41 protein-coding genes (1 of these 41 only partly in view) are annotated in these 41,945 nt (G+C 70.3%); 27 read left to right on the forward strand and 14 right to left on the reverse strand.

Annotation, left to right across the window (positions count from 1 at the left end; all coding sequences use genetic code 11):
- From BA175_RS12900 to BA175_RS12915, 4 genes are all read right to left on the reverse strand, one after another.
- A protein-coding gene (locus BA175_RS12900) for a PIN domain-containing protein (protein ID WP_069171428.1) crosses the window boundary here: on the reverse strand, positions 1-193 show its start. 350 nt of this gene lie to the left of the window's left edge; only the first 193 of its 543 coding nucleotides appear in the window; the start codon lies at positions 191-193; the stop codon falls past the left edge of the window.
- A 31-nt stretch (positions 194-224) separates the two neighbouring features.
- Complete coding sequence (locus BA175_RS12905) at positions 225-671, reverse strand: helix-turn-helix domain-containing protein (protein WP_069171429.1); 447 nt, start codon at positions 669-671, stop codon at positions 225-227.
- Positions 672-896: 225 nt separating this feature from the next.
- Positions 897-1,787 (reverse strand): phosphatidylinositol-specific phospholipase C, encoded by an 891-nt coding sequence (locus BA175_RS12910; RefSeq protein WP_069171430.1) that lies wholly within the window; start codon positions 1,785-1,787, stop codon positions 897-899.
- Positions 1,788-2,148: 361 nt separating this feature from the next.
- A complete protein-coding gene (locus BA175_RS12915) occupies positions 2,149-3,966 on the reverse strand; it encodes a bifunctional metallophosphatase/5'-nucleotidase (RefSeq protein ID WP_069171431.1) in 1,818 nt (605 codons plus the stop codon).
- 380 nt (positions 3,967-4,346) lie between these two features.
- Here BA175_RS12915 and mshD point away from each other — a divergent pair, with 380 nt between their 5' ends.
- The 11 genes from mshD to pstB all read left to right on the forward strand — a co-directional run bounded on the left by mshD (position 4,347) and on the right by pstB (position 16,355).
- Complete coding sequence (gene mshD, locus BA175_RS12920) at positions 4,347-5,270, forward strand: mycothiol synthase (protein WP_069171432.1); 924 nt, start codon at positions 4,347-4,349, stop codon at positions 5,268-5,270.
- A gap of 93 nt (positions 5,271-5,363) precedes the next feature.
- Positions 5,364-5,774, forward strand: a complete 411-nt coding sequence (locus BA175_RS12925; RefSeq protein WP_069171433.1) for a GntR family transcriptional regulator — start codon at positions 5,364-5,366, stop codon at positions 5,772-5,774.
- On the forward strand, positions 5,771-6,664 hold the full coding sequence (locus BA175_RS12930) for an ABC transporter ATP-binding protein (RefSeq protein WP_069171434.1): 894 nt from the start codon (positions 5,771-5,773) through the stop codon (positions 6,662-6,664). The genes BA175_RS12925 and BA175_RS12930 overlap by 4 nt, the downstream gene beginning before the upstream one ends.
- Positions 6,661-7,635, forward strand: coding sequence for an ABC transporter permease (locus BA175_RS12935; RefSeq protein ID WP_069171435.1), 975 nt, complete (start codon positions 6,661-6,663; stop codon positions 7,633-7,635). Before BA175_RS12930 ends, BA175_RS12935 begins: the two co-directional genes overlap by 4 nt.
- A 282-nt stretch (positions 7,636-7,917) precedes the next feature.
- Positions 7,918-10,170: an RNA degradosome polyphosphate kinase gene (locus BA175_RS12940; RefSeq protein WP_069171436.1), complete on the forward strand. Its 2,253-nt coding sequence runs from the start codon at positions 7,918-7,920 to the stop codon at positions 10,168-10,170.
- Positions 10,157-11,152 carry a CHAD domain-containing protein gene (locus BA175_RS12945; protein ID WP_069172087.1) on the forward strand — a complete coding sequence of 332 codons (996 nt, stop codon included), beginning with the start codon at positions 10,157-10,159 and terminating at the stop codon, positions 11,150-11,152. Before BA175_RS12940 ends, BA175_RS12945 begins: the two co-directional genes overlap by 14 nt.
- A complete protein-coding gene (locus BA175_RS12950; protein ID WP_069171437.1) occupies positions 11,149-11,568 on the forward strand; it encodes an NUDIX hydrolase in 420 nt (139 codons plus the stop codon). The genes BA175_RS12945 and BA175_RS12950 overlap by 4 nt, the downstream gene beginning before the upstream one ends.
- A gap of 628 nt (positions 11,569-12,196) precedes the next feature.
- Positions 12,197-13,333: a phosphate ABC transporter substrate-binding protein PstS gene (pstS, locus tag BA175_RS12955; RefSeq protein WP_069171438.1), complete on the forward strand. Its 1,137-nt coding sequence runs from the start codon at positions 12,197-12,199 to the stop codon at positions 13,331-13,333.
- A 128-nt stretch (positions 13,334-13,461) separates the two neighbouring features.
- Positions 13,462-14,454: a phosphate ABC transporter permease subunit PstC gene (gene pstC / locus BA175_RS12960; RefSeq protein WP_069171439.1), complete on the forward strand. Its 993-nt coding sequence runs from the start codon at positions 13,462-13,464 to the stop codon at positions 14,452-14,454.
- Positions 14,451-15,539, forward strand: coding sequence for a phosphate ABC transporter permease PstA (gene pstA / locus BA175_RS12965; RefSeq protein WP_069171440.1), 1,089 nt, complete (start codon positions 14,451-14,453; stop codon positions 15,537-15,539). Before pstC ends, pstA begins: the two co-directional genes overlap by 4 nt.
- Before the next feature lie 39 nt (positions 15,540-15,578).
- Positions 15,579-16,355: a phosphate ABC transporter ATP-binding protein PstB gene (gene pstB / locus BA175_RS12970; protein ID WP_069171441.1), complete on the forward strand. Its 777-nt coding sequence runs from the start codon at positions 15,579-15,581 to the stop codon at positions 16,353-16,355.
- Between the two features lie 151 nt (positions 16,356-16,506).
- Here the strand turns inward: pstB and BA175_RS12975 are convergent, their stop codons facing one another.
- On the reverse strand, positions 16,507-17,505 hold the full coding sequence (locus tag BA175_RS12975) for an inorganic phosphate transporter (protein WP_069171442.1): 999 nt from the start codon (positions 17,503-17,505) through the stop codon (positions 16,507-16,509).
- Between the two features lie 5 nt (positions 17,506-17,510).
- Positions 17,511-18,131, reverse strand: a complete 621-nt coding sequence (locus BA175_RS12980) for a DUF47 domain-containing protein (protein ID WP_069171443.1) — start codon at positions 18,129-18,131, stop codon at positions 17,511-17,513.
- 222 nt (positions 18,132-18,353) lie between these two features.
- Here BA175_RS12980 and BA175_RS12985 point away from each other — a divergent pair, with 222 nt between their 5' ends.
- The gene (locus tag BA175_RS12985; RefSeq protein WP_069171444.1) at positions 18,354-18,710 is read left to right on the forward strand and encodes a metal-sensitive transcriptional regulator; all 357 of its coding nucleotides are present in this window, start codon (positions 18,354-18,356) and stop codon (positions 18,708-18,710) included.
- Positions 18,711-18,917: 207 nt separating this feature from the next.
- On the opposite strand, the gene BA175_RS12990 is transcribed toward BA175_RS12985, so the two are convergent.
- On the reverse strand, positions 18,918-19,175 hold the full coding sequence (locus BA175_RS12990; RefSeq protein WP_069171445.1) for a hypothetical protein: 258 nt from the start codon (positions 19,173-19,175) through the stop codon (positions 18,918-18,920).
- A gap of 259 nt (positions 19,176-19,434) precedes the next feature.
- The gene (locus BA175_RS12995; protein WP_079159520.1) at positions 19,435-20,370 is read right to left on the reverse strand and encodes a hypothetical protein; all 936 of its coding nucleotides are present in this window, start codon (positions 20,368-20,370) and stop codon (positions 19,435-19,437) included.
- 153 nt (positions 20,371-20,523) lie between these two features.
- Here BA175_RS12995 and BA175_RS13000 point away from each other — a divergent pair, with 153 nt between their 5' ends.
- Positions 20,524-20,715, forward strand: a complete 192-nt coding sequence (locus BA175_RS13000) for a hypothetical protein (RefSeq protein ID WP_069171447.1) — start codon at positions 20,524-20,526, stop codon at positions 20,713-20,715.
- Positions 20,716-21,345: 630 nt separating this feature from the next.
- On the opposite strand, the gene BA175_RS13005 is transcribed toward BA175_RS13000, so the two are convergent.
- The 4 genes from BA175_RS13005 to BA175_RS13020 all read right to left on the reverse strand — a co-directional run bounded on the left by BA175_RS13005 (position 21,346) and on the right by BA175_RS13020 (position 26,249).
- Entirely contained in the window at positions 21,346-22,080 is a 735-nt protein-coding gene (locus BA175_RS13005) for a phosphatase PAP2 family protein (protein WP_069171448.1), read from the reverse strand.
- Between the two features lie 327 nt (positions 22,081-22,407).
- Positions 22,408-23,397: a bifunctional lytic transglycosylase/C40 family peptidase gene (locus BA175_RS13010; protein WP_069171449.1), complete on the reverse strand. Its 990-nt coding sequence runs from the start codon at positions 23,395-23,397 to the stop codon at positions 22,408-22,410.
- 675 nt (positions 23,398-24,072) lie between these two features.
- A complete protein-coding gene (locus tag BA175_RS13015; protein WP_069171450.1) occupies positions 24,073-25,851 on the reverse strand; it encodes an alpha/beta hydrolase in 1,779 nt (592 codons plus the stop codon).
- Complete coding sequence (locus BA175_RS13020) at positions 25,848-26,249, reverse strand: hypothetical protein (RefSeq protein WP_254667859.1); 402 nt, start codon at positions 26,247-26,249, stop codon at positions 25,848-25,850. Before BA175_RS13020 ends, BA175_RS13015 begins: the two co-directional genes overlap by 4 nt.
- Before the next feature lie 190 nt (positions 26,250-26,439).
- Here BA175_RS13020 and BA175_RS13025 point away from each other — a divergent pair, with 190 nt between their 5' ends.
- Together BA175_RS13025 and BA175_RS13030 are read left to right on the forward strand one after the other, a co-directional pair.
- Entirely contained in the window at positions 26,440-27,063 is a 624-nt protein-coding gene (locus BA175_RS13025; protein WP_069172088.1) for a histidine phosphatase family protein, read from the forward strand.
- A gap of 123 nt (positions 27,064-27,186) precedes the next feature.
- Positions 27,187-28,770, forward strand: coding sequence for an adenosine deaminase family protein (locus BA175_RS13030; RefSeq protein WP_079159633.1), 1,584 nt, complete (start codon positions 27,187-27,189; stop codon positions 28,768-28,770).
- Positions 28,771-29,163: 393 nt separating this feature from the next.
- On the opposite strand, the gene BA175_RS13035 is transcribed toward BA175_RS13030, so the two are convergent.
- Positions 29,164-29,634 (reverse strand): ATP-binding protein, encoded by a 471-nt coding sequence (locus BA175_RS13035; RefSeq protein ID WP_069171452.1) that lies wholly within the window; start codon positions 29,632-29,634, stop codon positions 29,164-29,166.
- A gap of 194 nt (positions 29,635-29,828) precedes the next feature.
- On the opposite strand from BA175_RS13035, the gene BA175_RS13040 reads away from it, so the two are divergent.
- The 11 genes from BA175_RS13040 (at position 29,829) to BA175_RS13090 (ending at position 40,465) form a co-directional block, all read left to right on the forward strand.
- Complete coding sequence (locus tag BA175_RS13040) at positions 29,829-30,680, forward strand: helix-turn-helix domain-containing protein (RefSeq protein WP_069171453.1); 852 nt, start codon at positions 29,829-29,831, stop codon at positions 30,678-30,680.
- 11 nt (positions 30,681-30,691) lie between these two features.
- The gene (locus BA175_RS13045) at positions 30,692-30,880 is read left to right on the forward strand and encodes a DUF397 domain-containing protein (RefSeq protein WP_069171454.1); all 189 of its coding nucleotides are present in this window, start codon (positions 30,692-30,694) and stop codon (positions 30,878-30,880) included.
- Positions 30,873-31,127: a DUF397 domain-containing protein gene (locus BA175_RS13050; RefSeq protein WP_069171455.1), complete on the forward strand. Its 255-nt coding sequence runs from the start codon at positions 30,873-30,875 to the stop codon at positions 31,125-31,127. Before BA175_RS13045 ends, BA175_RS13050 begins: the two co-directional genes overlap by 8 nt.
- Positions 31,128-31,274: 147 nt before the next feature.
- Positions 31,275-32,174 carry an aldo/keto reductase gene (locus BA175_RS13055; protein WP_069171456.1) on the forward strand — a complete coding sequence of 300 codons (900 nt, stop codon included), beginning with the start codon at positions 31,275-31,277 and terminating at the stop codon, positions 32,172-32,174.
- The gene (locus BA175_RS13060) at positions 32,171-32,818 is read left to right on the forward strand and encodes a DUF402 domain-containing protein (protein ID WP_069171457.1); all 648 of its coding nucleotides are present in this window, start codon (positions 32,171-32,173) and stop codon (positions 32,816-32,818) included. The genes BA175_RS13055 and BA175_RS13060 overlap by 4 nt, the downstream gene beginning before the upstream one ends.
- 370 nt (positions 32,819-33,188) lie before the next feature.
- Positions 33,189-33,497, forward strand: coding sequence for a hypothetical protein (locus BA175_RS13065; protein WP_014047394.1), 309 nt, complete (start codon positions 33,189-33,191; stop codon positions 33,495-33,497).
- Between the two features lie 184 nt (positions 33,498-33,681).
- Positions 33,682-34,545, forward strand: coding sequence for a hypothetical protein (locus BA175_RS13070; RefSeq protein WP_069171458.1), 864 nt, complete (start codon positions 33,682-33,684; stop codon positions 34,543-34,545).
- Positions 34,535-35,875 carry a hypothetical protein gene (locus tag BA175_RS13075; RefSeq protein ID WP_069171459.1) on the forward strand — a complete coding sequence of 447 codons (1,341 nt, stop codon included), beginning with the start codon at positions 34,535-34,537 and terminating at the stop codon, positions 35,873-35,875. The genes BA175_RS13070 and BA175_RS13075 overlap by 11 nt, the downstream gene beginning before the upstream one ends.
- Entirely contained in the window at positions 35,872-37,422 is a 1,551-nt protein-coding gene (locus tag BA175_RS13080; RefSeq protein WP_069171460.1) for an SCO6880 family protein, read from the forward strand. Before BA175_RS13075 ends, BA175_RS13080 begins: the two co-directional genes overlap by 4 nt.
- Before the next feature lie 18 nt (positions 37,423-37,440).
- Entirely contained in the window at positions 37,441-38,859 is a 1,419-nt protein-coding gene (locus tag BA175_RS13085; protein WP_069171461.1) for an ATP-binding protein, read from the forward strand.
- A gap of 1 nt (position 38,860) precedes the next feature.
- Complete coding sequence (locus BA175_RS13090) at positions 38,861-40,465, forward strand: type VI secretion protein (RefSeq protein WP_069171462.1); 1,605 nt, start codon at positions 38,861-38,863, stop codon at positions 40,463-40,465.
- A gap of 70 nt (positions 40,466-40,535) precedes the next feature.
- On the opposite strand, the gene BA175_RS13095 is transcribed toward BA175_RS13090, so the two are convergent.
- Positions 40,536-41,087 (reverse strand): GNAT family N-acetyltransferase, encoded by a 552-nt coding sequence (locus tag BA175_RS13095; RefSeq protein WP_069172090.1) that lies wholly within the window; start codon positions 41,085-41,087, stop codon positions 40,536-40,538.
- Between the two features lie 357 nt (positions 41,088-41,444).
- On the opposite strand from BA175_RS13095, the gene BA175_RS13100 reads away from it, so the two are divergent.
- Entirely contained in the window at positions 41,445-41,645 is a 201-nt protein-coding gene (locus tag BA175_RS13100) for a hypothetical protein (protein WP_069171463.1), read from the forward strand.
- Positions 41,646-41,945: the final 300 nt, after the last annotated feature.

The raw sequence follows: 41,945 nt of genomic DNA on the forward strand, positions 1-41,945 counted from the left end.
AGGTGTCCGCCATGGCGACGACGAGATGCTTGGCCTTGACGTCCCCGATCCGTTCGCCGACGTTCCTCGTCAGCTCGGCCAGGATGTCAGGTGACCAGAGCGGCTCGTAGAGCTCCGTCTCGGCAAGACGCAGGAGCGTGTCCCGTAAGTAGTTCGGAAAGAGGACACAGGTGTCCAGGACTACGCGCTGCACATCACTCCAGGCGACTCAGCCGATCCGGCGTTCAGTTGTCGTACAGACCCGCATCCTCGGTCAGCCGGACGAGCTCGTCCACCCCGCGTTTCCGCTGTGACCGCCTCTGCTCCTTGTAGGCGAGCACGTCGGCCAGCAGCACCCGGCGGTGTCTGCCCGGACGCGAGAACGGGACGCCTTCCTCATCGAGGATCTTGACGAATGTAGGGCGACTGACACCCAGCAGGTCTGCGGCCTCTTGTGTGGTGAGCGTGGTGTTCACGGGGGCGACCGTCACCGCCTTGCCCTCCGACAGAGCCCGCACCACCGCCAGGAGCGCCTCGTAGACCTCCGAGGGAAGCGTGCGGGTGCTGCCGTCGGGACCGCGCAGGAGAGCCGGTTCGGCTGCTTGCGGCGTGCGGTCGAGGAAGGCGCAGAGCTCGGCGATCTCCGCTCGGTGCTCGGGCAGAAGAGTGCGGTCCTCAGTGGTTCCGTGCATGGTCCGTCTCCTTCGGGTCACCCCAGCATCGCACAATTCGAAAGAAACGCAAGCGAGTGCGGCCCTCCAGGACCATGGGCCCCACCCGCCGCGGACCTCCCGCATCCGGGGAGCGACGGGGGCCCGCCCGGGGGGCCACCCTGCGCCCGGCGGACGGGGACGGCACGGTGGCCACGATCCGGCTGCCGGGGGCACCGACGCCGCCGCCGGGGGTGTGAGCGGGCCTCAGCCCGCAGGGTTGTGCCGGATCAGCGACTCGACGAGGCCGGACCGGGTCGCCGGGTAGTCCAGCGGGACGATGCCGAGGCCGGTCCAGCCCGACGCCGCCCCGTCGAGGAACGCGTGCACCTGCGGGTTGAGCCGGTCGGAGTTCCAGCGCGGCGGCATCAGGGCGGCGGTGCTCACGTAGTTCATGAACAGCTTGCCGGGCTGCTGCACGGCCTTGCGGAACTGCGCCTCGATCTTCGGGTACTTGCCGAACGGCTCGGCCATGTAGTCGTCCTGGATGTCGAAGAGTTCAGGATCGGCGTACCGGACACCGGGCAGTCCGCCGTTGTCGGCCAGTAGCACCACCTTGCCGCGCGCCTCGCCCAGCGAGGGCAGCGACGGGTCGATGCGGAACAGCGGGCGCCAGCCCCTGTTGTCGAGGTAGTCGTCGAAGACCGCCCGGAACGCCGCATCGCCCTCCTCCGAGTACTCCTGCTTGACCCGCATGAGCACGGTCTCGGTGGGGTGGGCAGCCAAGAAGTCCCAGCAGGCGCCCAGCACATCGCCGAACATCAGGTTCTGGTACGAAGCCCCGTGATGGATCGCGAAGGAGCCGCCGGTGATCCGGCACCGTACGTCGAGGAAGCGGATTCCGCTGTTCAGCTGCTCGGCGATCGTGGTGTTCTGGCACTCGGTCCAGGGGCCACCGTAGCGGGCGCCGGAGTCGTGCGAGCCGGGGATCGTGAGGCGTTGCAGAGCGGTGACGCCGGGGACGGCACCCATCCAGTCCCGGGTGGTGAGGGCCTGGCGGGTCACGGCGCCCGCGGGGTCCGCGCCGATCAGGACGGTGGCGGTGGCGGCGAGGGCGCCGGCCAGGAAGTTCCGGCGAGTGGCGGTGTACGGGCTCATGCGGAAGGTGCCTCCGTCTGCCGTGGGGGGTCGACTCACGGATTATGACGGGTGCACGTCACTACTGGAACAGGGCCGTCGGCCGTCCCGGCGGAAGATCGCAAGGTGCGGGACGCGGGGCGTGGATCGCGTTCCGGCGCGCCGGGGTATCCCTGCAAGGTCGTACGGCAGCCACGCATCGGACAGCGTCCCGCTGGTGCCCACCCGGGGGAGGGCGGCGCTGGGGCGGCTGCCCCCGTACCGGAAGGCGGCGTGCTCACGTCGGCCCGGGCCGCATCGGCACCCTGAACAGGCCTGGGAGACGCAGAAGGGCGGCAGGCCTCCCGGCCCACCGCCCCGCTCCTGTCGTGCCCGCCGCCGGTTACCGGATGACCGTGATCCGGTCCGTGGCCGGCGGGGCCAGCGGCGCGGAGGCCGTGGAGTGTGCCGCCAGATAGGCGTTGAACAGGTCCAGGTCGGACGGGCCGACCAGCTTGTTCGTGCCCTGGCCGAGAGCCGCGAAGCCGTCGCCGCCGCCCGCGAGGAACTCGTTCATCGCCACGCGGTACGTCTTCGCCGGGTCGATCGCCTCACCGTTCAGCCGGATCGAGTCCGCGACCACCCGGGCCGCGCCCGACTTCGTCATGTCGAGGGTGTAGGTGAGGCCCCGGGAGATCTGCAGGATCTTCGGGGAGGCCTCGTTGGAGCCGCTGACCTGCTGCTGGAGCGCGGTGACCAGCTGGGCGCCGGTCAGGTCGACGACGTTCATCATGTTGGTGAACGGCTGGACGGTGAACGACTCGCCGTACGTCACCACTCCGTCGCCCTCGCTGCCGGACGCCGCGTACACCAGGTCCGCGCGGATACCGCCGGGGTTCATGAACGCGACGACCGCACCACCCTTGTCGGCGGGGGCCAGCCCCTCCAGCTGCGCGTCGGCGATCAGGTTGCCGAGGGGCTTCTCCGGGGCCGTGGAACCGCGGCCGTCGATGTCGGCGGAGATGAAGCCCTGCGGACGGCTCGCGATGGGCGCGGCGAGCGCGTTCCAGCGGGCGATCAGCGCGGTCATGTCGGAGGCCTTGGCCTGGTCCCGGCTGACGATGTGGTTCGCCGACCGCACCGACGTACGCACGATGTCCTTGGTGCGGCGGTCGTAGGTGAGGGTCGTGTCGGTGTAGAGCTTGCCGAACGACGAGGCGGACGTGACCATGCGCGGCTCCCCGGACGGGTCCGGGACGGTGCACACGTAGGCCTGGTGGGTGTGGCCGGTGACCAGGGCGTCGACCTTCGGGGTGATGCCCTTGGCGATGTCCACGATCGGCCCGGAGATGCCGTTGCCGGCGCCGGGGCTGTCGCAGTCGTAGTTGTACGCCGAGGAGGCCGGGGCCCCGCCCTCGTGGATCAGCGCCACGATGGACTTGACGCCCTGGCGGTCCAGCTCCTTGGCGTACTTGTTGACCGTCTCGATCTCGTCGTGGAACTTCAGGCCCTTGACACCGTTGGCCGTGACGATGTTCGGCGTGCCCTCCAGGGTCACCCCGATGAAGCCGATCTTGACGCCGTCCTTCTTCCAGACGGTGTACGGCTCGAGGATCGGCTTGCCGGTCTTCTCGTCGGTGACGTTGGCGGCGAGGTAGGGGAAGTCCGCGCCCCCGAACGTCCTGCCCTTCTCGTAACAGCCCTCCACCGGGTGGCAGCCGCCGTTCTGCAGGCGGCCCAGCTCCGTGGCCCCCTCGTCGAACTCGTGGTTGCCGACGGCCGTCACGTCGAGGTCGAGCTCGTTCAGCGCCTCGATCGTGGGCTCGTCGTGGAAGAGCCCCGACAGGAGCGGGCTGGCGCCGACCATGTCGCCACCGGCCGCGGTGACGGAGTACGGGTGCCCCTTGCGCGCGGTGCGCAGCGAGGTCGCGAGGTACTCGACGCCGCCGGCCGGGACCGACTTCACGGTGCCGTCGGCCTGCTTCTCGCTGACCGACCCGGCGGAACCGGCCGGCGGCTCCAGGTTGCCGTGCAGGTCGTTGAAGGACAGCAGCTGGACGTCGACGGTACGGGCAGGGAGACCGTGCCCGTGGCCGTCACCGTGGCCCCGTTCGTCGGCCCCGGCCGGCATCGCGGCGACGAGCGCGCCCACGGTGGCCAGGCCGGCGGCGGCGGCAAGCACCCGCCGGGACACGCGGTTCTTCTGCGGAGTGGCTGACATCGGTCCCCTTGTGAGTGTCTGGATCCTGCGTGCGGCAGCCTAGGGTCAACGCGCGTAGCGCGACAGGTGTTCGGGGTTACGAACTGGTTGCTGACCGATCAGAAAGGGGTCGATCACCCGTAGGGCGTACATAACGGTGCAGAAACATCACCGCGTGCGGAAGCGCCCCGAACGGTGCGCCGGACACGGCAGAAACGGCCGGAGGCACCGTCAGCGGCCGACCGGCACCCGCACTTGCGTCCGGCGTTCCGCACAGGTCGGCGGATGACCGCAGACCGCTCCTGCGGGAGCACCGGCGCACCGCCCGAACGGACCGTGCACCGAGCCGTCGCGCAGTCACCACCCCCGCCGCCCCGCCCGCTCCCCGTACGCTCGTCCCCATGACGACAGACGTACCCCTCCCCGCCCCCGGACGTACGATCCAGACCCTCGACGCGCTCACCCCCGAGCAGGCCGACGCCGTCCTGGCCCTGCTCGGCGAGGCCACCCGGAGCGACGGCAGGGAGGCCGTCTCCGAGCAGGGCCGGCTCCAGCTCCGGGGCGGGCACCGCGAGGGCGTGCGGCACTTCCTGCTCACCGCGGACGGCGTCCTCGCCGGGTACGCACAGTTGGAGGACGCCGACCCCGTGGAGGCTCCAGCCGCCGAGCTCGTCGTCCATCCGGCCCACCGCGGGCGCGGGCACGGACGGGCCCTGGGAGCCGCCCTGCTGGCCGCGACGGGCAAGCGGCTGCGGGTCTGGGCCCACGGCGGCAAGTCCTCCGCCCGGCACCTCGCGCAGGTACTCGGCCTCTCGCTCTTCCGCGAACTGCGCCAGCTGCGGCGCCCGTTGGACGCACCCCCCATCGCCGAGCCGGTGCTGCCCCCGGGGGTCACCCTGCGTACCTTCGTACCCGGCCAGGACGACGAGGCCTGGCTCGCGGTCAACAGGGCCGCGTTCGCCCACCACCCCGAGCAGGGCTCCCTGACCCAGCGGGACCTGGACGACCGCAAGGCCGAGCCGTGGTTCGACCCGAAGGGCTTCTTCCTCGCCGAGCGCGACGGCGAACTCATCGGCTTCCACTGGACGAAGGTGCACGCCGACGAGAACCTCGGCGAGGTGTACGTGGTCGGCATCCGGCCCGACGCCCAGGGCGGCGGCCTCGGCAAGGCGCTCACCGCGATCGGGCTGCGCCATCTGGCCGCCCAGGGCCTGCCCACCGCGATGCTCTACGTCGACGCCGACAACCCGGCCGCCCTCGCGGTGTACGAGCGCATGGGTTTCGTCACGCACGAGACGGACCTGATGTACCGCACGGAGTCCTGATTGCCGATCAGCAGGGTGCGGGGCGGCGTCACTTGACGCCGCCCCTTCCTTACGCCACCCTTTCACTACTCAATTAGTGAAAGGGTGGTGCCCATGACAGGGTCCGCAGCGGTCGAGTTCCGCATCGACCGGCGCAGCGGCGTCGCCACCTACCTCCAGATCGTGCACCAGACCAAACAGGCCCTGCGCCTGGGTGTCCTGGAGCCGGGCGACCGCCTGCCGACGGCCCGGGAGGTCGTGGAAGCCACGGCCATCAACCCCAACACCGTGCTCAAGGCCTACCGCGAACTGGAACGCGAAGGCCTCGTCGAGGCACGCCGCGGCCTCGGCACCTTCGTCCGCCGCACCCTCGGCAGCGCCGCCGTCACCACCGACGCACCCTTGCGCGCCGAACTCACCGACTGGACCCGCAGGGCACGCGCCGCCGGACTCGACGAGGACGACGTGCACGCGCTCTTCACCGCCGTACTGGACAGCACCTTCAAGGGGGACCCGCACGCATGAAAGGCGCCGCGATCGAGGCGATCGGCCTCGGTATGACCTACGGGCGAAAGCGCGGGTGGGCACTACGCGACTGCTCGTTCCGGCTGCCCACCGGACGGATATGCGCTCTGGTCGGACCCAACGGCGCGGGAAAGTCCACCCTGCTCGCCCTCGCGGCCGGCCTGCTCCGGCCGACCGAGGGCACGGTACGCGTCCTCGGCTCCGACGACCCCGACGGGACCCGCGCCCGCATCGCCTACGTCTCCCAGGACAAGCCCCTGTACCCGCAGCTCACGGTGGCCGACACCCTGTGGGCCGGCGCACAGCTCAACCCCGCCGTCTGGGACCGCGCCGCCGCCGACCGGGTCGCGGCCCCCCTCCCGCAGGACGCCCGGGTCCGCACCCTCTCGGGCGGCCAGCGCACCCGGCTCGCCCTCGCCCTCGCCCTGGGCAAGCGGCCCGACCTGATGCTGCTGGACGAGCCGATGGCCGACCTCGACCCGCTCGCCCGCCACCAGCTCATGGGCGTCCTGATGGCCGAGGCCGCCGAGCACGCCACCACCATCGTGATGTCCTCGCACATCCTCACCGAACTGGAGGGCGCCTGCGACTACGTCCTCCTCGTCGACGGCGGCCGGGTCCGGCTCGGCGGCGAGAGCGACGACATCGTCGCCGCGCACGCCGTCCTCACCGGCAGGGCCCGCGACCTCGCCCCGCACACCGTCGTCGAGGCCCGCACGACCGGGCGACAGCTCACCGCGCTGGTACGGACGGAGGGCCCGGTCGACGAGCTGGCCTGGGAGGTCACGGAGCCCTCCCTGGAAGACCTGCTCCTGGCCCACCTCCGCTCCCCGGACGCACCCCCGCTGCTCACCCCGAGCGCGCACGTCCCCGAGGGGGCGGCGGCATGAGCACCCTCACCTTCGGCGGCCCTGTCCGTGTGCTGGTGCGCCGGCACCGTCTCACCCTGCGGCTCGCGGGCGGCCTCGCGCTGGCCGCCGTCCTCGGCATGGCCGCCCTCACCCTGCGGTCGTCCCGCGTCAGCGAGGTCTTCGTGGCCAGCGGGTGCCGGGTGGACGGTGCCGACGGGAACCGGGACTGCATGCAGGTAGCACGCAATTACCTGGTCAGCATGGCGACGTACAACAGCCTCTTCGACGACGTCGCCGTGTTCCTGGCCGCCCTGCCCGTGCTCCTCAGCGCCTTCGTCGCCGGCCCCCTGATCGCCAGGGAACTGGAGAGCGGCACCTACAAGGTGTCCTGGACCCAGTCGGTGTCGCCCGCACGCTGGCTGACCGCCCAGCTCGCCGTTCCGGCCGTGCTGCTGACGGCCGGAACGGCCGTGCTGTCGTCCGTCCTGTACTGGGCGCAGTCCTACTCGGACAATCCCTACGCCTCCGAGTGGTACACCTGGAAGGTCTTCGCCACCACGGGCACCGTGCCCTTCGCCTACCTCGTCCTCGGCCTGTGCGTGGGAGCACTCGCCGGACTGCTGATACGCCGCACCGTCCTCGCACTGACCGTCTCCGCGCTCGTCACCGGCGCGGTGATCACGGCCTTCACCTACCTCCGGGGCGGACTGTGGCCCCCACGGACGCTGTCCGGCCGGACCCTGAACCCCGTGTCGGACATCTGGTGGGTGGACGTGGGCGACCTCGACAGCAGCGGCAGGCGGCTGCCGAACGACCTGTGCTCGACGGCCGGAACCGAGGAATCCCGGCTCCGGTGCATGGCGGACCAGGACATCGTCGGCCACTACCTCGACTACCACCCCGCCTCCCACTTCTGGCCCCTCCAGCTCGTCGAGACGGGCATCCTGCTCGCCCTCGCCGCCCTGGCCCTCGCGCTCGCCTTCCGGGTGCTGCGCCGTCGCCACGGCTGACCGAACCACCCGTCCCGGGTTCCGGACTCCGGGGGGAGCCCGGAGCCCGGGACGGGGAACACACACCGTGACCGGACGCGGCCCCGCAGCCACACCGCTTCCTGCACGTCATGTCGCCGTTACCGTCCATTCAGCCACGCTTGCGACCCTCACGGGATGCAGCCAGCTGTGCCCACCCCCCGCAACGGGAGAGGCCGGGGTTCGCCGACCGCCCCCGCCTCTTCCGCGATCTTTAACGGCTCCGACGCGCCTGAGAAGCCGAACGCGCGGAACAATAGGGCCATGAGCCAGCAGCCCAGCTCCGAGGTCCCGGTCCCGCCCGCCCAGCCGTCCGTCGGCTCCCTCGCGGCGCACCGGCCCCAGGCCGTCGCCGGATCCTCGTCCGTGTCCACCGGTCTGTCCACGGCCCCCGGCCTCGACCCCGACCTGGACAACGACGCGGACGCGTACGAACCCGACGCCGAGGGCGACGAGCTGCCGCAGGGCCGCTTCCTGGACCGGGAACGCAGTTGGCTCGCGTTCAACGAACGCGTTCTGGAGCTGGCCGAGGACCCCACCACTCCCCTCCTCGAACGGGCCAACTTCCTCGCGATCTTCGCCTCGAACCTGGACGAGTTCTTCATGGTCCGGGTGGCCGGCCTCAAGCGCCGCATCGCCACCGGGGTCGCCACCCGCTCCGCGTCCGGGCTGCAGCCCCGCGAGGTCCTCGACCTGATCTGGACCCGCTCCCGCGAGCTCATGGCCCGGCACGCCGCCTGCTACCAGCAGGACGTGGCGCCCGCGCTGTCGGACGAGGGCATCCAGCTGATCCGCTGGCCCGAGCTGACCGAGAAGGAGCAGGCCCGCCTCTTCACCTTCTTCCGGCAGCGGGTCTTCCCCGTACTGACACCGCTGGCCGTGGACCCGGCCCACCCCTTCCCGTACATCTCCGGGCTCTCCCTCAACCTCGCCGTCGTCGTCCGCAACCCGGTCAGCGGCCACCGTCACTTCGCCCGCGTCAAGGTGCCGCCGCTGCTGACCCGCTTCCTGGAGGCGTCCCCCCAGCGGTACGTCCCGATCGAGGACATCATCGCGGCCCACCTCGAAGAGCTCTTCCCGGGCATGGAGGTCCTGGCCCACCACATGTTCCGCGTCACCAGGAACGAGGACCTCGAGGTCGAGGAGGACGACGCCGAGAACCTGCTCCAGGCGCTGGAGAAGGAGCTCATGCGGCGCCGCTTCGGCCCGCCGGTCCGCCTGGAGGTCGAGGAGTCCATCGACCCGTACGTCCTCGACCTCCTCGTACGCGAGCTGAACATCTCCGAGACGGAGCTCTATCCGCTGCCCGGCCCGCTCGACCTCACCGGACTGTTCGGCATAGCGTCCCTGGACCGCCCGGAACTGAAATACCCCAAGTTCATCGCGGGCACCCACCGGGACCTCGCCGAGGTCGAGTCGGCCTCCGCCCCCGACATCTTCGCCGCCCTGCGCGAACGCGACGTGCTGCTGCACCACCCGTACGACTCGTTCTCGACCTCCGTCCAGGCGTTCCTGGAACAGGCGGCCGGCGACCCCGACGTCCTCGCGATCAAGCAGACGCTGTACCGGACCTCCGGCGACTCGCCGATAGTGGACGCCCTGATCGACGCCGCCGAATCCGGCAAGCAGGTCCTCGTCCTCGTCGAGATCAAGGCGCGCTTCGACGAGCAGGCCAACATCAAGTGGGCCCGCAAACTGGAGGAGGCCGGCTGCCACGTCGTCTACGGCCTGGTCGGACTCAAGACCCATTGCAAGCTGTCGCTCGTCGTCCGCCAGGAGGGCGACACCCTGCGCCGGTACTCCCACGTCGGCACCGGCAACTACCACCCCAAGACGGCCCGGCTCTACGAGGACCTCGGCCTGCTCACCGCCGACCCCCAGGTCGGCGCGGACCTCTCCGACCTCTTCAACCGGCTCTCCGGATACTCCCGCCGCGAGACCTACCGCCGCCTGCTGGTCGCCCCGAAGTCCCTGCGCGACGGCCTGATCGCCCGCATCAACAAGGAGATCAGCCACCACCGCGCGGGCCGTCCCGCCTACGTCCGCATCAAGGTCAACTCCATGGTCGACGAGGCGATCATCGACGCCTGCTACCGGGCCGGGCAGGCCGGCGTACCGGTCGACATCTGGGTACGCGGCATCTGCGCGATCCGCCCCGGCGTCAGCGGACTCTCCGAGAACATCCGGGTCCGCTCCATACTGGGCCGCTTCCTCGAACACTCCCGGGTCTTCGCCTTCGGCAACGGCGGCGAGCCCGAAGTCTGGTTCGGCAGCGCCGACATGATGCACCGCAACCTCGACCGCCGGATCGAAGCACTGGTCCGCGTCACCGACCCCGCGCATCGCGCCGCGCTCAGCAGGCTCCTGGAAACAGGCATGTCCGACACCACCTCCTCCTGGCACCTGGGCTCCGACGGGAACTGGACCCGGCACGCCACGGACGCGGACGGCCAGCCGCTGCGGCACGTACAAGAGATGCTCATTGACGCCCGGAGGCGCCGGCGTGCGACGCCCTGACCACCACACGACGACGCTGTCCGCCGAGACGGTCCTCGCCCCCTACCTGTCCCGGCAGGCCGCCGGTTTCCTCCGCGGCCTGCGCCTGCACCGCGAGCACAGCGCCCCGACGGACACCGGCACCCAGGGGGCCGAGGAGGCCGCCACCGCCCTGCGCCACGCCGCCCGCCGCATCAGCGGCACGCTCCACACCTTCCGGTCCGCGCTCGACCCGGCCTGGGCCGACCACCTCCGTACGGAACTGGCCTGGCTCTCCGGCACCCTGGCCCGCGAACACGCCTACGCCACCCGGCTCAGACGGCTGCTGGAGGCCCTGCACCAGCTCTCCGGCGCCGCGCTCCCCGCCGCCCGCTCCGCCACCTCCTCCACCTCCGGCGGAGACGGCGACACCGAACGCGCGGTGCTCGGCGTGGGCGCGGCCCGCGCCGGGGCGCTCCTCGAACGCCGGCTGACCCTCGCCCGGACCCGCGCCCACTCGGCGGCCCTCCAGGCGCTCGGCTCCTCCCGCTTCCACGCCGTCGCCGACGCCGTGGCCCTGCTCGCCTCCGAGGTCCCCCTCGTCCCCGCGGCCGCGGGCCCGGCGGCGGACCTGCTGCACGCCCCGGCGGAACTGGCCGAGGAGCGCATGCTCGCGGCGGTCGCCGCCCTGCCGCCGGACGAGGGGGCCGAGCCGTACAACGAAGGCCACGACACCCTCTGGCACCAGGCCCGCCTGCTGCTGCGGCTGCACCGGTACGCGCACGAGGTGGTCCACGGCGCACCCGATCCGGTCCTGGCCGGCGCGGGGCGGGCGCTCGACCTGCACCGGGACGCCGCCGAGGCGGCGGGGGCCGCGGCAGCGGCGGCGCGCACCCCGCGGATCGCCCCGGCGACGGCGTACGCCCTGGGCGTCCTCCACGCCGACCAGCGGCACGAGGTGGAGGCGGCGCGTGCCGTGTTCCGCGAGACCTGGCCGTACACGACGGCCGTTCCGGCGTCATGACCCCCCGTGGACAGGCGCCCGTCCGGGCCGCGGGCTGCGTCCTGTGGCGCCGGTCCCGGGACGGTGGCCTGGAGATCTGCCTGGTCCACCGCCCCCGGTACGACGACTGGTCGTATCCCAAAGGCAAGCTGAAGCGCGGCGAAACCCCCTTGGAGGCCGCCCTGCGCGAGGTCCTGGAGGAGACGGGCCACCACTGCGTCCCGGGCGCCGCGCTGCCCACGGCCCGGTACACGGTGAACGGGCGCCCGAAAGTGGTCAGCTACTGGGCGGCCGAGGCGACGGACGGCGCCTTCGTCCCCGGCGACGAGGTCGACCGCCTGGCCTGGCTCTCCCCGGCCGCGGCCCACAACCGCCTCACCCGCCCCGGCGACCGCATCCAGCTGACCGCGTTCCTGAACACCGTCCCCACCACCTGACCACCCACCGGCGACCACCGGCCCACAGGACCGCACCCGCAGCGCCCCCGGAACCCACCACCGCCCGCCGGACCGGCGACGGCCGGTCCGGGGGCGTGCAGGAGGGTCCCCGCAGGGCGACGAACGCCTTCCGGGGCGTCCTCACGTGGAGCTGGAAACGTTCGTCGCCCGAGGAGACACTCCGGAGGGCCCCCGGACCCCACCCACCCCCGGCCGGGCACCCCGGAGGAGCCGCACACCGCAGAGACCCGGAGCCGCGCACCCCCGGAGAAGCCGCACCCCGCCGGAACCAGGAGCCGCGCACCCAAGCCCGTCCGGCGCTTGAGGACGGAACCCCGCACCCCCGGACCAGCCCGCCCCGCACCCCCGGACCAGCCCCGCCCCGCACCCCCGGACCAGGCNGGCCCCGCCCGCGCCCCCGGCCAGGCCCCCCGCCCCGCACCCGCGCCACGGAACCAGCCCGCCCAGCACGGTTCACCTGCCGTTCACTCTGCCCCGTAGGCGGCTTCACCTGTTCTGCCTAATTTCGGACGTACACGGTGCACGGCGCCAAGCCACCGCACCTTTCCTCATCGCACGCCGCCTCGCACCTACGGCCGCGGCGGCTCCTGGAAGGAACACCCCGAAAGTGAAGCTTCAGCGCAAGAACCGGCTTCGTGCCACCGCGCTCGGTGCCCTCGCCGTCTCCGGCGCCCTGGTCCTCACGGCGTGCGGTTCGGACGACAACAGCGGAAGCCCGGAGGGAGGCGGCAAGAAGACCAGCGCCGCCGCGTCGAACATCAAGTGCGACGACGCCAAGGGCCAGCTCCGCGCCTCCGGGTCGAGCGCGCAGAAGAACGCGATGGACCTCTGGGTCAAGAACTACATGGCCGCCTGTTCCGGCGTGGAGATCAACTACAACTCCTCGTCGTCCGGCGAGGGCATCGTGGCCTTCAACCAGGGCACCGTCGGCTTCGCCGGCTCCGACTCGGCACTCAAGCCGGAGGAGGTCGCCGACTCCAAGAAGATCTGCAAGACGGGCCAGGGCATCAACCTCCCGATGGTCGGCGGCCCGATCGCGGTCGGCTTCCACCTCGAGGGTGTCGACAGCCTGACGCTGGACGCCCCCACGCTCGCCAAGATCTTCGACACCAAGATCAAGAAGTGGAACGACCCGGCGATCGCCGCACTCAACAAGGGCGCGAAGCTCCCGGACAAGGCGATCCAGCCCTTCCACCGCTCCGAGGACTCCGGCACCACGCAGAACCTCGGCAAGTACCTGGGCGCCGCGGCCCCGAGCGACTGGAAGTACGAGGCCGAGAAGAAGTGGCCGGCCCCCGGTGGCCAGGCCGCGTCCGGCTCCTCCGGTGTCGCCTCCCAGGTGAAGGCCGTCGACGGCTCGATCGGTTACTTCGAGCTGTCCTACGCCGCCTCGCAGGACATCACCACGGTGGACATCAACACCGGGGGCGCCACCCCGGTGAAGGCCACCTCGGAGAACGCCTCCAAGGCCATCGCCGCCGCCAAGGTCAAGGGCACCGGCAAGGACCTGGCCCTGGACCTCGACTACACCACCAAGGCCGAGGGCGCCTACCCGATCGTCCTGGTGACGTACGAGGTCGTCTGCGACTCCGGCAACAAGGCCGACACCCTCGGCACCGTCAAGTCCTTCCTCACGTACACCGCTTCCGACGAGGGCCAGAAGGTCCTGACGGAGGCCGGTTACGCCCCGATCCCGGCCGAGATCAACGCCAAGGTCCGCGAGACCATCGGCGCCCTCTCGTAACCAGGGGACCGCACGACGCACACGGCGGGACGGTCCGGAACACCCCTCCGGACCGCCCCGGCCACCGCCCGATCCGGTGCACCGCCGCCAGGGGAGCCCACCGCTCCCCCACACAGACCGGAAAGACCATGGCTTCCACCACTCAGCTCGACATACCGCCGGCCCCGCCGGCCCGACCACGGCGCCCCGGATCCACCGGACGCGCGGGCGACAAGATCTTCCTGAGCCTCTCGCGGGGTTCGGGCATCCTGCTGCTGCTGATCATGGCGTCGATCGCCGTGTTCCTCAGCTACCGTGCCGCGACGGCCATCTCGAAGGACGAAGGCAACTTCTTCACCACCTTCGACTGGAACCCGGCCGGTGACCCGCCGGTCTTCGGCATCGCGGTACTCCTCTTCGGCACCGTCGTCAGCTCGATCATCGCGATGGTCATCGCGGTCCCGGTCGCTGTCGGCATCGCCCTGTTCATCTCGCACTACGCGCCGCGCAAGCTGGCCGCCCCCCTCGCGTACGTCGTCGACCTGCTCGCCGCCGTACCCAGCATCGTCTACGGCATCTGGGGCGCACTGGTCCTCGTGCCGTACCTGGAGGGCCTGAACCTCTGGCTCGACCAGTTCTTCGGCTGGACGTACATCTTCGAGAAGACCGAGGTCGGCGTCGCCCGCTCGCTCTTCACCGTCGGCATCCTGCTCGCGATCATGATCCTTCCGATCGTGACCAGTGTCAGCCGCGAGGTCTTCCTCCAGGTCCCGAAGATGAACGAGGAAGCCGCGCTCGCCCTCGGAGCCACCCGCTGGGAGGTCATCCGCCTCTCGGTCCTGCCCTTCGGCCGCTCCGGCATCATCTCCGCCTCGATGCTGGGCCTGGGCCGCGCGCTCGGCGAGACGATGGCCGTCGCCACGGTCCTGTCGCCGAGCTTCCTGATCTCGCTGCACGTCCTCAACCCGGGCGGCGGCACCTTCGCCCAGAACATCGCCGCGAAGTTCGGCGAGGCCGACGCGTTCGGCCGGGACGCCCTGATCGCCTCGGGTCTCGTCCTGTTCGTCCTCACCCTGCTGGTCAACGGCGCGGCCCGGCTCATCATCGCCCGCCGCAAGGAGTACTCGGGGGCCAACGCATGAGCAACGCCACCACCACCGACGTCCGGGACCAGCGTCCGCAGACCCGGCCGGGCACCCACGGCACCGGTCTCAGCAGCCGCAGCCTCCCCCGGTGGGCCCCGCTCGGCTTCGCCGCCGTGTCCGTCGCCCTCGCCGTCGGCATCAGCACGGCCGCCGGATGGCAGAGCCGCGTCCAGTGGGGCCTGATCGCCGCCCTGCTCTTCCTGGCCATCTCGTACGTGGCGACCACCGTCGTCGAGAACCAGCGCCAGGCCAAGGACCGCCTCGCCACCAGCGTCGTCTGGGTGTGCTTCCTGGCCGCCGTCGTCCCGCTCGCCTCACTGCTGTGGACGACCGTCAGCCGCGGCTCGGAACGCCTGGACGGCTACTTCCTCAGCCACTCCATGGCCGGGGTCCTCGGCTCGGAGGCCACCGGCGGTGTCTACCACGCGCTGATCGGCACCCTGGAGCAGGTCGGCATCGCCACGGTGATCTCCGCCCCGCTCGGCCTGCTGACCGCGGTCTACCTGGTGGAGTACGGGAAGGGCGGCCTCGCCCGCGCCGTCACCTTCTTCGTCGACGTGATGACGGGCATCCCGTCCATCGTGGCCGGCCTCTTCATCCTGTCGATCATGCTGATCGCCGGCCTGGAGCCGTCCGGTCTGATGGGCGCCCTGGCCCTGACCATCCTGATGATCCCCGTCGTGGTCCGCTCCACCGAGGAGATGCTCAAGCTCGTCCCCAACGAGCTCCGCGAGGCCTCCCTCGCCCTGGGCATCCCGAAGTGGCGCACCATCCTGAAGGTGGTCCTGCCGACCGCGATCGGCGGCATCACCACGGGTGTCATGCTCGCCATCGCCCGCATCGCCGGTGAGACCGCACCGATCATCCTGCTGGTCTTCGGCAGCCAGCTGATCAACACGAACCCCTTCGAAGGCGCCCAGTCCTCGCTGCCCTTCTACATCTACGAGCAGTACAAGATCGGCGAGGCCGCCTCCTACGACCGCGCCTGGGCCGCCGCCCTGGTCCTGATCGCCTTCGTCATGATCCTCAACCTCGTGGCCCGCGGCATCGCCCGCTGGAAGGCCCCGAAGACCGGTCGCTGACGCGGCCATCAGCGACCTCCGAAAGAAGCAGTGATTCACATGGCCAAGCGCATCGACGTCGGCGGACTCACCGCCTACTACGGCTCCCACAAGGCCATCGAGGACATCTCGATGACCGTGGAACCCCGCTCCGTGACCGCCTTCATCGGCCCGTCCGGCTGCGGCAAGTCCACCTTCCTGCGCACCCTGAACCGCATGCACGAGGTCACCCCCGGCGGCCGCGTCGAGGGCAAGGTGCTCCTGGACGACGAGAACCTCTACGGCTCCGGGGTCGACCCCGTCACCGTGCGCCGCACGGTCGGCATGGTCTTCCAGCGGCCGAACCCGTTCCCGACCATGTCGATCTTCGACAACGTCGCCGCCGGTCTCCGGCTGAACGGCTCCTACCGCAAGAACCAGCTGTCCGAGATCGTCGAGAAGTCCCTCAAGGGCGCCAACCTCTGGAACGAGGTCAAGGACCGCCTGAACAAGCCCGGCTCCGGCCTGTCCGGCGGCCAGCAGCAGCGCCTGTGCATCGCCCGCGCCATCGCCGTCGAACCCGACGTGCTGCTGATGGACGAGCCGTGCTCGGCCCTCGACCCGATCTCGACCCTCGCCATCGAGGACCTGATCGGCGAGCTGAAGGAGCGCTTCACGATCGTCATCGTGACGCACAACATGCAGCAGGCGGCGCGCGTCTCCGACCGTACGGCCTTCTTCAACCTCTCGGCGGTCGGCAAGCCCGGCCGGCTGATCGAGATCGACGAGACGGAGCGGATCTTCTCCAACCCGTCCGTGCAGGCGACCGAGGACTACATCTCGGGCCGCTTCGGATAACCCCAGACGGCCTTGGGGTGCTGCATGGCGGTGCCACCACAAGGCAACGGGTCCGCCCCTGCTCCCCGAACCGGGGAGCAGGGGCGGACCCATTTCCGTACGTGTGACGGCAGCGGCCCGCGGGCTGACCGGCGGGCCTACGGGAGGCCGGTCAGCCGAAGAGCAGGACCACCATCCCGTAGCTGAGCGCGGCGACCAGGGCCGCGGCCGGCATCGTGATGAACCACCCCAGGATGATGTTCTTGGCCACCCCCCAGCGCACCGCGTTCACCCGCTTCGTGGCGCCCACACCCATGATCGCCGAAGTGATCACATGAGTCGTGGAGATCGGAGCGTGGAAGAGGAAGGCCGAGCCGAACATGATCGACGCACCGGTGGTCTCCGCCGCGAATCCCTGCGGCGGGTCCAGCTCGATGATCTTGCGGCCGAGCGTCCGCATGATGCGCCAGCCGCCCGCGTACGTGCCCAGGGACAGCATCGCCGCACAGGCGATCTTCACCCAGACCGGGATCTCGTCGTTCGGACCCTCGATGTCGGCGATGACCAGGGCCATCACCACGATGCCCATCGTCTTCTGGGCGTCCTGCAGACCGTGACCGAGCGCCATCCCCGCCGCCGAGACCGTCTGCGCGATACGGAAACCGCGCTTGGCCTTGTGCGGGTTGGTGCTGCGGAACAGCCACATGATCGCGACCATCACGAGGTAGCCGACGATCAGGCCCACGATCGGCGAGAGGAACATCGGGATGACGATCTTCTCGAGAACCCCGTTCCAGTGCACCATCGTCCCGCCGGCCAGCGCCGCGCCGACCATGCCGCCGAACAGCGCGTGCGAGGACGAGGACGGCAGACCGTAGTACCAGGTGACGAGGTTCCAGATGATCGCCCCGACCAGCGCCGCGAAGAGGATGCCCATCCCCTTCTGGCCCTCGGGGGTCGCGATGAGACCTTCGCTGACGGTCTTGGCGACCCCCTGGCCCAGGAACGCGCCTGCGAGGTTCATCACAGCGGCCATCGCCAGAGCCGCACGCGGCGTCAGCGCCCGGGTGGAGACCGAGGTGGCGATGGCGTTCGCCGAGTCGTGGAAGCCGTTCGTATACGTGAAGCCGAGCGCGACACCGATGGTCACGATCAGCGCAAAGGTGTCCACGAGGTTCAGGACTCCTTGACCGCGATGGTCTCCACGGTGTTGGCGACGTGCTCGAACGCGTCGGCCGCCTCTTCCAGCACGTCCACGATCTGCTTCAGCTTCAGCACGTCCATGGCGTCGTACTTGCCGTTGAACAGATGGGCCAGCAGCTTGCGGTGGATCTGGTCGGCCTGGTTCTCCAGGCGGTTGACCTCGATCCAGTACTCGGTCAGGTTGTCCATGGTCCGCAGGTTCGGCATGGCCTCTGCGGTCAGTTCGGCGGCCCGGGCCAGCACCTCGATCTGCTGCTCCACACCCTTCGGGAGCTCCTCGATCTGGTACAGCACGACCAGGTCGACGGCCTCCTCCATGAAGTCCATGATGTCGTCGAGCGACGAGGCCAGGTTGTAGATGTCCTCGCGGTCGAACGGCGTGATGAACGAGGAGTTCAGCTGGTGGAAGATCGCGTGGGTGGCATCGTCCCCCGCGTGCTCCGCTGCCCGCATGCGCTCCGCGATCTCGACCCGGGAGGCAGAATCCGCCCCGAGCAGTTCCATCAGGAGTTTCGAGCCCGTGACGATGTTGTCCGCGGATGCGGAGAACATGTCGTAGAAGCTCGTCTCCCTGGGGGTCAGACGAAAACGCACGTGGGGTCCTCGGGGTGCTTTGGTTTCGGTCAGGCTGATGCTAGGCGCATCATCCGGCCACGGCTAACCGGCGTTCTTCAGTGTCGCGCATCGGGCACAGTGATCAGCACGGACCCCCGGTCACGTTTCGGCGCGATTCGTTACCCTATACGGGGCGGGGGTATCCACACGGCGCGGACCGGTATACAGACGGCAGGGCAAGAGGACAACGGGAGGACCCCCATGACCACCACCGAGGCCACCGAGACCGGCGGGGCGGCCGGCACGGAAGCGGTCGTCACCGACCACGACCGCGGCATCCACGGCTACCACCACCAGAAGGACGAGCACCTCAAGCGGCTGCGCCGCATCGAGGGGCAGATCCGCGGCCTGCAGCGGATGGTGGACGAGGACGTCTACTGCATCGACATACTCACCCAGGTCTCGGCCTCGACGAAGGCCCTGCAGTCCTTCGCGCTCCAGCTGCTGGAGGAGCACCTGCGCCACTGCGTCGCCGATGCCGCCGTCAAGGGCGGCGACGAGATCGACGCCAAGGTCGAGGAGGCGACGAAGGCGATCGCCCGCATGCTCCGCACCTGAGCGTCGGGGCGGTCCGCCCGCCCCGCCTGCACCGAGGCCCGGCCCGGCGCCCAGCCCGCGGAGGGTCGCAGACGGGCCCGGAGCGGAAACCGTCCCGGCCCGTCCCGCCGACGACGCCGGCCGACCGGGATCGGTGCGTCCGTCCGCAGAGGTGCCCGCCCTGCCCCGGGGATCCGTACAGGACGTCCGGCCGGGCGGGCGCCGCGGTCACCCCCCGTGGACGGGGTGCGACTGCCGGGGGACGCGCGGGGCGGGATCGTCCCGCACCTCACCGGCGTCGCGCCTGACGTCGATCACCGCGACGGCGTCCTGCCTGACGTTGAGCACCTCGTCGATACGGTCAGGACTGAGCCGGTCCTCCAGCGCGGCCGACGCAGCGATCATGAGCTCGCCGCAGAGTTCGATCTCGGCCAGGGCCACACAGTCCTGAGCGTGCGGAGCGCTGAGCGTCACCACCTGCGTCACCTCTCTCTGCCGTCGCCGCATTCCGGCGAACCGACTCCCCATCGGCCGACCCGCACCCCCGGGTGGGCGCACGACGACCGCTGCGGCACCTCACCGCGCTGCCGGAACGCCCGGATACATCCGGATGCGGACGCCCCTCAGTCGTGCGACGCACAGCGTCCGGCGCCGTGCGCTGATCCGGAGATGACGGGACAGCCCTCAGCGTAGGGAGCACGGTGTGCACCGCGCATGGCACGGACGGGTCATTTCGGCCCCCTCCCTACGGTGTATCCGGGCCCTTCCCACTCTGCTGGATCCGCCCCGTGTAGATGTCCGCGTCGGGGGGCAGCTCCACGGAGACCGGCACACCGAAGCGGCGGAGCGCCAACGTCGACACCACCGCGGCAGGCGGTCCTTCGGCCGCGAAGCTGAAGCGGTGCCGCACCTTCCGCAGCAGGCCGTCGCCGTCGACGTAGGCGTCGAACCGGACGGTGTCCGTACCGAAACCCTTCGCCGCCGCGGTCAGCGCACCGCGTGAGGACGGTGAAGCCGCCCGCGCCGCCCGCCCGAGGTCGGCCGTCCCCCGGTAGTGACGCACCGCCACCCCGGCCAGCTCCGTCCGCCCGACGTACGCCACCCTGCCCGCGCCGCGCAGCAGTTCTGCGGCGGCCATCGGGTCGGTCACGCCGCCGGTGACCAGATTGCCGTCCTCCAGGACCGTCGTGTCCACGCGGACCCATTTACCGGCGGGCACACCGGCTCCCCGGTTCTTCATGTACAGCGCCCCGGGAGCCAGCAGTTCGGTGATCGGCCGGTGCTCGTCCGCCCCCGCGGCGCCCTTCGGCAGCACGACCTCGATCCGGCCGAGCTGCCTGCGGAAGTCGTACGCACCCTGGCCCCTGATGGTGACCCGCGTCCCACCGGCCGCGGTCTCCATCCACGTACGCGCCTCGGCGGTGCCCGCCCCGGTCAGCATCTCGGCGGCCCGGCGGACCACGGCTGCCGCGTCCCCGCCGGCACCGTCCGCGGCCATGGCCCGGTCCCCGGCCGCGTCACCGTCGGCACCGTCCGCGGCCACCGCCCGCTCCCCGGCCGCGTCCCCGCCGACCGCGCCACCCGTAGCGGAACATCCGGTGCCCGCCGCCATCACGCCCGCCACGGCCACGGCGCACACAGCCAGTACCCCGCCTCCGCACCTGTGCTGCCGCACCACCATCGCCTGCCAACCCCCAACGACGACCGCCTGACCGAGCTCCCGCCCGCCACGCCTAACGACCACCGGGTCCCCCCGTCACGCCGACCGGGCCCTTCGGGAAGCCGTTCGGCCCACTCGCGTACGGCCACGGGCCACCGCCAGTACCGTGGATGCGTGTATGAGGAGACCCCGGACCCGCACGTCCACGCCACCGCGCCGGCGCACACCACCACCACCGTCGAACGGGGATCGTTCTGCCTGGCCCGCTGCACCTGCGGCTGGTCGGGAGCGGCCCGGCGCTCCCGCGACCGGGCGCGCACGGACGCCGACGACCATCACGCGGCCACCAACGGCCCGGCTGCCTGACCGCGCTCCCGAGGAGGCCGTGGCCTGACGCCTCCGTGCCGGTCCCCGCCCGTTTTCTGTCTCTGGTCCCCGCCCCCGTCCGTTTCTGTCTCTGGTGTCTCCGTCCGTTTCTGTCTCTGATGTCTCCGTCCGTTTCTGTCTCCGTCCCCCGCAGGCAGGGTTGCGGTTGCGGCAACGCGGCAGCTTCTACCGGTTCTCGGCGGACCGGAGACACCGTTCCCGTCAGAGCGTTCGTGGGAGGAGACGGCGACGGCCTGGCGGATCCCGAGCCCACCCGGATGCCGGGCATGACCGACGTGCCGTGCCCTCGGCACCAGGACAAGATCGGTCTGCCGCCATGGGCCGGGAGGGGGAGCACCGGCCCCTGGGTTACCGGGTAACGTCCCAGGGCAGGCGGGCAGGCGGAGGGCCACGAGGCGATCGGCGGGAGCCAGGCCGCCCTCAGCGGGACGGCGACTGGAGCCTGGCCGCCCTCAGCGGGACGCCCTCGATGCGTACGCCGATTCCCGTTCGGGCCGAGAGGCACTCGGGGCAGCCGGGCACAGCCGAAACGCGGGAGGGGGGCGTCCCCTCAGGGACGCCCCCCTCCCGCACTCCGGCGTTCCGCGCCGACGTCCGGCCGGACCGAACCTAGGCGGCGAGGTCCTTCTCGTCGGGCGAACCGCCTCGGCCCGCCCCCGGACGCGGCTCGGGAATCCCTTGCGGCTGCCCCTGCCCGTCGGCTCCGGCGGTGGCCGGCCTGCGCGAACGGACGAGCCATCCGACCGATCCGGCACGGGCCACGGCCCCCACCAGAGGCGTCAGCATCATCATCGCCAGGGGGGCGAGCAGGAGTGCCACGGCCGTACCGAGCGCGAAGCCGCCGATCACATCGGTCGGATAGTGCACGCCCATGTACACGCGGCAGAAACCCTCCAGGAGAGCAAGCGCGATCGCCGCCAGACCGAACTTGCGGTTGGCCACGAAAAGGCCGACGCCGATGGCCATCGCCATCGTCGCGTGGTCGCTGACGAAGGAGAAGTCGTCCTTGCCCGCCACCAGGACGTCCAACCCCTGATGATCGTTGAACGGGCGGGGCCTCTCCACGAACCCCCGGATCGGGATGTTGATGATCAACGCGATCCCGGCGGCGAGAGGCGCCCAGACCAGCCCGGCGACCGCTGTCACCGAGTCCTCGGTCGTCCCGCGTCGGCGAACGCCCCACCAGCACCACAGGACCACGAGGACCATGCCGAGCATGATCCCGTATTCACCGACGAACTCCATGACCCGGTCGAACCAGGCGGGAGCGGCCTTCGCCAGCCCATTGATGTCGTAGAGCAGGCTGACGTCCGGGTTCGACCCATCGAGTGCGAGTCCAGCCATCTGCTGCGGCCCCTTGCCTTGTCTTCTGCTGCGCCGCACAACGTCGTGCGCCGCCTTGGTCGGACCCCCGTGGTCGGTGCGGATGCAGTACTGCGTGACATCGCGATGCGGTGACGCGTGCCTGCCCTGGCCCGGTCGCCGCGTGGTCAGTGCGCATGCTGTCCCAGTCCAGGGAACGACGTGACGGCACCGGACGTTCCGCTCTCCACCGAATGATCACCATGACGTTATCGAAGAGTGACTCGTAGTCGCAGCTCAGGGCCCAGGCTTAACGGAGAGTTCCGGCCATGTCCGACCCTTCGTCAGCTCCTCGGCCGCCCTGCCCCGTCAGCTTCCCGGGAGTGCCGTGGGAAGTGCCTCGGCCCCGTCCTTCGTGACCCGGGTGGCACCGAAGTAGTCAGGGGTGTCGATCTTGTCGAAGCGGATGACGGCCCCCGTATAGGGCGCATTGATCATGTATCCCCCGCCTACGTAGAGCCCCACGTGGCGGATGGCCCGCGAGTTGGTCAGATCATCCGAGAAGAACACCAGGTCGCCGGGGAGCAGCTCGTCCCGCGAGGGGTGCGGACCGGCGTTGTACTGGTCGTTCGCCACCCGAGGCAACTCGATGTCAACGGTCCGGTACGCGGCCTGGGTCAGCCCGGAGCAGTCGAACCGCCCTCCCTGGTCGGCCGTGCCGTTACCGCCCCAGAGATACGGGGTACCCAGCTTCTTCTGCGCGAAGTAGATGGCCCCGGCCGCCTGCTGGGAGGGCTGCACCCGGCCGACCGGCCTCGCGAAGCTCTTCTCCAGGGACCGGATGATCTTGACGTAGTTCTGGGTCTCCGCGATCGCGGGCACGCCGCCCGACCTGATCACCCGGTAGGCGCCGGCGTTGTACGCGGCGAGCATGTTGTCGGTCGGATCGCCCGGGACCTTCTTGACGTACCCGGCAAGTTCGCAGTCGTAGGAGGCGGCCGACGGAATCGCGTCGGCCGGATCCCAGACGTCCCGGTCCCCGTCCTTGTCCCCGTCGATGCCGTGCGTGGCCCAGGTCCCGGGGATGAACTGAGCGATCCCCTGAGCGGCGGCCGGACTCTGAGCACGCGGATTCCAGCCACTTTCCTGGTACAACTGCGCAGCCAGGAGGGCCGGGTTGATCGCGGGGCAGAGACCGCCCCACTTCTCCACGAGAGGCTGGTACCGACTCGGCACAGCCCCCTTGGCCAGCCCCACGGCCCCACCCGCCCCGCTGATCCCGGCAGCGGCGGAGTACGTACCGACGACGAGCAGAGCGATGAAGCACAGGCCGAGCCCGATCCCACCGCCGACGAACACCCAGTATTTCCGCACACCCCAACCATCCCCCATTCGGGCGCCGTTAAGGGCGGGATTCGCTGGTGTGTACGGGTGGCAGGGAGCATGAGGGGGCGTCAGGGGCGGCTACGGGGGATCAGGGGGCGCCGGCTGACCAGAAGGGGGAGCGGATGTTGGGTCGGGGGAGTGGATACACGCCCTCGTAGGCGCGTCCGTTCGGCGAAGTAGTGGGCTCATCCACCGCAGACTTCGCTACGCAGGGACTGTCCACCTCGAAGAAGGCCTGCCCAGCTGCGCCGAAGCTCAGGCTCACCCCGAAACCGTCGCTAGTACGGGCGTAGATGGCCGGAAAGTCTGCATCATTATTGATTGCCTTGATATGGAAGCCGCGGCTCCGCCAGAAGCGCTCGACGACGCCTAGGAAGCCACCTCGCCGTTCAGTTGAAATCACTGTCATGACAGTGCGCCTACGGGATACGTCACACGTACCCGTAGTCGTTGGACCATGTGCCCAATCCACCGCAGGACGGATTTCTGCGAACACCTCGCCCAGAATCTCATCAGCACGACTTGCCGCATCCTGCATGTTCATTTGCACACGCTCTCCCCCACCGGCCGGTTCCACTGAGGCTGCACAGCCTGCCAGAGCCATTCCCAGCACAGCCAGGGCTGAGGCGGCGTAAGTTGCCTTAAACGTCACCGAGGCTCCTCCGTCTTGATCTTTCGAGAGTAGCCTGATGCAACCAAGGCAATATTGTCTGCCGAGACATTCTCACGCACGGGCTCGACGTCGAAGTACCTCGAGTGCGCATCAATTGAGACGCCGCGCACACCGACCAGTGGTGGCCCATCGTCCACACGGAACCGTCGCGCCCCAAATGACTCACTGGCCGGGTCTCGACCAAACCACAGGTCATCGTCTCCCCTATCAGCCAGGTCCCCTACCACATACCCAAATGGCCCTGCAGCAGCACCCAAAGCGACCTGCTGCTTGGACGGAAGCTTCGTGACCACATCGTTCTCTGCCGCACCAACAAACACGTGATCCTCCCCCACGCCGAGGTCCTTAGCGTGATCTACGCCAACTCCCGGACTACCGACAAGAATGATGTCGTCAATCCCCGGGATACCTTCGCCATGCTGAGTTGCTGCACCGAGGGTCCGGGATCCATAAGAGTGTCCGATGGCCACCATATGAGATTCTTCGATTTCATTCGTAGCGACCAATCCACCCATAAATCCATTGAAGGCGCGGCCTCCACGCTCTGCCTTTTCACCTCCCATCACCGCAAGACTTTCCACTCCATCGACCAGTTGCGGCGCGTCATACCCAAGCCAGGCAATCGTTGCACTGGACGGGTCGTACCTTTGAGTTGCGATCGCCGTGTCCCTGGCCCGTTTGAGGTCCCCCTCCGCGAACTCCTTGTCCAGCGCCGTATTCAACCCCGGCACATAAGCAGCCACGTTCTTCGCCGTATCCGGGTTCCCGAACGAGACGATCGCACGTCCATTCCCTTGGTCCCCGATGCCCAGCAGGAACATCGGAGGCTGCGCCCCCGCCGACAACTGCCGGTCGATCTCCCGGAGCCCCGCCAACTGGGTGACCGACTTCCCGTCCTCCCGTCCCTCCAGCTTGCCGATCAGCAACTGCAGGTTGTCCCGGTTCGCCGCATCCCGTACGAGGGCGGGGATGCCGTCCAGGTTTCCGATCCGGTCCGGGTACACGGCGAGGTACTCCTCGCGTTGTTCCTGGGTCAGTCCGCGCCACCAGTCCCGCCGCTCGGCCGGCGTCGCGTCGTACGGGATGCCCGACTTCAGGTAACCCGCCGCCGCGTCCCGTACCGCAGCCGCGTCGCCCGCCGCGTCCTTCCACGTCGAGTCGGGGACCTTCAGGCCCTCCTCCGCCTTCAGTTCCCGCAGGATGCGGGCGAACCGCCAGTCGATCTCGGCTGCCGTCCGCACGGCCTTCGCCACCCGGTCCGCGATGTCCTGTGCCTTGGCCACGTTCGGATTCGGGGCGACGAGGCCCGACGGAGGCACCAGCCCCGGCGTGGCCGAGGTCGCCGTACCGCCCTGGAGCGGCTTGCCGTCGAGGAGTCCCTCGCCGGCCTCCGGGTATGTCACCGACCCGTCCGCGTGCACGGTGAACCGCAGCGCTTCCGCGTCGCCCAACGCGTCCGCCAATGCCCTCTGCTGGGCCCTCATCTCGTGGGCGAGGCTGTTCAGCGTCGTACGGATCAGACCGCACTCCGTGTACACGTACTGCAGGTTGCGGCTCAGTCTGCGCAACCGGGCGACCGCCGACTCCGCCGCCTCACCCTCCTGGGTGTCGCGCAGCCCGGTCAGCAGACGCTGCTCGATCCGGTCCCGCGCGGCGTCCGCACGGTTGCTCGCCCTGCCCCAGCCGTCGGCCGCACCTTCCAGTTCGGCGCACCGCACGTCCCGTAACTGCGCCCAGGTGAGTGCCGACGTCACCGCTCACCGCCGCCGCCACCCGCAACCGGGGCGAACGACGAGCGCACGGCCTCGCTCGTCTCATCCTGCGCCCGGACCACGGCGCGCAGTTTCCCGGCCAGGCTGCCGCACTCGCCCCGCGCGGCCTCGATCCGCCGCTGCCAGGACTCCCGCACGGCGTCCAGCTCCGCGAGCGCCTTCAGTGCCCCGGCCCCGGCGACCAGCCCTTCGTGCGCCGTCGACAACTCGGTCCGCACCGGGCCCAACTGCGTGGCCAGCCCCTCCGTGCCCCCGGCTGCCCGCAGCCACGGACCGTCGCTGTGCCTCAGCTCCGGTCGACCGCCACTCCCCGCACCCGGCCCCGCCAGGTCACTCAGCCTCCGCACCACGGACACACCGCTCACCCCGTTCCTGATCACGGAGCGGCACTGTGCCAAATACGACGTACCCGACACGCCGGACGGTCCGGAGCGGATGCCTGTCGCCCCGGCCTCCCAAGGGAAGGTCCGCGCCGAAGTCACCCGAATGCGGGACGCCGGAACCAACGGGCCCGCCTCCGCCGTCCACCTTCGCGACCGCGTGATCCGCATCGCAGCCGAGGACTCCACCGTGGGCGCAGCCGCCACTCGTCATCTCTACATAGCCAGGAACGCCGAGGCGTCACCGGACGAGAGCGAGCTGACGGAGAGCGGCCGACGCCAAGCCGTGCTGCTCGGCCGGCGCCTCGCGGACGTCCCCCTCTCCGCCGTCCACCACGGCCCGCTGCCCCGAGCCGCCGGGACGGCCCGGTTGATCGGGGAGCAACTCCGCGACGTCCCGCTCTGCCCCTCGGAACCGGCCGGGGACTACATCCCGTACGTCCCGCGACGCGACGAGATCCCGCCCGCGTCCGCGGACCGCCTGCTCGGTTTCCTGGACGGCTTCTCGGTCCGGGAGCGCGAGCGGGGACCCGAGTTGGCCCGTGCCGCGCTGGCACGGTTCACCGGACCCGTCGACGGTGCCGAGCCCCGCCACGAACTGCTGGTCACGCACGCCTTCCTGGCCGCCTGGCTGGTACGCGACGCGCTCGACGCCCCCGCGTGGCGCTGGATGGGCCTCAACCACGCCAACGCGGCACTGACCGTCATCCGGTACACCCCGGGCAGACCCGCCGCCTTGGTCGTCGTCAACGACATGGGCCACCTTCCACCGGAACTCCGCTGGACCGGCTTCCCTACGGAGCTGCGTCCCTAGGAGCTGCGTCTGTGGAAGCGGTGGCCGTAGGAGCCGGGTCCGGTACCCGGATGTCCCCCGGACGGATGGTTTACCAGGCACTGTCACCGCAGTTCGGGGTGGCGCGCTCCGGTCTTCGTGATCATGCGAGGCGTGATCTCTGTACACCGCACCTCAACGCGCGGCCATCGCCTGCTGCTGACCGCAGGGCTCGCCGCGGCGGCCCTCGTCTCGTCGCTGCCGGCCGGACCTCCGGCCCGGGCCGCCACCGCCGGCTCCGTACCACCCCGCCCCACGACCGCCGCCGAGACCCGCACCGCCACCTGGCTCGACGCGCACCTGAACGGAGACGGGGCGGCCGACCGCTTCTTCCGGGAGCTGCCCAAAGGCGGTGACCTGCACAACCACCTCTCCGGCGCGGTCAGGACCGAGTACCTGATCCAACTCGCCGCCGAGGACGGTCTCTGCATCGACACCACGATGACCGCCGTCGCACCCCCGTGCGGACCCGGCAGCCGCCCGGCGGCCGACGCACTCACCGATGCCGCCTTCCGGCAGTCCATCGTCCGCGCCTGGTCCATGCAGGACTTCCCGCAGGGCGAATCGGGACACGACCACTTCTTCGCCACCTTCGGCAAGTTCGGAGCCGCCACGGGTCACCGCGGGAAGATGCTCGCCGATGTGGCGGGATCGGCGGCGGCGCAGAACCAGACGTACCTGGAAACGATGGTCAGCCCCGCGTCGGCCGGCGCGAAGCAACTGGCCACCGACGTCGGCTGGGACCCGGACTTCGCCTCTCTGCACAACAAGCTGCTCGCCGGTGGCCGCCTCGACCGACTGGTGTCGGAATCCAAGCAGGAGGCCGACGAGGCCGACGCCGAGTTCCGCGAGACGGCGCACTGCGCGAGCACCGCCGCCGCACCCGCCTGCCGGGTCACGGTGCGCTGGATCTCCCAGGTGTCCCGCAACAGCGCCCCGGAACGGGTCTTCACCCAGATCGCTCTGGGTCTGCGTCTGGCAGAGCGCGACCAGCGGTTCGTCGCGGTCAACCTCGTCCAGCCGGAGGACGGTGAGATCTCCCTGCGCGACTACCGCCTCCACATGCGCATGCTGAACTACCTGCACGGCGTCTACCCGCGCGCCCACATCACCCTGCACGCCGGCGAACTCGTCCCCGGCCTGGTGAAGCCGGAGGACCTCACCTTCCACATCGACGACGCCGTACGCACCGGGCAGGCGGAACGGATCGGCCACGGCGTCGACCTCGTGCACGAGACCGACTGGCGCGCTCTGGCCCGGGACATGGCCCGCCGCCAGGTCGCCGTGGAGGTACCGCTCACCAGCAACGCGCAGATCCTCCAGGTCGAGGGGGACGAGCACCCGTTCCCGGTCTACCGGAAGTACGGGGTCCCCGTGGTCCTCGCCACCGACGATCCGGGTGTCTCGCGCGGTGACATCGGCCAGGAGTACCGCCGCGCGGCCCGTACCTACGGGCTCGGCTACCCGGAGCTGAAGGACCTGGCCCGCGCCTCCCTCGAGTACTCCTTCCTGCCCGGCCGCAGCCTCTGGCGCCCCGACCCCGTACGCCAGGGGTTCCGCCCCGTCGACGAGTGCCGCGTCCTGCACTCGGCCCGCTGCACCAGGTTCACCGCCCAGAACCCCAAGGCTCGCCTGGAATGGCGCCAGGAGGAGGCCTTCAGGACGTTCGAGGGCCGCTACACCCGCTGATCCGCCGAACGGGGGCGCGGGGACCCGCCCGGACCCACCCCGCGCCTCACGGCCACGCCCGCCCGGTACGCGCCTCGGTGGTCGTCTCCCACCCGGAGGTACCGTACCCGGAGGTGCAGAACAGCGGGACGTCGTCCGTCGCCGGACCCGTCGCTTCTTCGATCTGCTCGGTGACTGCACACAGATCTCCAGGGCGAGGAGGCGGCGTCGGCACCGGGCTCGGCCCCCGCACCGCAGAAGAAGGCTCGGTGGGGGTACGGGGCCCGCGGGGACACGGGCGAGGGGAGTGCCCCTCTCACGCTCCACGGTCGTGTCACCGCACTGCCGGATGTACTCATACGTCTCGGACACCGGATCTCCCTCGGTCGTCGATCTCTCCGCCATCACTCTCAGTCACGATAGATCACCCCACTGACAGTCGGGCTTGCCCACGCATTCGACCCACAGCACCTTGCCGCCCTGCCCCGGCAGACCGCCCCTGATCGGGTACGCGCCCCAGCTGTCGGCGTACTCCCGCACCAGGTACAGCCCTCGCCCCCGCTCCGCGAGAACCGGGGGCCGGACCATGACGCCACCCCCGCCGCCGTCGAACGGTGCAGGGATCTCCGGGCAGGAGTCCCACACCCCGACCCGCACCCGGCCCCGCCCGGCTCCCCGAAGCCGGAGGGAGTACGGACCCGAGGAGTACCGGTAGGCGTTGGTCACCAGCTCACCGGCCAGCAGTTCGGCGGTGTCGACGAGATCCGGCATCCCGTGCACCCGCAGCACGGTCCGCACAGTGGCCCGCGCGACCCCCGGCGCCCGAGGATCCTGCGGAAGTTGGAGGGTGTACGCCCAAGGCGGCGTTACGGTGGCCAGAGCCATGGAAGTCTCCGTTCACGGAGGAGCGTTGAGGTGTGTGTCGCGTTGCCCGGTGACCAGGTCGCTCCGTCGAGCGGGGTTCTTCCGGGCGGGTGGCCTGAGCCACACAGTAGGGCGGGTCATGTAATGCATTCCATGAAACTGATGGATTACTTGCCAGATACCCTCGTGTGGGTGACCAAGCCGGGGAGTGACTGATGGCGGCCAACTCCACACCGACGGCACGCCGCAAGCGGCTCGGTTCGGAGCTCCGCAAACTGCGTGAGCGAGCAGGCATCACCGCGACGGAGGCTGCGGCCCTCCTCGGCGGCAATCAGGCCCGCATCAGCAACATCGAAGCCGGCCGCTACGGCGTGAGCGCGGACCGGGTCCGGACTCTGGCCTGCCACTATCACTGCCCCGACCACGAGTTGGTCGACGCCCTGGCCTCCATGACAGGCGAGAGAAGGCGCGGTTGGTGGGAGGAGTACAGGGGCACGGTGTCGCCCGGACTCCTGGATCTGGCCGAACTGGAACATCACGGCACCGCTCTGCGCACCTCACACACATCAGGACTCCCCGGTCTCCTGCAGACGACGGACCACGCGCGTGAAGTCTTCCGGCAGGTCGTCCCGCCACTTCCTCCCCCTGAGATCGAGAATCGCCTGTCCTTTCGTATGAAACGGCAGACCGTCATCTTCAGGTCGAACCCGGTGCCGTACCGCGCCGTCATTCACGAGGCCGCCCTCCACATGAGGTTCGGCGGGACGACGACCACCAGGGAACAGTTGCGCCACATCCTGTCGATGAGCGAGCGGGAGCACATCACCGTCCAGGTGATCCCGTTCGCAGCAGGTGGGTACCCGGGTGCCGGTCAGCCTGCCTACTACGTCCACGGCCCGGTCCCCCAGCTCGACACCGTTCAACTGGACCAGTCACACGGCGTTGTACTCCTCGACGGCGAGGCGCTACTGCAGAAGTACCGCCACGTATTCGCCCGGCTCGAAACTCTGGCTCATAGCGCCACCGATTCACGCGCCTTGATTCGCACGATCATCCGAGACCTGTGAAGGAAAGCGACGTGTCCATACCTGGATGGCAGAAGTCCTCCTACTGCGGCGAAGGTGAGTCCTGCGTGCATGTCACCGGCGACCGCGCCGAGGTTGCCCTCACCGAGAGCAGCGACCCTTCGGGCGCCGTACTCCGCACCTCGCCCACAGTGTGGAACGCCCTCATCCGCAGCATCAAGGACGCCGACAACCATGGCTGACCCCGGCACGTCCGACGTCACCTGGACCCGCGCCGCACCCGAGGACGCGGAAGGCCCCGGTCCCTGGATCGAGATCGCGTTCGGCCCAGGGGACCTCGTCCGTCTCCGCGAGACCGGCGACCCGGACACCGTGGTGACCACCACCAGGCGGAAGTGGGAGGCGTTCGCCCAAGGGGTACTGGCCGGCGAGTTCGACCACTTCGCCGAGACCGGCGCCACGGACCCTCAGACGCCTGAAGCCGTATGAGACTGCGGCGTCGGACCGACTTCACCCCGGTGGCCGTCCTCCTCTCCCCCGGACCCGGGAGGCGACCCCCAGGCCCGCGCAGAGGGCCGTCATGGTGTCACCGCCATACCGCAGCACCGCCTTCGCCTGCGGTGGGATGATCCGCTGATGACCTCATCCGCGGAAACGATCGACGCTTCGGCCTCCGGTACCTGGAAACTGGGCGACCTGACGGTCAACCGCATCGGCTTCGGCTCCATGCGCCTCACCCAGAGCGGCCCGGCGTTCTCGAAGGGCCACTCCAGCGACCGGGGGCGGGCGATCGCCGTCCTGCGCCGCGCGACCGAGCTCGGCGTGAACCACATCGACACCGCCGCGTTCTACTTCTCGCCCCTGCGGTCCGCCAACGAACTCATCAACAGTGCGCTGGCCCCCTACGCCGACGACCTGGTCATCACCACGAAGGTCGGCCCCGGCCGCGACCCATCCGGTGAGTGGCTCCGGGCCACCCCGGAGCAGCTGCGCGGGCAGGTCGAGGAGAACCTGCGCCAGCTCGGCCGGGACCACCTCGACGTGGTGAACCTACGCGTCGCGCGCAGCCGGACGTCCGAACCTGTCGCCGAGCACTTCGGCGCACTGGCCGACCTGCGCACCGCCGGCCTCATCCGCCACCTCGGCCTCTCCAACGTCTCGCCGGCACAGCTGGCCGAGGCCCAAGGCATCGCCCCGGTGGTCTGCGTACAGAACATGTACGGCATCGGCTCCCCGCCCGAGCACCACGCGTTCCTGCGCGCGTGCGGCGACCAGGGCATCGCCTTCGTCCCCTTCTTCGCGATCGCCGGCGCCGGGCGCGAGGACGGCGCCGGCAAGTCCCACAGCGACACGCTCCTCACCGTCGCCCGGGCCCACGGCGTCACGCCCGCACAGGTACGGCTCGCGTGGACGCTCCACCAGGGGCCGCACGTGCTGGCCATCCCCGGCACCGGCAACCCGGACCACCTGGCCGAGAACGTGGCGGCGGGCGCGTTGCGGCTCACCGACGACGAGCTCGCCCTGCTCGCGTCATGACCCGGCCGGAGCCACGACCGGGCGAACAGGACGGGCAGGTCCTTCGGTGGAACCTCTTCATCGGCGGCCACCTCAGCTCCTCCGTCCCCGTACGTCTGGTCGCTCGCACGGAGGAGGGCCAGACGGTATGGCTGGAGACCGGCACTCCGATGTGGCGTACGCGTCTCCCCGGCCGGGCGCACCTCCGCGACATCCCTCCCGAGGACCGGCCGGCCCAGGGCTACACGGTGACCGCCGACCGCTGGCCCATGGGCAGCGCCCTCATCCACCAGCCCACGGCAGCGGGGCACGCGGTGTTCTGGTTCTTCGGACGGAAGCAGAAGTTCCGTGGCTGGTACGTGAATCTCGAGCGCCGGGTCCATCACGGGGAGGACATCGACGTCGCCGACCACGAACTCGACATCACCGTGTCACCGGACCACGTCTGGCAATGGAAGGACGAGCGGTCGTTCGCCGAGAAGACCGGCCACCCCGCCTACTGGTCGGCCGACGAGGCAGCCGCGATCCGCGCCGAAGGGGAGCGCGTGGTCAGGTGCGTCGAGACGAGGTCCTTCCCGTTCGACGGTTCGTGGTGCGACTTCAGGCCACCGCCGCACTGGACCACCCCTCACCGTCCCCCGGCGCCGGTCCGGACGGTCCTCTGAAGTCGGCGACTGCCGGTCTCTTCCCCGCGGGCCGCCTGACGAAGCGTCCGCCGGAAGCCACCGGCGCGCTCACGGCTCTCGAACAGCGCGTACGGGCGCCCCACCTCCCGCGAACGCTGCAACCGAGCCCTCAACCCGTGGCCATTCATTGCTAGCGGTCACAGAGCGTGATACACAGAGTAACCATGCATATGCGCACGGATGTCGGGACGAGCCGCAGGTCAGGGCGGCCGTCCCGGTCAAACGTGCGAGATCCGGGTAAAGAGACCCGGGAAGGCGTCGTGCGAAGGCGGTTTCATCAGCGAAGATAGAGACCGACCCGTGTCGATCGGCGCGGGCGGCGAACTACCCATCAGGGGCGGTGACTTACATGATCCTGGCAGCTGAAAAGGGCGACATCACCACCATCATCGGCGGAATCGCCCCGAACTGGGGGCCGTTCGGGACCCTCGGCAACGAGGCACGCATCATGATCGAAGTAGTGATGGCGGTGGCCATCCTGCTCTGCCTCGGCATCGCGATCTGGGGCGCGGCCAAACAGCGCATCGGAGCGACGGCTCTGCGCGACACCTTCAGCGCGGAGCAGGGCAAAGGTCTCATCGTGGCCGGCCTGACCGGCGTCTTCATCATCGGTTCCCTCGGCACCCTGTTCACCATCGTGTACGGCATGGCTGTCTGACCCGACGTCAGCCATCGAACCGCCGGGTCCGTCCCCCCGGCCCACCCCCACCATCCGTCCGTCGTGCCCACCGGCAGAGGTTGCGTCCCCTGATGTCGAGTCACCCCACCGCGTCCACGCGGCAACCAGCACAGCCACCGTCGTACTCCGCGGAACCGCAGCGGGCCGAAGGGGCGTACGCGGCATGAGCCAGGGCGACGAACGGGGTTACGGCGACGAACCGGGCGGCCGTACGGAGGACGCGTACAGCACCCTCGGCGGGACCCGGCAGACACGGACGCGGCTGCCCGGTGGGGACGACAGCGACGGGTACAACCGCCGGCCGACGCGCGGCTCCCGGTCGCTGGTCATGGTGGTCGGTGTGGTGGTCCTGCTGATCGCGGCGATCGCGTTCGCGAACAGAGGCGGCGGGGACGACACCGCAGGCGGCGGGAGCGGCACGGACAAGAAGGCGGATTCGGCCCCGACCGCCCCCACAGGCACGAAGCCGGTCACCGGCCGCAACGGCGTGACGGCCTCGGGCTTCGCGCACGACGAGCAGGGGGCGCAGAGCGCGGCGGCTAACTACGCGGTGGCGCTGGGGTCGGCGGACATGTTCGACAAGACGAAGCGCGATGGCATCCTCAACGCAGTCATCGCACCCCAGTCAGTCAACCGGTTCCGCACCACACTCGACCAGGCTTACTCAACGGACTTCTTCAGAAACCTAGGTCTCAACGACGACGGCACAGCCCCCGCCGGCTTTGCCTTCATCTCGCGCACATCACCCGTCGGGACCAGGCTGACGAAGTCCGCTACAGACCAGGCCACCGTGGAGGTCTGGTGCTCCGGTCTTATCGGGCTGGCCGGTGAAGGGTCGACCAAGCCCGTCTCAGACGGCTGGTTCACCATCACCATGGAACTACAGTGGATCAACGGTGATTGGAAGGCCGTAACTCACTCTCAAAAGGAGGGTCCTGCTCCAGTCGGTGGCGACGACCGAGCGTCCAGCGCTGAAGAGATTGCCGGTGCGGTCAGCGGGTTCGGAGGGTTCACCTATGCCCGATAGCCGACGCCTCCGTGCGACTCGAGTCGCAGCCCTGGTGGCTACAGTGCAAACATCGGCGGTCCTATTTGCCCCAACCGCTCTGGCTGACCCGACACCCCAGCCCAGTCCGAGTTCCAGCAACAACCCCTGCGACCTCATTTATGGGGCAGCCCGGGACTACTGCGAGGACGGCGAAAGCGCACGCAGCACCTCCACTCCCCCCGCCACGGACAACGCCCTCGACCCCCTCTCCTCCCTCGCCCGCGGCTGCGCCGACGCCGCGTCCTGGACCGTCGGGAAGCTCAGCGAGGCCGTCGAGACCACCGCCACCGTGGACTTCACCAACCCCACCTTCCGCCAGCAGTACGCCGTCGTCTTCGCGGCCTCCACCGTCCTCACCCTCGTGCTGTGGCTGTTCGCCGTGGCCAAGCGCGCCATCCGGGGCGTGCCGCTCACCACCGCGATCTCCGAGGCCGTCGGGTTCCTCTGGCTCACCGTCCTGGCCTCCGCCTTCACACCTCTCATCCTGTACGTCGTCGTATCGGCCACGGACGGCGTCACCTCGGTCATCGGGGTGGCGACCGGCAGTGACTCCGACGTCTTCTTCGGATCGTTCGCCGAGGCGCTCAAGAAGGGCGACGACATCGGCGGCGGGCCGATCATGCTGATCGTCGTCTCACTCGTCTCGATCCTCGCCGCCGGCATCCTGTGGCTGGAGCTCGTCATCCGGGCCGCCCTGCTCTACGTCGGCGCCCTCCTCGGGGTCGTCGTCTACGCCGGGCTCGTCGACAAGAACATGTGGGGGCATGTCCGCCGCTGGGCGGGCATCATGATCGCCGTCATCATGGTGAAACCGGTGATCGTCATCGTGCTCGGCCTGGCCGGCGCCCTCTCCGCCGACGACGGGCCGAACGCCATGTCCGCCGTCGTGTCCGGCCTCGCCATCATCCTCCTGGCGATCTTCGCCTCCGCGATGATCTACCGCTTCGTCCCCGGGTTCGGCGACGAGATCCAGGGCGCCCGCACCAACCGCAAGCAGGCCACCGACGGATCCCAGGCCGCCGCCCTCATCAGCTCTCCGGCCGCCCTGGTCTCCCAGGGCATCAAGACGCACAGCGGACGCGGGGGCGGAGAAGGGGGTGGCGGCGGTGGCGCCCGGCCCGCGAACCCGGCGAGCGGCGGTGTCGCCGCGCACAGCTCCCGTACCGCCGGAGGCGCCGGGTCCGCTCCCTCGGCCGCACCCGCGCCCCGCAGCGGCGCGGGCCCCACCTCCGGCACCCCCCACGGCAGCCGCACCCCACGCGGTTCAGGCAGCACAGGTAACACGAGCACAGGAGGTGGAGGGCGTTGACGACCCAGTCCCACACGATCGCGCCCCGCCGTACGTATCTCATCGGCCGCGCCCGGCCCAATGCGATCGTCGGCAAGAACCGTGAGACGGGCGAGATCGCCCTGATCATCGCCGGGGCCTTCCTCGGCATGATGAGCGGGCTCCTGGTCCCCGTCCTGTCCCTGCGGATCGTCACGCTCGTCGGCTTCCCCATGCTCGCCCTGGCCGTCGTGTACCTGCCCTACAAGGGCCGCACGTTCTACAAGTGGTTCGAGATCAACCGCAGTTACAAGCGCACCCTGCGCCGCGGGACGGCCTACCGGTCCGCCGCCATGGAGGCCGGTGTCGGCGCCGACGGGCGTGAGGTGGAGATCGGGCCGCCGCCCGGCATCGGCAGGATCAGCTGGCTCGCCGCGCCGTTCGGCCCCGACGAGATCGCCGTCCTCCTGCACGCCGACCGCCGTACGGTCACCGCCGCCATCGAGATCGAGGGCCCCGGCGTCGGGCTGCGCGACAGCGAGGACCAGGAGGCCCTGGTCGACCGGTTCGGCACGCTGCTGAAGCACGTCGCCAACGGGGACGGGTTCGTGACCCGCCTCCAGATGCTCGCCCGCACCCTCCCCGCCGACCCCGACGCACACGCGAAGGACGTCGCCCAGCGCGGCGACAGGAACGCGCCCGGCTGGCTGCAGGACTCCTACGACCAGCTCCAGTCGATGGTCTCCACCTCCAGCGAGCAGCACCGCGCCTACCTCGTCGCATGCATGCACTACAGCCGCGACCTGGCCGCCGAGGCCAATGCCATGGCCCGCGCCATGCGCCCCCAGGGCGGCCGCAAGATCGACCGGGACGCCGGCCTCGCCGTCGTCATGGCGCGCGAGCTCACCGACATCTGCGCCCGTCTCGCCGAGGCGGACATCCGGGTACGCCAGCCGCTCGGCCAGAGCCGCGTAGCCTCCCTCGTGCACTCGATGTACGACCCCGACCACCCCATCGACCACATCCAGGCCATGACGAAGCGCAACGCCTGGCCCGCCGAACTGGACGCGGTCGAGCCGACCTTCCTCCAGGCCAAGACCCGGGAGTCGACGACACGCGCCCCCTGGTGCCACGCCACGGCCTGGGTGAAGGAGTGGCCGATGACGCCCGTCGGCGTGAACTTCCTGGCACCGCTGCTCGTCCACACGCCCGACGTCATCCGCACCGTCGCGGTCTGCATGGACCTCGAGCCCACCGAGGTCGCCATCGAACGGATGCTGACCGAGAAGACCAACGACGACGCCGAGGCCAGCCGCCAGGCCAAGATGAACCGCACCGTCGACCCCCGCGACATCGCCGCGCACGGCCGGCTGGACCAGCGGGGTGAAGATCTCGCGAGCGGCGCGGCCGGAGTCAACCTGGTGGGGTACATCACCGTGTCATCGCGTTCCCCCGAAGCCCTCGCCCGTGACAAGCGGACGATCCGGGCCTCGGCCGGCAAGTCGTACCTGAAGCTGGAGTGGTGCGACCGCGAGCACCACCGCGCCTTCGTGAACACCTTGCCGTTCGCCACCGGTATCCGACGCTAACGAGAGGGCAGTCACGCCATGCGAGATCCGCTGTCCGCGCTGTCCGATGCCTTCACCGCCTTCCTCTTCGGAAAGGTGGAGACGACCCGGCTGCCGGTCCGCACGTCCACGGGTCAGGCCCAGGCCGTCTACCTGCCGACCGCCGCACCCGGCCTCGGCGACTCCGGCGTGATCATCGGGCGCGAGGTGTACTCCGGCAAGGGCTACATCTACGACCCGTTCCAGCTGTACGGGCAGCAGCTCCCCGCCCCTCACTGGCTGGTACTCGGTGAGTCCGGCAACGGCAAGTCCGCACTGGAGAAGACGTACGTCCTCCGCCAGCTGCGCTTCCGCGACCGCCAGGTCGTCGTCCTCGACGCCCAGGGTGAGGACGGCGTCGGCGAGTGGAACCTCATCGCCCAGGAGCTGGGCATAACCCCCATCCGGCTGGACCCCACGGCCGCTCTGAACGACGGCATCCGGCTCAACCCGCTCGACCCGTCGATCACCACGACCGGGCAGCTCGCCCTCCTGCGCACGATCATCGAAGTCGCCATGGGCCACGGCCTCGACGAGCGCTCCGGTTTCGCGCTCAAGGTCGCACACGCCTACGTCAACGAGACCGTCACCGACCGCCAGCCGGTCCTGATGGACATCGTCGAACAACTGCGCCATCCGGAACCGGAGTCCGCGCAGGCGATGAACGTCGACCTGGACGACGTTCGGGCCTGGGGCCTGGACGTCGCGCTCGTCCTGGACCGGCTGGTCGACGGTGACCTGCGCGGCATGTTCGACGGCCCGACGACGATCGGCATCGATCTCGACGCCCCGCTGATCGTCTTCGACCTGTCCCACATCGACCGCAACTCCATCGCGATGCCGATCCTGATGGCGATCGTCGGCGTATGGCTGGAGCACACCTGGATCAGGCCCGACCGGAAGAAACGCATCTTCCTTGTCGAGGAGGCCTGGCACATCATCAACTCGCCCTTCGTCGCGCAGCTCTTCCAGCGCCTGCTGAAGTTCGGGCGCCGGCTCGGCCTGTCGTTCGTGGCGGTCGTCCACCACCTGAGCGACGTCGTCGACGGTGCTGCGGCGAAGGAGGCGGCAGCCATCCTGAAAATGGCGTCGACCCGCACGATCTACGCCCAGAAGGCCGACGAGGCCAGAGCGACGGGCAAGGTGATCGGCCTGCCCAGGTGGGCGGTCGAGATCATCCCGACGCTGACCCCGGGCATCGCCGTATGGGACGTCAACGGCAACGTACAGGTCGTCAAACACCTGATCACCGAGGCCGAACGCCCCCTGGTCTTCACCGACCGCGCGATGACCGAGGGCTCCGCGTCCGACCTGCTCCCCGAGGACGTACGAGCCGCGGAGCTGGAGGCGGAGCAGCGAGCGGCGCGGATCGAGCACCAGCAGCGGCTGAACGAGTCGTCCGAGTCGACGGTGGCATGACGTGGCACGCCAGGCACCCCCCGGTACGGGACGCGGCGGCGAAGGCGGCGGTATCCCGGACGGTCTGCTGATCGGCCTCCTGGCCTTCCTGTTCGGGCTGACGGTGCTGGCCTGGACGGCCACGGGCCTGGCCGGACTGTTCGCACACGGCGCCTGGCCACCGGGCGTCACCTTCACCCGCACCCCGCTGGCGCTGCGCGCCTTGGCCGTCGATCCGCAGAACCTGCCGGGCGCCTGGCCCGACACCCCGGCAGACGCGCTCTCCGGATACGGCCTGTTCTGGGGGCTGTTCGTCGGCGAGCTGATGGTGCTCGTCGTGCTGACGGTATTCGTGATCGGCGTGGTGGCCCGGGGGCGCCTGGTCCGGAAGCGGCGGCAGGCCAAGGCCCGGGCGGAACGCTACGAAGCCGCTCCGGAGCCCGCACCCGACCACGAGGGAACGCACGCGCACCGCCCCGGAGCCGTACCCGCACCCCACCCCGGGCCCGAAGCGGCGCCGGCCTCCGGGCCGACGGCGGCCCCCCGGCCGGAGCCCGTACGACCGGCGGCTGCGGCCCTCCGGCCCACCGAGGCGGCCCCCGCCCGGGCCGGCGTTCCGGCCCCCGCCTCCGCTCCGGCCACCCCCGCGCCCTCGTACGCCCACGAGCCCGCTCCCCTCGTACCGTCCCCCCGTATCCCGCTCCTCCTCTACGGGACCGCCGCCGCGCGCCGGCCCACCGTCGTCCAGGCCGTCCGGGAGGCCGACGGACCCGTCCTCGTCGTCACCTCCGACCCGACGGTCTGGGCCGAGACCAAGGACGCACGCGGCAAGCTCGGCCCGGTCCTCGTCTACGACCCCGGCCACCTCTGTGACACCCCGGCCCGCCTTCACTGGTCCCCCATCGCGGGCTGCGAGGACCCCGCCACGGCCGCCGCGAGGGCTGCGGCCCTGCTCACCCCCGTCCGCCCGCCGGCCAAGGCCGACACCGCCGTCGCCGACACGGCCCAGACGCTCCTGCAGTGCTGGCTGCACGCGGCCGCCGTGGACGGCCGCCCCTTCCGGCAGGTCCACCGCTGGGCTTCGGGAGGTGGCGCGCACGAAGCGGTACGCCTGCTCCGCACCCACCCCAAGGCCGCCTCCGGGCTCGCCGGCCTCCTGGAGTCCGCGCTCACCGCCTATCCCGAACGCCGGGAAGCGGCACAGGAACTGACGGTGCGGGCGTTCACGGCCCTCTCCTCCGTCCACATCCGCGAGGCCTGCACGCCGCACCGCACCGATGCGCTCGCCCTGGCATCATTTGCGGGCGAAGGGGGAACGCTCTTCGTGGTGGGTGAGCCCATCGAGGATCCACGCCACAGGCCCGGCGCGATGCCCCTGCTCACCGCACTCGCCTCGCACGTGGTCGAGCACGGCCGCCGCATGGCCGCACGGTCACCCGACGGTCGGCTCGACCCACCAATGACGCTCGTCCTCGACGACGTCGCGGCCGTGGCACCGCTCGCGCAGCTCCCCGAACTGCTGGCGGCCGGCCAGGCCCAGGGGCTGCCGACTCTGGCGCTCCTGCGCTCTCAGGAGCAGGCCCGGGCCCGCTGGCGCGAACAGCTGCCGTCGCCGGGCCCACGCTGACACCCTGCCGTCCCCGGACTCGCCGGCATCCCTCCGGAGGCCCTGCACCGGCCCGTGAGACCCGTCCAGGTCAGCGCCGAATCTCGAACTCCACCTCCCGGGAGGACGGATCCCCCGGCACCGGCGTGGTCTGCCCGGTCGGCACGAATCCGATCCGGCGGTAGAAGGCGGCGGCCCGCTGATTGGCCTCGTGCACGTAGAGCCGCACCCGTTCCACCTGCGGATCGGTCAACGACCACGACCAGTCGACCGCTTCCCGGAACAATGCGTCGGCCACCCCACGCCCACGGTCCTGCGGCCGGACGAAGACGCCCACCACATGGGTCTGGTCGAACTCGGCGGGAGCGCCGAACCGCACAGCGTCGTCAGCCGCCCGCTCGACGAGCACGGACACCGTGCCCGCGAGACTCCCGTCCGGCCCCTCCGCGACGAACTGCCGGGCCGACCTGCCCTCCGCCACCTGGTCCGTCCGCTCCTGCCAGAAACCGTCCGGCTTCCTGACCGCGGCCTCGTACGTCTCCAGGAAGGCGACGGGCGCGGCCGGGTCCTGGAGCGCAAGGAGCCGCAACTGCCGGGCCTGCTGCCAGTCCTCGCTCCGCACGGCACGCACTGTGTAGTCCATCCGCAGATCCTGCCCCGCGCCCGGGCACGCCCACAAACGCGTTTCGCACACCGCACCGTCGTACCCCGGCACGACACCCACGCCCGTTCCAGGGCCCGGCCGGACGACCGCCGCCCACACGCTCCGTGGCCACATCAGTGAGATCAGGGCATATGGGCACTCACCTGGCGGTACGGAGAGACCACCGTCGTCCGCGAGCTCCTCGGCCCCGGCGGCCGGAACGTCCCCACCCTGCTCATGCTGCCCGGCCTGGACGCCCGACCCGCGACCGGTCCTCCATCGGAGGGCGGACCTACGCCCCCCACCGCGCGAACCTCACCCAGGTCGGCACCGCCTTCTACGTCGACACGGGTTCTTGTGCGCCAGGCGCCCCTGCTCGGCCAGCTCCGCGTCACCGCCCTCGGGTTCCTCGTCACCGCGGGCGAGTGCACCACCGGCATGGTCCTGGCCTCGCTCACCGCTCCACCCGCCGACTGCCGTCCTGGCGGCAGAGCTGGGACGGAGCCGGCCGACTGGGCCTTCGCCGTCATGGTCGCAACCCCCCAGGTCACCCGGTGACCACCACGGTCTGGACGCATACGGGTACGGCGGCCATCGGGCGGGTGCAAGCGGATCACTGGCTTCGAGGATGCACCGTCGGAGGAGCTCCTACGGGCGATCCATGCGGTGGCGTACGGCGAGGCTGTGATCGCCACCGGCGCGGTGATCCCTGACGTATGACACAGGCTTCGTGAGCACGAGGTAGGAGACGCGCGGAGGGGCGGGCGGGCGGGGCCGGCTGTCAGGGGCTTTCGGGTACCGATCGGGCCGTGAACGCAGAAAAGCCCCGTGCCAACGGCACGGGGCTTTCCCGGAAAA

This window comes from Streptomyces griseus, assembly GCF_001715295.1.
GTDB lineage: Bacteria > Actinomycetota > Actinomycetes > Streptomycetales > Streptomycetaceae > Streptomyces > Streptomyces griseus_G.

Bases quoted from the DNA above. Each gene is read 5' to 3' on its own strand.
- BA175_RS12905 (WP_069171429.1), bottom strand. From the start codon at position 671: ATGCACGGAACCACTGAGGACCGCACTCTTCTGCCCGAGCACCGAGCG.
- BA175_RS12910 (WP_069171430.1), bottom strand. From the start codon at position 1,787: ATGAGCCCGTACACCGCCACTCGCCGGAACTTCCTGGCCGGCGCCCTC.
- BA175_RS12915 (WP_069171431.1), bottom strand. From the start codon at position 3,966: ATGTCAGCCACTCCGCAGAAGAACCGCGTGTCCCGGCGGGTGCTTGCC.
- mshD (WP_069171432.1), top strand. From the start codon at position 4,347: ATGACGACAGACGTACCCCTCCCCGCCCCCGGACGTACGATCCAGACC.
- BA175_RS12925 (WP_069171433.1), top strand. From the start codon at position 5,364: ATGACAGGGTCCGCAGCGGTCGAGTTCCGCATCGACCGGCGCAGCGGC.
- BA175_RS12930 (WP_069171434.1), top strand. From the start codon at position 5,771: ATGAAAGGCGCCGCGATCGAGGCGATCGGCCTCGGTATGACCTACGGG.
- BA175_RS12935 (WP_069171435.1), top strand. From the start codon at position 6,661: ATGAGCACCCTCACCTTCGGCGGCCCTGTCCGTGTGCTGGTGCGCCGG.
- BA175_RS12940 (WP_069171436.1), top strand. From the start codon at position 7,918: ATGAGCCAGCAGCCCAGCTCCGAGGTCCCGGTCCCGCCCGCCCAGCCG.
- BA175_RS12950 (WP_069171437.1), top strand. From the start codon at position 11,149: ATGACCCCCCGTGGACAGGCGCCCGTCCGGGCCGCGGGCTGCGTCCTG.
- pstC (WP_069171439.1), top strand. From the start codon at position 13,462: ATGGCTTCCACCACTCAGCTCGACATACCGCCGGCCCCGCCGGCCCGA.
- pstA (WP_069171440.1), top strand. From the start codon at position 14,451: ATGAGCAACGCCACCACCACCGACGTCCGGGACCAGCGTCCGCAGACC.
- pstB (WP_069171441.1), top strand. From the start codon at position 15,579: ATGGCCAAGCGCATCGACGTCGGCGGACTCACCGCCTACTACGGCTCC.
- BA175_RS12985 (WP_069171444.1), top strand. From the start codon at position 18,354: ATGACCACCACCGAGGCCACCGAGACCGGCGGGGCGGCCGGCACGGAA.
- BA175_RS12995 (WP_079159520.1), bottom strand. From the start codon at position 20,370: ATGGTGGTGCGGCAGCACAGGTGCGGAGGCGGGGTACTGGCTGTGTGC.
- BA175_RS13005 (WP_069171448.1), bottom strand. From the start codon at position 22,080: ATGGCTGGACTCGCACTCGATGGGTCGAACCCGGACGTCAGCCTGCTC.
- BA175_RS13030 (WP_079159633.1), top strand. From the start codon at position 27,187: ATGCGAGGCGTGATCTCTGTACACCGCACCTCAACGCGCGGCCATCGC.
- BA175_RS13035 (WP_069171452.1), bottom strand. From the start codon at position 29,634: ATGGCTCTGGCCACCGTAACGCCGCCTTGGGCGTACACCCTCCAACTT.
- BA175_RS13040 (WP_069171453.1), top strand. From the start codon at position 29,829: ATGGCGGCCAACTCCACACCGACGGCACGCCGCAAGCGGCTCGGTTCG.
- BA175_RS13050 (WP_069171455.1), top strand. From the start codon at position 30,873: ATGGCTGACCCCGGCACGTCCGACGTCACCTGGACCCGCGCCGCACCC.
- BA175_RS13055 (WP_069171456.1), top strand. From the start codon at position 31,275: ATGACCTCATCCGCGGAAACGATCGACGCTTCGGCCTCCGGTACCTGG.
- BA175_RS13060 (WP_069171457.1), top strand. From the start codon at position 32,171: ATGACCCGGCCGGAGCCACGACCGGGCGAACAGGACGGGCAGGTCCTT.
- BA175_RS13065 (WP_014047394.1), top strand. From the start codon at position 33,189: ATGATCCTGGCAGCTGAAAAGGGCGACATCACCACCATCATCGGCGGA.
- BA175_RS13070 (WP_069171458.1), top strand. From the start codon at position 33,682: ATGAGCCAGGGCGACGAACGGGGTTACGGCGACGAACCGGGCGGCCGT.
- BA175_RS13075 (WP_069171459.1), top strand. From the start codon at position 34,535: ATGCCCGATAGCCGACGCCTCCGTGCGACTCGAGTCGCAGCCCTGGTG.
- BA175_RS13085 (WP_069171461.1), top strand. From the start codon at position 37,441: ATGCGAGATCCGCTGTCCGCGCTGTCCGATGCCTTCACCGCCTTCCTC.
- BA175_RS13095 (WP_069172090.1), bottom strand. From the start codon at position 41,087: ATGGACTACACAGTGCGTGCCGTGCGGAGCGAGGACTGGCAGCAGGCC.